This is a genomic window from Pseudomonas migulae (assembly GCF_024169315.1).
Classification (GTDB): domain Bacteria; phylum Pseudomonadota; class Gammaproteobacteria; order Pseudomonadales; family Pseudomonadaceae; genus Aquipseudomonas; species Aquipseudomonas migulae_B.
The window spans coordinates 111,545-168,244 of sequence record NZ_JALJWR010000001.1 but is presented as its reverse complement, the minus strand read 5'-3'; the positions used below and the strand labels follow the sequence as shown (position 1 = coordinate 168,244).

Below are 56,700 nucleotides of genomic sequence, written 5' to 3'. Positions count from 1 at the left end.
CTACCTCGCGAGCTTCGACGTGCCGTGCGAACTGATCTACAACGAGCAGCGCAGCAAGGCCAACCTGTTCGCGACCTTCGGCCCGGCGGACAAGCCGGGCATCGTCCTGTCGGGGCACACCGACGTGGTGCCCGTCGATGGCCAGCCGTGGACCGTTGCGCCGTTCGAACTCACTGAGCGCGATGGCAAGCTCTACGGTCGCGGTACAGCGGACATGAAGGGCTACATTGCTTGCGTGCTGGCGCTCGTTCCTTCCCTGGTGAGCGCACAACTGCGCCTGCCCGTGCACATCGCGCTCTCGTACGATGAAGAAGTCGGCTGCCTCGGCGTGCGCTCGTTGCTGGCGGCGCTGGAACAACGGCCCGTCAAACCGATGCTGTGCATTATTGGCGAGCCGACCGAGCTGAAACCGGTGCTCGGGCATAAGGGCAAACTGGCGATGCGCTGCGATATTCAGGGCCACGCGTGCCATTCGGCGTACGCGCCGCTTGGGGTCAATGCCATTGAGTACGCCGCCGAACTGATCGGTGAACTGGGACGGATCGGCAACAGGCTCAAAGCGCCCGAGCATCACGACGCGCGGTTTGATCCGCCATTTTCCACGGTACAAACCGGCGTGATTGGCGGCGGCAAAGCCTTGAACATCGTCCCCGCCGATTGCCGTTTCGACTTCGAAGTCCGTGCCCTTCCCTCCCATGATCCGAGCGACGTCGCCCGGGAGTTGAAAACCTACGCCGAGCAACACGTACTGCCGCGAATGCGGGCTGTCAGTGACCAGAGTGAAATTCGCTTCAGTGAACTCTCGGCATACCCCGGATTAGCGACGGATGCACACAGCGAAGCAGCTGAGCTGATCGCTGCATTCTGCGGCTCCCGAGCGTTCGGCACAGTGGCCTTCGGCACCGAGGGCGGCCTGTTCGACGCCGCAGGTGTTCCCACCGTTGTGTGCGGCCCTGGCAGCATGGATCAGGGGCATAAACCGGACGAGTTCGTCAGTCTCCAGCAACTGCACGACTGCGACGCCATGCTGCAACGGATGCTGCTATCGATCAGCGAATAACAGAAATCTTGAACACCCCAAAATCCCTGTGGGAGCGGGCTTGCTCGCGAAGGCGGAGTATCAGTCGACAATGTGTTGCCTGACACCCCGCCTTCGCGAGCAAGCCCGCTCCCACAGGTTTTTTGGTGACTCAGCGACCTACATTTTTTAACGTCTATACCAACAATCTTTGTAATTTATCTATCCCCCTCCACCCCACATCATCGACTCCAACAAGAAAAGCGCCGCCCCCGTGCGGCGCTCACCGAAGTACGTCCACGTACTCAAATTGCCTTGGAGTCCGTCATGGTTACCGCAGCAACAACCTCCGCCCCGCTCATCGAAAAACACACCATCGGCTACGTGCCGCCCGAAGATCGCCACGGCAAAACCCGTGACCTGTTCACCCTCTGGTTCGGCGGCAACATCGCCCCGCTGCCGATCGTCACCGGCGCCCTCGGCGTGCAGATGTTCCACCTCAACCTGGTATGGGGCATCGTCGCCATCCTCATCGGCCATCTGGTCGGCGGCGTGCTCATGGCGCTGCACTCGGCCCAAGGCCCGCAGATGGGCATTCCGCAGATGATCCAGAGCCGCGCCCAGTTCGGCTCCCTCGGCGCCCTGCTGGTGGTGCTGATCGCCGGCATCATGTACATCGGCTTCTTCGCCTCCAACATCGTCCTCGCCGGCAAGTCACTGCACGGCGTGATCGACAGCGTGCCGGTGCCGGTGGGCATCGTCATCGGCGCCCTGGGTTCCGGCATCATCGGCATCATCGGCTACCGCTTCATCCACGTGCTCAACCGCATCGGCACCTGGGTGCTCGGCGCCGGTATCGTGCTCGGCTTCGGCTACATCTTTACCCACGTGCAGACCGCCGACTTCCTCACCCGTGGCAGCTTCAACATCTCCGGCTGGCTCGCCACCGTTTCGCTCGCTGCGCTCTGGCAGATCGCCTTCGCACCGTACGTCTCCGACTACTCGCGCTACCTGCCGGCCAACGTGCCCGTGGCGGCCACGTTCTGGACGACTTACCTGGGCACGGTGCTCGGTTCCAGCCTCTCGTTCATCTTCGGCGCCGTGGCCGTACTCGCCACACCCGTCGGCATGGACACGATGGACGCCGTCAAACTCGCCACCGGCTCCATCGGCCCGTTGATGCTCGTGCTGTTCCTGCTCAGCGTCATCAGCCACAACGCCCTAAACCTCTATGGCGCCGTGCTGTCGCTGATCACCCTGGTGCAGACCTTCGCCTACCGCTGGATCCCGACCGCAAAAAGCCGCGCCGTCCTCTCGATCATCATCCTCGCCGCCTGCTGCTTCGCCGCCGTCGGCGCGTCCGCCAACTTCATCGGCCACTTCGTCGACATGGTGCTGGTGCTGCTCGTGGTGCTGGTGCCCTGGACTGCGATCAACCTGATCGACTTCTACGCCATTCACAAAGGTCAGTACGACATCAACTCGATCTTCAAGGTGGATGGCGGGATCTATGGCCGGTACAACCCGCAGGCGCTGCTGGCGTATGCGATCGGGATTGCGGTGCAGATCCCGTTCATGAACACGCCGCTGTATGTCGGTCCGATTTCAGAGCACATCAATGGCGCCGACCTGTCCTGGCTGGTGGGCCTGATCATCACCTCGCCGCTCTATTACTGGCTGGCGAACCGCGACACTGCGTACAAGCGCCGCCTCTCAACCGGAAAACTCGCCAACAGCCTTTAAGCGCCTCATTCGGCTGTAGAAGCGAGCAAACAAAAAACCGCAGTGATGCGGTTTTTTGTTGCCTGATCATTTTCTGTAATTTCACTGTATTGACTATCGCATCTCATACAACCGCCAATAAAACATACATTGAAATTTTGACATGTTTCAGCAACTTTACACGAAACAAGAAATTCAATTGAAGTGATAAAAAAGTTGTAACGCTGGCGTTGCACCGCGTCAGTGCCTTGTCCGAAAACCAATGTAATCACCCGCCTGTTTTTGGTGCAAAAACACATCATCTATTCTTATGACCAATCGAAATAACTTTCCTATCTGTCTGTTTTTATTGATTTTTATCAATATGATAAACGGCTGAGACTTTGGCACACTCTTATTGGATCCTAATAATTTTATTGCTCACGCAAAGTGTTCGAAATTTCTGTTAAAAAAAATGACAGTGCTTTTGATATGTTTGTCTACACTCCTAATTCTGCAAGTGCAGGTCGCGTATCACGCCATACAAAACAGCCGCTTAGTTGGTCCGACAGAGTAACTGTCGGTCTGCGCGGCATGTCGATGGCATTTCGGAATCAGGGTATACGGGGAACTCACCGATGCGTATCAGCATATTTGGTTTGGGGTATGTGGGCGCTGTATGCGCGGGCTGTCTCTGTGCTCGCGGTCATGACGTAATCGGGGTGGATATCTCTCAGGTAAAAATCGACCTGATCAATCAGGGCAAGTCGCCCATTGTTGAGCCTGGCCTGGAGGCTCTGCTCGAGCAGGGTGTGCATTTTGGGCGGTTGCGGGGTACCGGCGATGTAAAAGCTTCCGTGATGGACACGGATATGTCGTTCATCGCCGTCGCTACGCCCTGCAAGAAGAACGGCGATCTGGATCTGGTCTACATAGAGTCGGTCTGCCGCGAGATCGGCGAAGCCCTGCACGCCAAGGACGGTTGGCATACGGTGGTGGTGCGCAGCACCGTGCTGCCGGGCACCGTGAAGAACGTGGTGATCCCGATTCTTGAAGACTGTTCCGGCAAGAAGGCCGGGGTCGACTTCGGCGTGGCGATCAACCCGGAGTTCCTGCGTGAAAGTACCGCGATCAAGGATTACAACTGCCCGCCGATGACGGTGATCGGTGAATTCGACCAGCGCAGCGGTGACATGCTCGTCGCGCTCTACCAGGAGCTGGACGCGCCGCTCCTGCGCAGGAGCATCGAAGTGGCCGAAATGATCAAGTACACCTGCAACGTCTGGCACGCGACCAAAGTGACCTTCGCCAATGAGATCGGCAATATCGCCAAGGCCGTCGGCGTGGACGGCCGCGATGTGATGGACGTGGTCTGCCAGGACACCAAACTCAACCTGTCGCGTTACTACATGCGTCCCGGTTTCGCGTTCGGCGGTTCCTGCCTGCCCAAGGATGTGCGCGCGCTGAATTATCGCGCCGTGCAACTGGATGTCGAGCACCCGCTGCTGGCCTCGATCATGCGCAGCAATGCGGCGCAGGTACAGCGAGCCTTCGACATCATCACCAGTTACGGCAAACGGCGTATCGCCCTGCTCGGCCTGAGCTTCAAGGCGGGCACCGATGACCTGCGTGAAAGCCCGCTGGTCGAGTTGGCCGAAATGTTGATCGGCAAGGGTTACGACCTGCACATCTTCGACCGCAACGTTGAATACGCGCGCATCTATGGGGCCAACAAGGACTACATCGAGTCGAAGATTCCGCACCTGGCTTCGCTGCTGCGCGCAGACCTGACGAAGGTCATCGAGGAGGCGGATGTGATTGTGCTGGGTAACGGTGACGAGTCCTTCAAAGCGCTTGCGCTTGACGCGCCCGAAGGCAAGCAAGTGGTCGACCTGGTGGGTTTCATGCCAAACGCCAGTGGCGATCGGGTCGAGGGTATCTGTTGGTAAGGGCAAGCGAGGTGACGAACCGTTCCCAGGGCAACTCGGGTTTATCGAACAGGGGTCACAGGTATGGCTGATTCCAGGAATTATCTGCGCGAAGCGGCGGGCTGGCTGTTCTACGTCACCGCGCTGATGGGGCTTGCACTGTTGCTGCCGCGCTCGGTGTTCGACCCCCAATCCAGGGACTTTCTCCTGTTGCTGGGGGCGGTCGGCATCTGGCGTTACTCGATGGGCGCTATCCATTACCTTCGGGGATTACTGTTCCTTTATCTGGTGTTCCCTTACTACAGGCGCAAAGTCACCCGGCTCGGCAGCAGTGCCGATCCGTCGCAGGTGTTTTTGCTGGTCACCAGTTTTCGTATCGATGCGTTGACCACGGCGCAGGTCTACCGCTCGGTGATCGAAGAGGCCATCCATTGCGGTTATCCGACCACGGTGGTCTGTTCCATCGTCGAGCTGGCCGATGAGCTGCTGATCAAAGCGCTCTGGAACAGCTACACCCCGCCGGAGCACGTCAAGCTGAGCTTTGTGCGGATTCCCGGCACGGGGAAGCGCGATGGCCTGGCCCACGGTTTTCGGGCGATCTCCCGGCATGTGCCGGACGCCGATGCGGTGGTGGCGGTGGTCGATGGCGACACCGTGCTTTCGCCCGGACTGGTGCGCAAGACCGTGCCCTGGTTCAGGCTGTTTCCCAACGTCGGCGGGCTGACCACCAACGAATTCTGCGAGGTGCGCGGCAGCTACCTGATGAGCGAATGGCACAAGCTGCGGTTCGCCCAGCGGCACATCAATATGTGTTCGATGGCACTGGGCAAACGAGTGCTGACCATGACCGGGCGGATGTCGGTGTTCCGCGCCCAGGTGGTGACCGACCCCGGCTTTATTCAGGACGTCGAGAGCGACTATCTGCAGCACTGGCGCCTGGGCCGCTTCCGCTTCCTGACCGGTGATGACAAGTCCAGTTGGTACAGCCTGATGCGACTGGGCTACGACACCTTTTATGTGCCTGATGCGGCGATCAACACCGTCGAGCATCCACCGGAAAAGAACTTCATCAAGGCCAGCCGCAAACTGATGTTCCGCTGGTATGGCAACAACCTGCGGCAGAACTCGCGGGCCCTGCACCTGGGCGTGCGGCGGCTGGGCTGGTTCACTTCGCTGGTGCTGTTCGACCAACGCGTATCGATGTGGGCCAGCCTGCTCGGGCCTTCAGTGGCGATCATTGCCAGCCTCAAATACAGCATGGCCTACCTGATGATCTATGTGCTCTGGATCGGCGTGACTCGCTTGATCCTCAGCCTGCTGTTGCTGGCCTCGGGGCACCCGGTCGGTCCGGCTTATCCATTGATTCTCTATTACAACCAGCTGGTCGGCGCCATGGTGAAAATCTATGTGTTCTTCCGTCTCGACCAGCAATCGTGGACGCGCCAGAAAACCAAACTCGACCGCGGGCTGGCCAATTATCAGCGCTGGTTCAATACCTGGTCGTCGCGGGCCATGACGTTTTCGGCTGGCAGTGTGTTTTGCGCGCTGCTGATGTGGATTGTGTAGTGCGGGTGTCAGGCAGTCGGCAGACCGTGCCGGATCGGTATCAATCGATGGGAAGGAACGCGTTATGAACACAGCTTTTGTTGCTGTTGATGACAATGTCGTGCATGAGTCAGAGGTGCAGCGTCAGCATGCGCGGCTGACCCTGCCGGCGAGAATCAAGTTCCACGGGCCGGACCGGGAGGCGTTCGATTGCGAACTGCTCGACTTGTCGGCCGGTGGATTCAGCCTGAGTCAGCCGGGCACCTCGCTGATCGTGGGCCGACAACACAAAGGCAAACTGGTGTTCCAGGTCGATGCGCTCGGGTTTGCCATCGATGTGGAGTTTGTCGTGCGCTCGATCAACGACGACGGGCAGCGAATAGGATGTGAGTTTCACAACCTGCGCCCTCGTGCGATTTCCGCCTTGCGCTACGTGATCACCTCTTACCTCTCGGGAGGAGTGATCAGCCTGGGCGACATGCTCGCGACCCAGCAACGCGACAACTTCACCAAACCGCGAAAACATGAAAGCGGCAACGGCATGGGGATGTTCGCTCGCTTGCGGGCGACCACCGTGAGCCTGCTGATGTTCCTGGTGGGACTGGCTGCTTTCGGTTACGTGGCGCATCAGTTGTATGGCATTTATTTCGTCACTCATGCCGAATCGGCCCGGGTCAATGTGCCCGGCCAGTTGATCGGCCTGCCGCGCGACGGAAGCGTCAATTCGCTGGTCAAGGTCGGCGCGGTGGTGTCCAAGGGCGCTCCGCTGGCGACCTTTTCCGCCTCGCTGCTGGATGTGATGAAAGGCAACCTGCCGCCCGGACAGGCGACCCCGGAAAATCTCGAACGCCTGTTCAGCCGGACCCTCCAGGGTTCGCTGACCAGCCCATGCGATTGCCGGGTGGTGTCGCAACTGGTGCCGGACGGCCAGGTCGTCGGCAAGGGCACCACGGTGTACGAATTGATGCCGATCGACGGCGTGGCAACCATCGAGGCGCGCTTCCCTTACAAGAATTTCGCCAAGATCCAGCCTGGCAAGGCCGTGAGCTTCCAGCTGATCGGTGAAGAACAACCACGCTCGGGCAAAATCACCGCAGTGGCGCTGGACAACGGCGGCCTGGCCTCCGACCTGCGAGTCACCATCGAGCCCGACAGCCCGTTGCGCACCGAGCTGGCCGGGCGCCCGGTGGAGGTCAGTGTCGAAGACCTGCAGGGCAATGTCTGGGTGCAGAATGCCTCGGCGGCCAACACCTGGGTGAAGAACGCCTGGGATAACAAAGTCATGGCGGCCGGAAAATGAACGGCGTATGGCGATCGGGGCTGCGGCTTTCTGCGCTGGCCGCTGCGCTGACGATGATCCACGGTTGCGGCACCCTGCCCGATCAAGGGCTGGCGCGCGAGGCCATGGAGCGCGGCGATTTTGAAACGGCACGCAAGAACTACGCGGCGCTGGCCGAAGACGGCTATGCCGATGCCCAGGCCGGAATGGGCGACCTGACCGCATCGGCGGGCGACCCGGCGAGCCTGAAAGAGGCGGAAGTCTTGTACCGCCAGGCCGCGCCGGAATCGGTCAAGGCGCAGTCACGCCTGGGCCGTTTGTTGTTGCGCCAGAGCCCGAATGATCCCCAGAAAGTGCACGAAGCCCGACAACTGCTGGAAGGCGCGCTGGATAAAGGCGAGTTCAGTGCGGTGGTGCCGCTGACGTTGTTGTACCTGGGCTACCCGCAAATGGCGCCGGTGGTGAATCCGCAGCAGAAAGTCGACAGCTGGCGGGCCCAGGGCATTGCCGAGGCTGACCTGGCGCAGATTCTGATCTACCGCAATCAGGGCACCTACAACGCTCACCTGCCGCAGATCGAACAGTTGTGCCGGGCTCGGCTGGCGGTACTCGATGCCTGTTATGTGGAGCTGGCGACCATCAACCGGCTGCGTGCCCAGCCCAAGGCGCAAGCGGACCTGCTGGCGCAGTTGCGCCAGGGTTTGCGTGAGGGACGCGTCGCACCCTTGCGGGTCGAGTCAGTGGCGCGCGTGCTGTCATCGCCAGCCCTCGAAGGCCCGGCCGATCCGCAAAGCGCCCAGCGCCTGCTCGAGGAACTGGCACCGGTCTATCCGCCGGCCTGGACCAGCCTGGCACGGTTGATCGACGACTACCCCGCACAAGGCGACGCGCCGCAATTGCTTTCGGCCCTGCAGCGCGGACGCGAAGCAGGCGACCCACGGGCGGAATTGCTGACCGGGCGGCTGTATTACCTCGGCAAATGGTTACCGCAGGATCCGCGCCTCGCTGAACAGCATTTGCTCAAGGCGGCCGCGGCCGGTGAAGTCGCCGCAAATTACTATCTGGGCCAATTGTACCGTCGCGGTTATCTCGGCCAGGTCGAACCTCAGAAAGCACTGCTACATTTGTTGCTGGCGGCCCGCAATGGCTCGCCCAACGCCGATCTGGCCCTGGCCCACATGTTTTCCGACTCCCGCGGGGTCAAGGTCAATCGGATCAATGCTTTTGTCTTTGCGCAACTTGCGCAACGCAAGGGCGTGGTCAATGCAGGACCAGTGCTATCGGCCTTGCAGTCGGGGATGACCCCGGCAGAAAAGAAAATCGCGCAGCCCTTGCTTGAGGAAGAAGCCCAGGCCCGTCTGACGGGTGCTGCTTTAGCCAGGCTGCAAACTCCGGAAAATGGACAGGACTTACTATGAAGCAAGCATTGTTGGCTAGTTATGGTCTGGGAGTTTCGCTGATGTGCAGCGCCGGTCTGGTGCTGGCGGCGGACGAGGCGCCGAAGAATTTCGGCCTGGATGTGAAGATTACCGGTGAGTCGCAGGACGACCGGGACCTTGGCACGGCATCCGGTGGCACCCTCAACGATATAGGCATCGATTTGCGCCCTTGGGCCTTTGGCCAATGGGGTAACTGGAGTGCCTATACGATGGCGCAGGCAGTGGCCGCGACGGATACCATCGACACCGATACGGTGAACAATGGCGCCGACCAGAACAACACCCGTGAAGCGGATGACAGCTACCTGGCGCTGCGCGAGTTCTGGGTTGATTATCAAGGCATCACCGCCTATCCGGGCGAGCATCTGCGCCTGGGGCGCCAACGTCTGCGTGAGGACAGTGGCCAGTGGATGGACACCAACATCGAAGCGCTCAACTGGACCTTCGAAACCACGCTGCTGCGCACCCACATCGGCGCCGCCCAACGCTTTTCCGACTATCGCACCGATTTCGACGACCTGGCGCCTGAAGATGAAGACCGTTCCCACGTCTTCGCCGACATCTCGACACAATGGACACCCAATAACTGGGTAGGCCTGCGTGTCCATCACTCAGAGGACAGCGGCAGCCTGCCCGACCCTGGCGAGCAGGTCGATACTCTGGACAAGACCAACACCGGCAGCCTGACCTGGGTCGGTCTCGAAGCCAATGGTGACGGCTACAACTATCGTTCGACGATGCCGCTCAATTACTGGGCCAGCGCCACCTGGCTGACCGGTGATCGCGACAACCTCACCAGCGTCATCGACCCCGTCGGCGATCGAATAGCGACGGGCCACACCAGTGGCGACGTCAACGCCTGGGCCGCGGACCTGGGCTTGCGCTGGAACATCGATGAGAGCTGGCGTGTCGGTGCTGCCGCCGCCCGCGGCGACGGCGGTGGTCACGACCAGGAAAACCAGTACCAGCAAACCGGCCTGGAGAGCAACCGCTCCAACTTCACCGGCACACGCTCGCGCGTACACCGCTTCGGTGAAGCCTTCCGCGGTGAACTGAGCAACCTCCAGACCGCGACGCTGTTCGGCTCCTGGCAGATGCGCGAGGACTACGACGCCAGCCTTGTCTACCACCGCTTCTGGCGGGTCGACGACGAGGAGCAAACCGGCGACGACGGGATCGTCAATGCGGCACTGGTGGACGGCGAGAAGGACCTGGGCCAGGAAGTCGATCTGGTCATGACCAAGTACTTCAAGCAAGGCCTGTTGCCCGCGAGCATGGTCGATTGGGTCGACGAACCGTCGGCGCTGATCCGCTTGCGCCTGGGCGTGTTCTTCCCGGGTGACGCCTACGCCAATGACACCGACTCGAGCATGCATCGGGCGTTCATTGATTTTGTCTGGAAAATCTAGAAACAGCTCGTTGCCCACGGTGATGCCGCCGTGGGCAACGACCCACTGAATCACCCCCGTTTGCGTTTTTGATGAGTGAGACTTATGGACCGTGTCGTCAAGATAGGACTGTTGCTCGCCGCGATGCTGTTGATGCAGACAGCAGGTGCCAATGCGGCGGGTGACATCCTGATACCGCACTACACCATCAGCGAGGCGCCAGGAAAGCCGTTGCTGATCAAAGAGCCGAAAATGCCCGACCTGTCCGGCTATACGGCCGAGGCCGTCGCGGCGAAGATTGCCTACAAGCCCGCCGGCCGTGCCTTGATCCAGCCAATGCTCAAGGAAAACGCGCTCGACGAGTTCATCGGCGGAGAAGATCGCTTCAAGGAATGGGTGGTGCGCCAGAAGCAAATGCCCGTGGCGATCTTCATCGACCGTGGCTACATGAGCCTGACGCAACTGGCCCGCAGCCTGCCGCAGAGTGCCTTGCGCGAAACCGCGCCGGGGGTGTTTCTGGCGCGCTTGCCGATCGTCGTTCGTCCCGGTGCAACCCTGCATATCGACAAGTCGGTCAAGGAACTGCGCTTGTCCCAGGACGGCGGTTCCTTCCTGGTCAATGACGGCAAGCTGTTCATTACCGATACCAAAGTTACCGCCTGGAGCGAGAAAGACGACAGCCCGGCCTGGTTCAAAAAAGACGATGCGTTCCGGCCCTTCCTGATCTCCTGGGGCGGCACCGAGACCTATATCGTCAACAGCACCATCACCAGCTTCGGCTACACCGAGAGCAAGAGTTATGGGGTGAGTATTTCCCAGTACAGCCCGAGCATGGCGCCGAAGATGAAGCGCAAAAAGCCGACCGGCTGGCTGATCAATTCGCAGTTCATCGACAACTATTTCGGCTTCTATTGCTACGAGGCCGACGACGTGGTGATTCTGCGCAACACCTATCGCGCAAACATCGTGTATGGCATCGACCCGCACGACCGATCGCGCCGGCTGATCATTGCCCATAACGATGTCTTCGATACCCACAAGAAGCACGGCATCATCCTCTCGCGCGAGGTCAACGACAGCTGGATCATCTACAACCGCACCTACAACAACCAGCTTTCCGGCATTGTCCTGGACCGTTCCAGTGTCAATAACCTGCTGGCCTACAACGAAACCTACAAAAACCGCTCCGACGGCATCACCTTGTATGAGAGCGGCAATAACCTGATGTGGCGCAACCGCGCGGCCGACAATGACCGGCACGGGATCCGCGTGCGCAACAGCACCGGCGTGCGGCTTTATGAAAACGAGCTGATGGCCAATGCCCTGACCGGGATCTACGGCCACACCAAGGATTTGCGCGGCAGCGACCGCGACCTGAAGGAAGACCCCTACGAAGAAAAGCTCTCGCTCACCGTGGTCGGCGGCAAGCTGATCGGCAACGGTTCCAGCCCCATCGCCGTGTTTTCACCCTCGCGCCTGGAACTCTATGACCTGACCTTTCTGGCGCCACAGAAACAGGACGGCCTGGCCTTCACCGGCTTGCTGGGGGACGTCCAGGGCGACTTGATGGACATCCTCCTGCGCCGCCGTGCCGCCGCGTTGATCCTGCCCGCCACACTGTGAGGAGCCTGCCGATGAACACCCTTCATGGATTTGCCGCTTTGTGCCTGCTGTCGGTGCCGGCGTGGGCACAGGCGCTGCCACAGTATACGGCCGAGGCGTGCTGCCAGCTGTGCCCACAAGCGGCACAGGCGACATTTTACGAACCACCGGAACTGAAAAATTACGCGACCCTGGTGGAGGCCAAGGAGCAGTGGCTCTTCCGCACCCGTAGCGATTTCCGCACCGACTTCGGTCTCGATGAAAGCGGTTACAGAGCCCTGAAACGCCTGCGCGACGGGCTCGCCCAACGCGGGGTCGAACTGGTGCTGGTGATGCCGCCCAGCCGCGGCTTGCTGCACGCCGACCGCCTGACACCGATGGAACTGGCCAGTTTCGATCAGGCTAGCGCCCGGCAGAACTACCTGCAAACGCTGGACCGGGTGCGCGATCTGGGCATTCAGGTCGCCGACTTCAGCGACGTTCTGGGTGCGCCCCAGCCCGCCGGGCAACCCTTCTACTTCAAGGGCGACCACAACTGGACGCCCTATGGCGCCGATCGCAGTGCCCAGTTGGTAGCGCAGACGCTCAAGGGCAACGATGTGCTCAAGGGGTTGCCGCACCAGACCTTCACCAGCCAGACGGCGGGCCTGTTGGGTCGCTCGGGTACGTTGCAAAAAGCCGCCGCGCAAATCTGCGGCAACGGCTATGCGGCGCAATATGTCACCCGTTATCAAACCCGGGCTGAAGGTACCGCCAAAGGCCCCGCCAAGGTCGCCTTGATCGGTACCAGCGCCAGCGGCGAAGTGTTCAACTTTGCCGGTTTCCTCGAACAGTATCTGCAGACTCCGGTGCGCAACTTCAGCGTGCCGGGCGGTGGCTACGATGATTCGTTGATCGCCTACCTGCTCGGCGACGACTTCCAGAAAGACCCGCCGGCGGTGCTGGTGTGGGAAACCGATAATCTCGACAGCCTCGCTAAATCCAGCTTCTCCCGGCAGACGATGGCGGCGCTGAGCGATGGCTGCGAAAACCAGACGCCGCTGCTCAGAAGCCAGACGACCCTGCACGGCGGGCGCAACCAGGTGTTGTTCAACGGTGGTGGCGGCAATGTGTATCCGATCAAGGGCAGTCGCTATCAGGTCGACCTCAAGTTCGACGATCCCGACGTACACATCATGAACGCGACCCTGACCTACATGAACGGCCGCCAGGAAAACATCAGCCTGAGCCGCTCGCCGACGGTCAATACCCAGGGCCGCTTCGCCTTCGAGCTGCGCGGCGACGGCGACTGGGGCGATCAGACCTTTCTGTCCATGGACGTGCAGCCTCCACCGGGAATGAACGCCACGTCGGTCTCGACCCGCCTGTGTGTCAAACCCGCCATCACCGCGGCACCGTCCCTGCGCACCGCGCAGACGGAGGACAACTGATGCGACAGGCACACTGGGCCGCCATTGGCGTGGCCTTCATGCTGATGGGGCCGATGGTACAGGCGGCGGCTCAACTTCGTCCGCCGCAGGGCTATTACGCGCCGGCCGTGGACAAGAAAGGCGACGCGCCGAGCTGCCCGGCGACACCCAAACCCTATACCGGTGACCTGTTGATCCCCAGCAAATACGAAGGATCGGGCAAGGCACGGGATCAGCTCAACGCCGAATCCAACAAACGCTACAAGGAAATGTCGGGCGATATCAACGAACTGGAAAAAGGCGTCAACAAACAGGTCGCCGCCTATTTACGCCAAGGTCGCGCCGGACATGTGGACTGCACCCTGAGCTGGCTGGGCGAATGGGCCAAGGCGCAGGCGCTGCTGAGCACCACCTACACCCATACCGGCAAGTCGATGCGCAAATGGGCGCTGGGCAGTATTTCTTCGGCGTATCTGCGGCTCAAGTTTTCGCGCTCCCAACCATTGAAGGGCCGCGAGGCGCAGACCCGGCCGATCGAAGCCTGGATCGGCAAGGTGGCCGAACAGGTAGTGCTCGATTGGCGCGACCAGCCGCTGGACCGGCTCAACAATCACCAGTATTGGGCGGCGTGGTCCGTCATGGCGGCCTCTGTCGTGGTGGATCGGCGCGACCTGTTCGACTGGTCGGTATCGCAGTTCCGCATCGGCGCTTCCCAGGTCAATGCAGACGGCTATCTGCCCAACGAACTGGGCCGCGACACCCGCGCACTGGCTTACCACAACTACGCGATGGGGCCGCTGATGATGATCGCCTCCTTCGCCCAAGCCAACGGCGTCGACCTGCGCGAAGAAAACAACGGCGCCATGCGGCGTCTGGCAGCGCGCGTAGAGGAAGGGATCAAGGACCCTGGCTTGTTTGAACGCAAGACCGGCCACAAGCAGGCACTTGAGGATCTCAACGAGGATGGCAAGTTTGCCTGGCTGGAACCTTACTGCGCGCTGTACGACTGCTCGGCGGAAACCAACCGCTGGCGCCAATCGGTCGAACCGATGAAAAACTATCGCCTCGGCGGCGACATCACCCAGCTCTTTGCTGACCAGAAAGAATAAAGGCATCGGCCGACACGCTCCGGATACCCGGTGAGGCCGTTCAGAATCGAGCTTGTGTTTCAAATAATCGAAGGCAGTCCTTCGCAATGCGAAGCGCCTTCATATCGAGTGATGAAGGTGCGGGAGGTAAGAGAAATGATTCCAGTCATTCTGTCCGGCGGCAGCGGTTCGCGGTTGTGGCCGCTGTCGCGCAAGTTGTTTCCCAAGCAGTTCCTGAGTCTGGCCGGCGAAGGATCGCTGTTCCAGCAAACCCTGCAGCGCCTGTCGTTCGATGGCATCGGCAAGCCGATCGTGGTCTGTAACGAGGAACACCGCTTTATCGTCAATGAACAACTCGCCGCCATCGGCTGCACGCCGCAAGCGATCCTGCTCGAACCCTTCGGCCGCAACACCGCACCGGCCGTGGCGCTGGCGGCCCTCAAGCTGATTGCCGAGGGCCGCGACGAACTCATGCTGGTCCTGCCGGCCGACCATGTGATCAGCGACGTTACCGCCTTGGGTGCCACACTGAAAAACGCGCAGGAAGAAGCGCTGAAAGGCAACCTCGTGCTGTTCGGCATTCCGGCGATGCGTCCGGAAACCGGCTTCGGGTATATCAAGGCCGACTGCGGTGATGCGGGCGCCAATGCGTTCAAGGTCGAAAAATTCATCGAGAAACCCGACGCGCAAACCGCCGCCGAATTTGTCCGCTCCGGCGAATACTTCTGGAACAGCGGCATGTTCCTGTTCCGTGCCAGCCGCTACCTCGACGAGCTGCGCACGCACGAACCGGACATTTACGAGAACTGCGTGCTGGCCCTGGAACGCAGCCGCTGCAGCGAGGGCGTGACCAGCATCGATCGGGCCACCTTCGAATGCTGCCCGGACAACTCCATCGACTATGCGGTGATGGAGCACACCAACCGCGCCTGGGTTGTCCCGCTCAGCGCTGGCTGGAGTGATGTCGGTTGCTGGTCTTCGCTGTGGGATGTGCACGACAAGGACGCCGATGGAAATGTGCTCAAGGGCGATGTCATCAGCTACAACAGCCGCAGTTGCTACGTGCATGGCAATAGCAAGCTGGTGACCCTGCTCGGGGTGGACAATCTGGTCGTGATAGAAACCGAGGATGCACTGATGGTCGCGCACCGCGACACCGTGCAAGACGTGAAAAAACTGGTGAATGCGCTCGACGCCCAACACCGCTCGGAAACCCAGAACAACTGCGCGGTGTATCGTCCCTGGGGCAGCTACCATTCGGTGGACAACGGCATCCGCCACCAGGTCAAGCACATCACCGTGAAACCCGGCGCGCAACTGTCCCTGCAAATGCATCACCACCGCGCCGAACACTGGATCGTGGTCTCCGGCACCGCCCAGGTGACGTGCAACGACAAAGTCTTCCTGCTCACTGAAAACCAGTCCACCTACCTCCCGATCGCCTCGGTACATCGCTTGGCCAACCCCGGAAAAATCCCGTTGGAAGTCATCGAAGTGCAGACCGGCAGCTACCTGGGCGAGGACGATATCAAGCGTCTGGAAGATGTCTACGGCAGGAACCAGGAGGTGAAGAGTTGAGCCAGCCTGGACGTGTCGGGATGCCCTCTGGGAAGGCGAAGTGATTGGCCAAGCGGCAGGGAGGAATCACAGACGGGCGCGAACGTGCGTCCGCCTGCCTCCTCCATAAAACCTCAAAATTAAATGAACCCCACTGCCCCCTGCCCACCTAACTGAAAGACCATCAGGAGGGCAATCTATGCAAACCGAAACCATCTGGATCGTACTCGCCGCCATTCTTGTGCTGGTTGAGCTATGGGCAATCAACAAAGTGCGCAAAGCCGAAGGCAAATCCAGCAACAAACTCGTATGGATGGTGGTGATCGTGTTTGTGCCGCTGTTCGGATTGATCGCGTGGGCAGTGGCCGGCCCGAAACACACCGATCCCAATCCGCATTCGCCGCAGGCTAGACAATGATGTCGGGGGATCCGCGATAGCGATTGGAAAACACCACAGTTTGAAATGACAAAGCCCCAATGATTGGGGCTTTGTCATTTCTAGCCACTCGACTTTCAAACCTGACGTCCGAAATACGTGTAGGAATTCCCCCTTTGTGGTGAGGGGATTTATCCCCGTTGGGCTGCGAAGCGGCCCCAAACCCTGCACACCATTTCCCAAGGCCCTCCACACGGCCCGAAGTACCGCGAGAAGCCCTAAAACAGTGGCATTCAGCCTTGCCGCAACAACCGCGAAAGCGTCCTACAGCCCGGTTGTGAGCATCAAAATCGCCGCTTATAGTTTCCTCCGTCGCCGCCATTGTCGGTGACCGGGATTCGCAGCCCAAAAGAGGAGACACCAAAGACCGCCAGACCCGCGTAGCCGACCTTCGTCGGTGAACCAGTAATGGCAATTTTGATTCATCTTTTCCGGACTACATCCATGAACACTCAGCATCCGCCGCACCGCTTCACCCCCATGTCCCAATTCGCCACCGACTACCCCGTCCTCCTCATCGACAGCGACGCCCCCATCCGCGAACTGCACAACTGCGTCAGCGAACGCCTCAACGCCGTCCTCAAATACCTCAACCTCATGGCCTGCACCAGCCTGCCGGACTACGCCGAAAACGACATCAACACCGTCACCAACATCGCCTTGATCCTGCTCCGGGATGTAGGGGATGTGTTCCGGGTGATTGAGCAGCGTGGGTTTGAAACGTCCAATAAAGAATCGTGACCAACCCACAACAATAGTGTCGCCAAAGTGACCGGGGAACACTGCCTGTTTAAAAGGCACAAAGAATAAAAATCAAAATAAGGAATACTGTTTTATACCCCCTGTTAGTAAGCGCTTTTTTCCCTAAAGATCCCGACCCCCACCAGAATGCTCGACCGGTGATTAGGGCATAAAAAAGGAAATATAACCAAAGGTTTGCATAGACGTATCAGGCCAGTCGAAATCAAACTATAAACCTGTCAGTTATGACAGTAGATCAATCCATTTTCGGTACCTATTATGGTTGTGGATTAATTTTAAAGCTCGCAGATACCGACAAATAAAGCACTAATAACCAACAAAATCCTCGACTGGTGATCACATGAACCAACCAATTGATCCAGAAAAACAATTGCAAGACGGCTCACATAATGACGGTCAAGAAGGCCTATCTGATGGTATAGAAAATATCATCTGGAGCGATTTTTGGATGCACGCAAGAGGTGAAACTGATATAAGATTTGAATCGCATATGAAAGGCCGTTATGGATACAACGACACAAATGTGTATATTCAAACCACCGAGTACTGCATGCTTGGCCCTCATGGCTCTTATTATAGAGCCAATCTAGGTATTAAAGTCATGCATGGAAGCTATTCATTTTATCTTCCTTCACCAGATGCCATGTGGCAGAATCGCGCGTGGCATAACTATGAACATTATTTTTGGTGCCGTCGTAGCTGGTCCCCTCAATTAATTAGACTAGCAATACTAACGCACTTTGATGGACCTAACGGCGGCAAGGCGTTCTGGAAGGAGGTAGGGCTTACGCACATTTGATAAAAACCTCTCAAGTCCCCTTATGCCATCTTTAAACCTTCTCTTCTCGCTTCATAATGCATACCGAGGAACTAAATCTGAAAAAAGGGTGACAGGTCTAATTAACTCAAACAGATTTATCACCCTTTTAGCTGATTTAACGTTTATAGCTCTCACACTCATTGCGCACATTCGCATTGTCGATACTCGCGCAACCACCGCTACCGTTTTGGCTTCGCACAATAAGCACTGGTCATGGTTATCGATGCTGTTACACCCGCCATGGCCCGTCTCTGCATTGCAGGTACGGCGAACATCATTTCGTAGGAATTCACCCTTTATGGTGAGGGGATTTATCCCCGTATGGCTACGAAGTGGCCCCAAAACCTGCACCCCACTCCTAAGTGGTCTTCACACACCCCTAATCACCGTGACAAGCCCGAAACAGTGGCATTCAGCCTTGTCACATCAAACGCGAAAGCGTCCAATAAAGAATCGTGACCACCCACAACAATAGTGTCGCCAAGGTGACCGGGAACACTACCTGTTCAAACGAAGAAACCAATGACCCGATTTACCGGGACATTGGTTTAAAAGGCACAAAGAATAAAGATCAAAATAAGGAATACTGTTTTATACCCCCTGTTAGTAAGCGCTTTTTTCCCTAAAGATCCCGACCCCCACCAGAATGCTCGACCGGTGATTAGGGCATAAAAAAGGAAATATAACCAAAGGTTTGCATAGACGTATCAGGCCAGTCGAAATCAAACTATAAACCTGTCAGTTATGACAGTAGATCAATCCATTTTCGGTACCTATTATGGTTGTGGATTAATTTTAAAGCTCGCAGATACCGACAAATAAAGCACTAATAACCAACAAAATCCTCGACTGGTGATCACATGAACCAACCAATTGATCCAGAAAAACAATTGCAAGACGGCTCACATAATGACGGTCAAGAAGGCCTATCTGATGGTATAGAAAATATCATCTGGAGCGATTTTTGGATGCACGCAAGAGGTGAAACTGATATAAGATTTGAATCGCATATGAAAGGCCATTATGGATACACCGACACAAATGTGTATATTCAAACCACCGAGTACTGCATGTCTGGCCCTCATGGCTCTTATTATAGAGCCAATCTAGGTATTAAAGTCATGCATGGAGGCTTTTCACATTATCTTCCTTCACCAGATGCTATGTGGCAGGATGGCACGTGGCATGACTATAGATATACTTTTTTTATCCGTCGTAGCTGGCCCCCTCAATTAATTAGACTAGCAATACTAACGCACTTTGATGGACCTAACGGCGGCAAGGCGTTCTGGAAGGAGGTAGGGCTTACGCACATTTGATAAAAACCTCTCAAATCCCCTTATGCCATCTTTAAACCTTCTCTTCTCGCTTCATAATGCATACCGAGGAACTAAATTTGAAAAAAAGGGTGACAGGTCTAATTAACTCAAATAGATCTATCACTCTTTTAGCTGATTCAACGTTTATAGCTCTCACACTCATTGCGCACATTCGCATTGTCGATACTCGCGCAACCACCACGTCACGAAGCCTCCCGCTTCCTCGACAGCCCGGAAATAATGGCTGCTTACATTGCTGAAAGCATGAAGGCAGGTGACACGGCGCTGGTTCATGCGCTGGGTGAGGTTGCAAAAGCTATTGGCGTAAACAAAGTCGCCCAGGCAGCAGGGGTCAACCGCGAAAGCCTTTATAAGGTGCTTAAAGGCGGAACGAAAACGCGCTTTGAGACAATCAGGAAGCTGATGACAGCGAGTGGTCTGGAACTCACCGTACGCCCGATAGCGGCGCCAGTCGCAGCCCCAGGCAAGCCCTGACCTGCGCCAGGAAAATCCGCGGCCCGGCCTACTGCTGGCAAACCGACGTCCAAAGCTGCTACCAAACCTGTCCCAGCCTGAACCGTCTCGTTGTTGCCAGTTTCGACAAAAAAGGGTGGCAGATCTATTTATTCAAATGGATCTGCCACCCCAGTCAGCCAAACTTCATTGCAAGCCCGTGAGCGAATGACAAAAATCCGATGCCTGAATGGGCATCGGATTTTTTATAGTTCCGATAACGCCTTATGCTGATTGTCCGAGGTAGTTGGTAACGGACATCAACCCGATATTGCGACTTTCTTTAGCAATTCGTGAAGCCCATCAGGAACCAGCGGCGCGTCCTCAGTAAAACCTGCCCACGGAAGCCACTTCGCGACGAAAGCTGCGCCATCGCTTTCTTGACCGTTCAAATACGGCAACGCATAGACGCTGGCATCCACAAACCTCGCATCGTAGACCTGCACGATTTCGTGCCCTGGTGTGCCGTTATACATAAAGAGGCTTTCAAGAGTGCCAAGCAAGCAAACATCGGTGATGGGCAAACCGAGCTCTTCCTGCACCTCTCGCACGACGGCTTGTGCACTGGTTTCGCCGAATTCGATACCGCCACCGATCGGACGAAAGAATGGCTGTTCAGTGATGGGGTCGCGAGCTTCGTTGACCAGTATCTTGCCATCGTGGTGGAAGACACAGAGTGCAAGGGGGCGGATGCGTGGCGTGGTCATGAGGTTAAGTCCATTTACTTGGCAGAGTGTGTACGGTCACGGCTAATCAATGTCTGCGACCGGGCTTCCAGACATAGTGGCTGAAAACAAAGACCGCCATTGCGAAGACAACAAACAACGTACTCACCGCGAGCCACCGCGGCAGGTCACTCAAAAACCCGATTTTATCAATGACCGGAACACTGAGAACGGTCCCAATCGAAGCCCCGACGATAATCCCTATCCTCGAACCCCACACACTCGTGTACCGCTCCTCTTCGCCGAACTCAATCCGTTTCAACCTCGGCGCCAGGTAACACACGCCGAAAATGCAAAAGACCACGAAAGAGGCAAGTCCCACCGCCTTGAGATACGCGTCACCCACACCAAAAATCTGCTTCAGCCCCGCTACCACTATCAAGGAGTAAAAACCTGAACTGGCAAAGACCATCGGCCATGCCCAAAGGTAGTAGCGAAACGTTCGAGCATCCATACGCACACGATCCATTCTGGGATTGCATTCAAATTCCGGAGGAATCAGAAATTTGCCGGAGTGTTGGCGCTGATGATTTCCGCTTCATCCTGGCCAATATTGCGAAACTTGTGCGGCAGCGTTGTCGGGAAGTAGTAGCCATCCCCGGCATTCAACACACTAATCTGCCCATCAACCGTCAACTCAACCGTCCCCCGCGTAACCAGCCCACACTCCTCCCCTTCCGAATGCACAATCGGTTCTTCCCCCGAACTCGCCCCCGGCGCGTATTGCTCGCGCAACAAACGCATCTGCCGGCTCGGCACCGAAGCGCCAATCAACAGCAACCGCAGCCCATGACGCCCAAGATCCGGCTGTTCATTGGCGCGGAACACGTATTGATGCTCACGCGGCGGCTGATCGAAGGTAAAGAAATCCGCCAAAGACATGGGAATGCCTTCGAGCAGTTTTTTCAGGGAGCTGACGGAAGGACTGACGCGATTCTGTTCGATCAGGGAGATGGTGGCATTGGTGACGCCGCTACGCCGGGCCAGCTCGCGCTGGGAGAGTTTGTAGCTTTCGCGTACTAGTTTGAGTCGTGAGCCCGTGTCCATGACAGCCTTATGCGAGAAATACTTAAGGGTTATGGGGGTGGATGGCGGGCGACTTTTGGCCGCGAAAGTACCGCTTCCCTGTCCCGGAATTGTGAAAGGCGGGTATTAAATCACGTTTGGTGGTGTTGCTGTAGGCGCATGGTTATTGGTGATGGTGGTGGGTCAGTTGGCATTGATGGTGAACCGGATGGCGTCATCGCGAGCAGGCTCGCTCCCACAGTTTTTGACCTCTGCTGCACGTACATTTTGTGCCTGCCATGGATCCAATGTAGGAGCTGAGCTTGCTCGCGAAGGCGATGTGTCAGGCGACATTAATGTTGAATGTGCTGCCGTCTTCGCGAGCAATCTCTGCTCCTACAGGTATTTGCGTTGGGCTTAGATACCGAACCGATCGCGCAGCGCGTAGTACGCGGCGCCCATGGCGGTGAGTGGGGCCTGGAAGGTGCGGCCGCCAATCATTGGCATGTGCGGCAAGGATGCGAACGCGTCGAAGCGTTCGGCGTCGCCGCGGATCATTTCCGAGATGAGTTTGCCGGCCAGGTGTGAGCAGGTGACGCCGTGGCCGCTGTAGCCTTGCATGTAGTAGGCATTCTTTTCGATGCGGCCGAACTGCGGCATGCGGGACATGGTCAGCAGGAAGTTGCCGGTCCAGCGGTAGTCGATCTTCACGTCCTTCAGTTGCGGGAAGGTCTTGAGGATTTTCGGTTTGATCAGTTGCTCGATGTCGTCCGGTTCACGGGCGCCATAGACCACGCCACCGCCGTAGAGCAGGCGGTTGTCGGCGGTGAGGCGGTAGTAGTCGAGCAGGTAGTTGCAGTCTTCGACGCAGTAGTTGTTTTTGATCAGGCTGCGCGCAACCTTCTCGGACAACGGTTCGGTGACGACGATTTGCGAGCCGCACGGCATGCTTTTGCTGGTCACGCGATTGTCGAGGCCCTGCGGCAGGTAGGCGTTGCCGGCGATCAGCAGGTATTTGGCGCGGACCAGGCCTTTGGCGGTGCGCACGGTGATCGGTTCGCCGTAGGTGATTTCCACCGCCGCCGATTGTTCGTAGATTTTGCCGCCCAGGCCGATGATGGCCGAGGCTTCGCCGAGGGCCAGGTTCAGCGGATGGATGTGGCCGCCCTGCATGTCGAGCAGGCCGCCGACGTAATTGTCGCAACCGACTTCGCGCTTGATGTCGGCGGCGTCGAGCATTTTCAGGTTCTTGTTGCCGTAGCGTTCCCAGCTGCTTTTCTGCTCGGCCAGGCCTTTGAGTTGCTTTTTGTTCAGCGCGGCGAAGATGCCGCCCGGCTTGTAGTCGCACTGGATGTCGTAGTGCTGTATGCGCTGACGAATGATGTCGGCGCCTTCGAAGATCATGCTGCCAAGCACTTCGGCGGTCTTGTCACCGTAGCGTTCTTCGATGACATCGACGTCGCGGCTGTAGGAGTTGACCAGTTGGCCGCCGTTGCGACCGCTGGCGCCGAAACCGACTTTGGCGGCTTCGAGCACGGTCACGCTGTAGCCGGCTTCGGCGAGGAACAGCGCCGAGGACAGACCGGTGTAGCCGGCGCCGATGATGCAGACGTCGCAGTCCACTGCTTGTTCCAGCACCGGGAAATCGCCAGTGAAGTTGCGGGTGGCGGCGTAGTAGCTGTTTACATGTGTCGTTTGTTTCATACGTTTCTCCGATGGCCGCCAGCACGTGCTGGCGACCGCCGTTGTAGAAGTGTCAGAGCTTGATCCAGGTCGCTTTGAGTTCGGTGTATTTGTCGAACGCGTGCAGCGATTTGTCCCGACCGTTACCCGACTGCTTGTACCCGCCGAACGGCGCGGTCATGTCGCCGCCGTCGTACTGGTTGACCCAGACGCTGCCGGCGCGCAAGCCGCGGGCGAAGGTGTGGGCCTTGCTCAGGTTGCTGGTCCAGACGCCGGCGGCCAGGCCGAAGATGCTGTCGTTGGCGATGGCCAGGGCCTCTTCCTCGGTATCGAAGGTGATCAGCGACAGCACCGGGCCGAAGATTTCTTCACGGGCGATGGTCATGGCGTTGGTCACGCCGTCGAAAATCGCCGGTTCCACGTACAGGCCACCGGTGGCTTCGAGGGTGCGGCTGCCGCCCGCGATCAGTTGCGCGCCCTGGTCTTTGCCGACCTGGATGTAGCGCAGCACGTTGTCCAGTTGACGCTGATCAACGACCGCGCCGACGGTGGTTTCCGGGTCCAGCGCATGTCCCGGTTTCCAGGCTTGCAGCGCTTCCACCAGCAGCGGAATGAATTGCTCGCGAATCGAGCGCTCCACCAGCAATCGCGAACCGGCGGTGCAGACTTCGCCCTGGTTGAAGGCAATCCCGCTGGCCGCTGCTTGCGCGGCCGCGCGCAGGTCCGGCGCGTCGGCGAACACCACGTTCGGGCTCTTCCCCCCTGCTTCGAGCCAGACGCGTTTCATGTTGCTTTGGCCGGCGTAGATCAGCAGTTGCTTGGCAATCGCGGTCGAGCCGGTGAAGGCCAGCACGTCGACGTCCATGTGCAACGCCAGCGCCTTGCCGACGGTGTGGCCGTAGCCCGGCAGGACGTTGAACACGCCTTTCGGAATGCCGGCGTCCAGCGCCAGTTGAGCGATGCGGATCGCGGTCAGTGGCGACTTTTCCGAAGGCTTCAGGATGAACGAGTTGCCCGCTGCGAGGGCCGGGGCGAACTTCCAGCTGGCCATGATCAACGGGAAGTTCCACGGCACGATGGCGGCGACGACACCGGCAGGTTCTCGGGTGATGAGGCCGAGTTGGTCGTGCGGGGTGGCGGCGACTTCGTCGTAGATCTTGTCGATGGCTTCGGCGCTCCAGCGGATCGCGTTGGCGGTCGCCGGGATGTCGACATTCATCGAGTCGCTGATCGGTTTGCCCATGTCGAGGGTTTCGAGCAGGGCGAGTTCTTGCTGGTTGGCCAGGATCAGGTCGGCGAAGCGGATCAGGATGCGCTTGCGCTCCACTGGCGCCAACCGCGCCCAGATGCCGGATTCGAAGGTGCGGCGCGCGACGGCCACGGCTTCGTTGGCATCGGCTTCGTCGGTGCTGGCGACGTTGGCCAGGAAGCGACCGTCGACCGGGCTGATGCATTCGAAGGTGTCACCGCTGAGTGCGGCGCGGTATTGGCCATCGATGAAGGCGCGGCTTTCGATGGTCAGGGACTGGAAGCGTTGTTCCCAGTCGCTGCGAGTGTTTGTCATGGTTGTGACTCGACGCAGAGGAATAGGTGGTCGTTGGGTGAATGCCCATCAATTCAAAATTGAAATGCGGTCCCTGTGGGAGCGGGCTTGCTCGCGAAAGCGGTGTGTCAGGCAACATCAGTGCTGACTGATCCACCGCTTTCGCGAGCAAGCCCGCTCCCACATTTGATGGGTGGTGTACGCAGAAAATGCGAACACCACTTGGAACAATCAAACGGTGTGCAGGTACCAGTTGTACTCAAGGTCCGAGATGGAGTTCTCGAACTCGGCCAGCTCGCTTTCCTTGCACGCCACGAACACGTCGATGTACAGCGGGTCGATGTATTTGGCCATGACTTCGCTGTCGTCCAGCTCGCGCAGTGCATCGCGCAGGTTGTTCGGCAGGCTTTGTTCGTTTTGCTCGTAGCTGTTGCCTTCCACCGGAGCACCCGGTTCGATCTGGTTGGTCAGGCCGTGGTGAATACCGGCCAGTACCGAAGCCATCAGCAGGTACGGGTTGGCATCCGCACCGGCGACGCGGTGTTCGATGCGCACCGAGTCCGGCGAACCGGTTGGCACACGTACCGCAACAGTGCGGTTGTCGATGCCCCAGCTCGGCGAGTTCGGCACGTAGAACTGCGCGCCGAAACGGCGGTACGAGTTGACGTTCGGGCAGAGGAACGCCATCTGCGCCGGCAGGGTCTCGAGCACACCGCCGATCGCGTGTCGCAGCGCGGCGTTCTGCTCGGGATCCTCGCTGGCAAAGATGTTGTTGCCTTCTTTGTCGAGAATCGAAATGTGCACGTGCAAACCGTTGCCCGCCTGGCCCGGATACGGCTTGGCCATAAACGTGGTGTCCATCTCGTGGTCGTAGGCGATGTTCTTCACCAGACGCTTGAGCAACACCGCGTAGTCGCAGGCCTTGATCGGGTCATTGACGTGATGCAGGTTCACTTCGAATTGCGCCGGGGCGCTTTCCTTGACGATGGCGTCGGCAGGAATGCCCTGCTCTTTCGCGCCTTCGAGGATGTCTTGCAGGCAATCGACGTATTCGTCGAGATCGTCGATCAGGTACACCTGAGTCGACACCGGACGTTTGCCCGATACCGGCGAACGCGGCGACTGCGGCCGACCGTTCACGTTGTCCTGGTCGATCAGGTAGAACTCCAGCTCGAATGCCGCGCAGATGGTAAGGCCCATCTCGTCGAATTTGCGCACCACATTCGCCAGCACTTCACGCGGATCGGCGAAGAACGGCTGACCTTCGAGTTCGTGCATGGTCATCAGCAATTGCGCGGTTGGGCGCTTCTGCCACGGCTCAATGCTCAGGGTGCCCGGGATGGGGTAGCAGATTCGATCCGAGTCACCGATGTCCAGACCCAGGCCGGTGCTTTCCACCGTAGAACCGTTGATGTCCAGGGCAAACAGAGACGCCGGGAGGTTGATGCCTTTTTCGTAAACCTTATGAAGACTGGTGCGTTCGATGCGCTTGCCGCGCACCACACCGTTCATATCCGCAATCAGAAGGTCGACGTACAAAACCTCAGGATATTTCTTAAGGAATGCGTTTGCTTCGTTGAGTTGAACGGTACGCAGAGGGACCGACATGATGCACCTATTAGCTGTTAATTATTATGTTCACTACCTTGTTGCGAGCCCAGTCAACCCGAACGGCAAAGTGAAGTCAATAGCGAACACCCAGCCTCTCATCCTTTATTTTCGGGCCTTTTATGGGCACGATAGTGCCAAATGAGCCTTGAACCCCACGCAAAGACTAGCGATCGGACGTGCGGCGTTTAGAATTTTTTACATGAGAGTTGTTAATTAAAATCAACAAGGCTAAGCTCCGGAAAAGCTCGTTCAAGTGTGAAACTTCGAGGTGATAAAAATGGCATTCAAGCCATTGATCGGTGTTACAGCGTGCGTCAAACAGATTGGCCTGCACCCCTACCACATCAGCGGTGACAAGTACTTGCGTGCTGTCAGCGTCGCGGCTTTGGGGCTGCCTGTGGTCATTCCTTCCTTAGGCGAACTGACCGAAATCGAGGATGTGCTCGCGCACCTTGATGGTCTGTTGCTGACCGGCTCGCCGTCGAATGTGGAGCCTTTCCACTATCAAGGCCCGGCCAGCGCTCCCGGCACGGATCACGATCCGGCGCGGGACGCCACGACCCTTCCTTTATTGCGTGCAGCCATTGCGGCGGGCGTTCCGGTGCTCGGCATCTGCCGCGGCTTCCAGGAAATGAACGTGGCGTTCGGCGGCAGCCTGCACCAGAAGGTGCATGAACTGCCGGGCATGCTCGATCACCGCGAAGCGGACAGTCCCGAGCTGGCGGTGCAATATGCCCCGGCACATGCGGTGACGGTGCAACCGGGAGGTGTGTTCGAAGCACTGGAGCTGCCGGCCGAGTTCAGGGTCAATTCAATTCACAGCCAGGGCATCGACCGCCTCGCGCCCGGCCTGCGCGCCGAAGCGATTGCGCCGGACGGTCTGATCGAGGCGATTTCGGTGGACCACAGCCCGACGTTTGCCGTCGGTGTGCAGTGGCATCCGGAATGGCAGGTGCTGTCGAATCCGCCCTATTTGAAAATTTTCCAGGCGTTCGGCGATGCATGCCGGCGACGGGCCGCGCTGCGTAAAACCCGCTGACCCAAACAACCAATTGACTGCCCCCGCGAGTTTGGCGGGCGTGCCTTTGCACGTCCGTGACTCGCGAAAACAACACACTGCAATAACAACAAGTACGACCCAGGCAGCCAGGACGGCGGCGCCGAATAAGCCCAGGCCGGGCGATGCCAGTGAATCAAACGCAATTCCCCCTGTGGGACCGAACTGTGGCGAGGGGATTTATCCCCGCTGGACTGCGAAGCAGGCCCAAGATTTTGGGGCGGCTTCGCCACCCAACGGGGATAAATCCCCTCGCCACAGCTAGCTCCCACAGGGGATCACCGTTGAATTGACTGGCGTCGTACAGCCCAGGGCGTGCAATCAACTCTTAAGTCAGGCCGCGTTGGCCCGACGACTGAAACCTGTTGGGAGTTTCACATGGCAAACGCCTCCAGCATTTACAGGAAGGCTCTTGAAGGTCACCCGTCACCGAAAAAGGTGCTGGTGAAAGTCGACCGCGTCACCAAGAAATTCGACGAAACCACTGCGGTGGACGATGTCTCGCTTGAGATTCATCAAGGGGAAATCTTCGCCCTGCTCGGCGGTTCCGGTTCCGGCAAATCGACGCTGCTGCGCATGCTCGCCGGCTTCGAGCGCCCGACCGAAGGGCGGATTCTGCTCGATGGCGTGGACATCACCGACATGCCGCCGTACGAACGGCCGATCAACATGATGTTCCAGTCGTACGCCCTGTTCCCGCACATGACCGTCGCGCAGAACATTGCCTTCGGCCTCAAGCAGGACCGTTTGCCCGCCAGCGAAATCGACGCCCGTGTGGAAGAGATGCTGCGCCTGGTGCACATGACTCAATACGCCAAACGCAAACCCCATCAGTTGTCCGGCGGTCAGCGTCAGCGTGTGGCCCTCGCCCGCTCCCTGGCCAAGCGTCCTAAGCTGTTGCTGCTCGACGAACCGATGGGCGCTCTGGATAAAAAACTGCGCTCGCAGATGCAGCTGGAACTGGTGGAAATCATCGAGCGAGTCGGTGTGACCTGCGTGATGGTGACCCACGACCAGGAAGAGGCCATGACCATGGCCGAGCGCATCGCGATCATGCACCTGGGCTGGATCGCCCAGATCGGCAGCCCGGTCGACATTTATGAAGCCCCGGTGAGCCGCATGGTCTGCGAATTCATCGGCAACTCGAACGCCTTCGAAGGCACGGTCGTGGAAGACCTCGAAGGTCACGCGATCATTCACAGCAAGGATCTGGAACAGAAGATCTACGTCGGTCACGGCGTCAGCACGTCGGTGCAGGACAAGTCGATCACCTACGCGATCCGTCCCGAGAAAATGCTGGTCAGCACCACCCAGCCCGAAAGCCGCTACAACTGGTCCCAGGGCAAGGTGCATGACATCGCCTATCTCGGTGGTCACTCGGTGTTCTACGTCGAATTGCCCGGCGGCAAAGTCGTGCAGTCGTTCATGGCCAACGCCGAACGCCGTGGCGCGCGTCCGACCTGGAACGACAAGGTCTACGTGTGGTGGGAAGACGACAGCGGCGTGGTACTGCGCTCATGAAAACACTCAATCAGCGGTTCATGCGGCTGATGCCGAGTGGTCGAAAGCTCGTCATCGGGATTCCGTTCCTGTGGCTGTGCCTGTTTTTCCTGTTGCCGTTCTTCCTGGTGATGAAGATCAGCTTCTCGGAAGCGGCGCTGGCCATTCCTCCTTACTCCGAGATCTACACCTTCGCCGAACAGAAATTCCAGCTGTTCCTCAACGTCGGCAACTACCTGCTGCTGACCGAAGACGAGCTGTACATCTCGGCTTACTTCGGCTCGTTGAAGGTCGCGTTTTTCAGCACGCTGATGTGCCTGGTGATCGGCTTTCCGATGGCCTACGCGATCACCAAAGCGAGCAAGGAAGCGCAAAACGTCTTGCTGCTGTTGATCATGATGCCGACCTGGACCGCGATCCTGATCCGCGTGTATGCGTGGATGGGCATCCTCAGCAACAACGGCTTGCTCAACGGGTTTTTGATGTGGACCGGGCTGACCGATCACCCGATCGAGATCCTCAACACCAACACGGCCGTGTACATCGGCGTGGTTTACGCCTACCTGCCGTTCATGGTGTTGCCGTTGTACGCCAACCTGGTCAAGCACGATCAGAGCTTGCTGGAAGCGGCTTCGGACCTGGGTTCGAGCAACTTCAACAATTTCTGGAAAATCACCGTGCCGCTGGCCAAGAACGGGATCATCGCCGGTTGCATGCTGGTGTTCATTCCGGTGGTCGGTGAGTTCGTGATTCCGGAACTGCTGGGCGGCCCGGAAACCCTGATGATCGGTCGGGTGCTGTGGCAAGAGTTCTTCAACAACCGTGACTGGCCGGTGGCGTCTGCCCTGGCGGTGGTGATGCTGTTGATCCTGATTGTGCCGATCCTGTTGTTCAACCGTAGTCAGGCCAAAGAGATGGAGGCACGAGGATGAAACGCTTCGGATTTTCAAAGTTCATGCTGATTTTCGGCCTGTCGTTTATCTACCTGCCGATGCTGATTCTGGTCATCTACTCGTTCAACGCCTCGAAACTGGTGACGGTGTGGGGCGGCTGGTCGTTGAAGTGGTACGCCGGTTTGCTCGACAACACCCAACTGATGGGCTCGGTGGTGCGCTCGCTGGAAATCGCCTGCTACACCGCGATTGCGGCGGTAGCGTTGGGCACACTGGCAGCGTTTGTGCTGACTCGCGTGACGCGTTTCAAGGGTCGTACGCTGTTTGGCGGTCTGGTGACCGCGCCGTTGGTGATGCCGGAAGTGATCACCGGTCTGTCGTTGTTGCTGCTGTTCGTGGCCATGGCGCAGCTGATCGGCTGGCCGAAGGAGCGTGGCATCGTCACCATCTGGATCGCTCACACCACGTTCTGCGCCGCTTATGTCGCGGTGGTCGTTTCCGCCCGCCTTCGCGAGCTGGACCTGTCCATCGAAGAAGCGGCCATGGACCTCGGGGCGAAGCCGTTCAAGGTGTTTTTCCTGATCACCATTCCGATGATCGCGCCGTCACTGGCGGCCGGCGGCATGATGTCGTTTGCCCTGTCGCTCGACGATCTGGTGTTGGCGAGCTTCGTCTCCGGCCCGGGCTCGACGACCCTGCCGATGGAAGTGTTCTCGGCGGTGCGTCTTGGCGTGAAGCCTGAGATCAACGCCGTGGCCAGCCTGATTCTGCTCGCCGTTTCGATCGTGACGTTCATGGTCTGGTACTTCAGCCGCCGCGCCGAGGCCTCCCGTAAACGGGCGATCCAGGAAGCGATGGACCAGACCGCCAGCGAATCGTGGCAGCAACCGAAAAAGCAGATGGTGGAAGCGACGGTTTAGTGTCGTGGTTGAAGAGGTAATTGAACACAAGACCTGTGCAGTGAACACAAAACCTGTAGAGAGGGGATTTATCACCGTTCGGCTGCGAAGCAGTCGTAAACATGTGTACTCGGTGAACCTGATACACCTCGGTTTCAGGTTTTGGGGCCGCTCCGCGACCCAACGGGGATAAATCCCCTCGCCACAGGTTTTGTGTTTACTCCACAGGTTCTGTGTCTACTGGGGAGGTTTTGGGTTTGCTGCACAGGTTTTATGTTCGCTGCAGTTTTGCTGTGTGATTTTGAATAAAAAAAGAAATGGAGTTGTACCGATGAAAATGTTTGGCAGGACTCTGCTGACACTGTCCTTATTGGGCGCGATCACCACGGTTGCCCAGGCCAATGACAAGGTTCTGCGCGTCTACAACTGGTCGGATTACATCGCGCCGGACACCGTCAAGAAGTTCGAAGACGAGACCGGCATCCGCGTGACCTACGATGTGTTCGACAGCAATGAAACCCTTGAGGCACGCCTGCTCGCGGGCAAATCCGGCTACGACATCGTCGTGCCGTCCAACAGTTTCCTGGCCAAGCAGATCAAGGCCGGCGTGTATCAGGAACTGGACAAGTCGAAGCTGCCGAACTGGAAAAACCTCAACCCGGTGCTGCTGAAAAATGCTTCTGCCAGTGACCCGGATAACGGTCACGCCTTCCCGTACATGTGGGGTTCGATCGGCATTGGTTTCAACCCGCAGAAGGTCAGGGAAGTGCTCGGCGCCAACGCCCCGACCAACTCCTGGGACTTGCTGTTCAAACCGGAAAACGCGGAAAAACTGAAAGCCTGCGGCATCAGTTTCCTGGATTCCCCCACCGAGATGCTGCCCGCGGCCCTGCACTATCTGGGCTACCCGGTGAACTCGCAGGACAAAGCGCAGATCGCCGAAGCGGAAGCGCTGTTCATGAAGATCCGGCCGTCCGTGGCGTACTTCCATTCGTCGAAGTACATCTCCGACCTGGCCAACGGCAACATCTGCGTGGCGGTCGGTTACTCCGGCGACGTGTTGCAAGCCAAGGCCCGCGCACAGGAAGCGGGCGACAAGGTGAAGATCGACTACAGCATTCCGAAAGAAGGCGCCGGCAGTTTCTACGACATGGTCGCCATCCCGCGGGATGCGGCGAACGTCGAGAACGCCTACCTGTTCATGAACTTCCTGATGCGCCCGGACATCATCGCCGAGATCACCAACAACATCGGCTACAGCAACGCCAACGCAGCGGCGACGCCATTGGTGGATGAAGCGATTCGCAATGATCCGGGGTCGTATCCGCCGTTGGCCGTGATGGCGACGTTGTATGCGATTCCGGACATGCCGATTGGGGTTCAGCGGGTGATGACGCGCGGCTGGACGCGGGTAAAGCTCGGGAAATAGTCGCTGAATCCGAAATCGCCATCGCGGGCAAGCCCGCTCCCACAGTGGTCGGTAGTGAATACCCATTTATGTACGACGCCGATCCCTGTGGGAGCGGGCTTGCCCGCGATGAGGCCATCACATTCAACATAGATGCTGGCCGCTTACCGCTTTCCGTTCACGCAGCGCCTTACCACCGCTGCACTCCTCTCTGACGAACGGCCTCACCTGGCTTCCTCGGTTCAGGTGAATTTGGCGCCCTCCTCGGGCGCTTTTTTTATGCCGGAACCAGCGGCCATTCGGCCAGCGCCCGATAACGGCCCTTGTGGGATTCGAACAACACAAACCGGTCCGCCCGCAGAAAAAACTCCGGCGGCGTCGCCGATTCAGGCACCGGCGCCCGATAGTCACGCATCAACGTCAGGTGTGGCCGGAACTCCTTCGGCGCCTCTTCAAAACCGAACGGCAACACCGCCTGCTCCAGCGCATACACCAGCCGCAACAACTCCGGCGGCGCTTGCTCCGGCGCGAGGACCAGCACCCCTGCCCTGCGCCAGACATCCAGCCGATCCAGCGCCACCCGCAACGCCGTGCCCGGCACACGCACCTTGGCTGCCGCCGTGCAGATGTGTGCAATCTGTGCCACCTCCACCGCGCCCAAAAACAGCAGCGTCAGGTGAAAGTTCTCCGCCGGCACCGGGCGTCCTGTGCGCAACCCAAGGGCGCTGCGCCACTGGGCAATGGCCTTGCGTTGCTCGGGCGGGCAAGCCAATGCGAAAAACAGCCGTTTGACCGGCTCCGGGGTTTCGTCGCTCACGCCTGGCACCTCCTGACATGCACGTTATAGTTGAACCAACCGAATCTACGGGAGGGGGCCATGCGAGAGATCATCAGCAAAGAGCCATGGTGGGCCATGCCACCGCAACCGGGTCAGGATGAGTCAGAGCTGGAATGGGGCTGGCTGGTTCACTATAGCGAAGGTGAGCCGCGTTTCGAGTTCGTCAGGGAGCGACCGACGGACAGCGAGATCCGTCATCGAAAAAGTTGCAGGATCACCCCGGCGTCGGAGTGATCCCGTGGTTGAGATTCAAGCCTTCACAATCATTTCAAAACCGCCGAACACCAGGCGCTGACCATCGAACGGCATCGGATTGACGTCCGGCTGCATCCGCGGATCGTTCATGAGTTTTTCCATCCCGGCGTCGCGGGTCGCCTTGTCCGGCCAGATGATCCAGGAAAACACGACGGTTTCGTCTTCCTTGAGTTTCACCGCCATCGGAAACGACGTCACCTTGCCGTCAGGCACATCGTCACCCCAGCACTCGGCGAGGCTCAGAGCGCCGCTTTCCTTGAAAATGGCTGCGGCGGTTTCGGCGTGTTTCTTGAATTTTTCGCGATTGGCGGTGGGTACGGCTGCGAGGAAGCCATCAACGTAGGACATGGTCGTTTCTCCTTGGGTTATGGGTCGATCTGCGGGTTAGTCGGTTGGGGCGGACTCCAATCGACAGCGCCGCTGCCCGAACTGACCGACGGTACTTCGCCACTCCCCGCCAGATTGCCCTCGATCTGACTGGCCATGTACAACGTCCCCGCCATCACACCGGTGGTCGGGTTCTGCACCATTTTCATCCAGGCCTTGTCGAATGTGTTGCCCAGGCTGCTGCGAATCAGCGCCTCGCTGTCCGGCCGATCACTGGCCTGAATCAACGCGCGAATTCCCGCCACGCCCACGGTAATCAAGCCCCCGGCGAGTTTTCCCGCCGCCGCGGCCACGGCACTGGCGGCACCGCGCGGGACCATTTCAGCTTCCATTCGCTTACTGGCGCGCTTGGCCACGGGCGCCATGGCGGTGTCGGTCGAATCAACGCCCTTGTCACCGCCGGCCTTGTGGATCTTGTCAATCAGCGCCGCGTAGGCCGGCAGTGTGTTCAGCGGTTGGGTTTGCACGACCTGGTACAGCGAAGCGTCACGCGCGGGGGGCGGCCCCAGGGCGATGGCCGGGATTTTCTGGATGCGGCCGTTGAGTTGCGCCATCGGCACGCCGTGGCGCTGGGATATTTTCTGTAGCTCTTCCTGAAGAATGTCCACGTAGAACGCCGTTGCCAGGCCAAGGATCTGGTCGGGATCAATCTCGACCGCGACCGGGGCCAGCACGCGTTTCTGGTATTGCTCCAGCAGATAGGTCGCCAGGCGCTTGACCGAGGCATCCTGCTCGCCCTTGGCGCTGAGGGTGTACCAGCTGACTTTCATCGACAGCCATTCCTGGGTCCAATAGCTACTGAACCAGGGAATGAAGTTTTCCTCGGTGAGTTGATAGACCCGGGTGCGCCAGTAATCCATGGCGCCACGCGAGTAGATTCTTGCCTGTTCGGTGGCGGACTGGGACGCCGCGACGATGTCCCGATCGACCTGCTGCCAGGTGATCGGGGAAATGATCACTGGCGGCGCTGGCGCCGGCGCGCGCGCAGGCATGACGCATCCCGCCAACACCAGCAGCACGGCGACGATCAGCGAACGCAGGTTCAAGATCGCATGTCCTACAGTCTTCCCCCGAACAGGATATCCGGGGGTTAAAACACCCTGATTTGAGTATAGGCGGTGGTGGGTGCCCGGTTTGAGGTTGATGGTGTTGCTGAGGGCCTCTTCGCGGGCAAGCCCGCTCCCACAGTGTTCGGTGGTGAGGCGCAAATTTTTGAACGACGCTGATCCTGGGGGAGCGGGCTTGCCTGCGATGGGGCCCTCAAGATCACCACAAACCCCGACCATCACTTCCGTCGATATTCACCATCGCCGCGAATGCCTTCCGCTCAAAATCCGTCAGCGTAGGATCAACCTCAACCCCACACAAAAGCCCCGAACCGGAGGGCCAAACCATGTTGATCCACCTGCTTACCTGCCTGGCCCTGACAGCCTTCACGCTGACCGTTTTTTCGTGGTACGTCCTGACCGAGGAGCGCACATCATGATCCACACCGTCACCCTTGCCGTGAGCTTCCCGGTGTTCGGCAACAACTACTACTCGCAGCAGGTCGTCTCGCGCAAAGTGCTGTCGCTGGTGTTCGACAAGAATTTCGAAGCGCTGCTGATGCCGGCCGCCGCCAACCACTTCAGCAACGAAGTGGTCGGGCTCAACGATCAGTTCCGCTTCTTGAATGATGTGCTGACCGAACACCTGCTGGATGCCGAACTGGCTCAGCATTCGGCTCGTTCGTTCACTTTTTGAGGCTGGCCGGTCAACGCCATTCAGTGACATAGGCCGGCTCGACCCTACAAGCGCCCTCCGGCACCGGTGACAGCGGTGCCAACTTGATCGGCAACACACCCGCCCAGATCGGCAAATCCAGATCCGCGTCTGCGTCCCTCGGCCCGCCCGTGCGGATCTTGCAGGAAAACTCGTTCATCAAGACACGCAACACCGTGGTCGCGGCTATTTCCTGCGCGTTGCCACGACGCTATTGCCCACAGACCTCACGGACACACCCTCGTAGCCAGCGATGCACCGGATCGGCATCCAGTCGCGGATGCCAGAGCATCGCCACGGTGAACTCCGGCATGGAAAACGGCAGCGCAAAACTGTGCATGCCCGCCCGCAGGCTTTCGGTGTGACGCTCGGGCACGGTGGCGATCAGGTCAGAGGCGCGGGCGAGCGCCAACGCGGTCGAGAAACCGGCAACGATGGTCACGATCTGCCGTTCCAGTTGCAGCGTTGCCAGCCCTTCATCGACTGGCCCCTTGTCGAGCCCCCGCCGCGAAACACTGATGTGGCCGCCCGCCGCAAAACGTTCCGGGGTGATCTCGCCCTGGCTCAGCGGGTGCCCCTCGCGCACCACGCCGATGAAACGGTCGCGAAACAAACCCTGGGTGCGCAGCTCCGGCCCGGCGGCCTTCCCCACCACACCGGTTTCCAGATCGACAGTGCCGTCACGCAGCGACGTGCTGTCCTTGTCGGGTTTGTGCATGAAGCGCAGGCGCACGCCGGGAGCTTGTTCGGCGAGGCGGGCAATGAGCGGCGCGCCGAAGTTCTCCACAAATCCCTCACTGGTGCGCAACGTGAACGTGCGCACCAGTTGTTTCAGGTCTGGCTGCTCGGCCGGACGCAACACCGCTTCGGCGTCCTGCACCAATTGACTGACCCGCTCGCGCAGTTCCAGCGCCCGAGGCGTAGCGACGAGCCCACGCCCGGCCCGGACCAGCAGCGGGTCGCCCGTGGTTTCACGCAACCGCGCCAACGCCCGACTCATCGCTGAAGGGCTCAACCGCAAGCGTTTGGCCGCGCGCGCCACGCTGCCTTCGGCGAGCAGCACATCGAGGGTGACCAGCAGATTGAAATCGGGAGTAGACATGGATCGCCCCGTGGCAGAGTGAGATGGCGCTGAACGCACGAGTACAGTGCAAACCGTGCGCCTTCCGCCATGTTAGGCGCCGGCGTAGATTTCTGACAACTCCGCTTCGGGAGTGGAAAGATCAAGAGAGACAGCATGAAACCAACCATTGCCCTCGTAGACAGCGCACCCCAGACACCCTCCGTGCGGTGGGCGCTGATCAGCCTGTCGCTGTCGATGCTGCTGTCATCGCTCGGCACCAGCATCGCCAACGTGGGGTTGCCAACGCTGGCGCAAGTATTCGACGCGACATTTCAGCAAGTGCAGTGGATCGTCATTGCTTATCTGCTGGCGATCACCACCCTGATCGTCAGCGTCGGTCGTCTCGGTGACCTTGTCGGTCGTCGACGGCTGCTGCTCGGCGGCATCGGCGTGTTTACCCTGGCCTCGGCGCTGTGCGCTGGTGCGCCGACACTGGGGGTGTTGATTGGCGCCCGGGCCCTGCAAGGGCTTGGTGCGGCAATCATGATGGCGCTGACCATGGCTTTCGTCGGCGAGACGGTGGCGAAGGCCAAAACCGGCAGTGCCATGGGTTTGCTCGGGACGATGTCGGCGATCGGCACCGCGATGGGGCCTTCGGTCGGTGGTTTGTTGATCGCCGGTTTCGGTTGGCGGGCGCTCTTTCTTGTCACGGTGCCCTTGGGCCTGATGACGTTGCTGCTCGCCTATCGCTATCTGCCCGCCGACCGCCAGAAGCCAGCAACCGGGCACACCGGTTTCGACAGCTGGGGCACGCTGGTGCTGGCGCTGACGTTGGCGGCGTATGCCCTGGCCATGACCCTCGGTCGCGGCCACTTCGGGCTGTTCAATATGGGTTTGCTGTTGGCGGCGGGGGTCGGCGTGGGGCTCTTCATGTTCATCGAGACGCGAGTCGCCTCCCCGCTGATTCGTCTGGCGATGTTTCGCAACCCGGTGCTGAGCGCCAGCCTGGCCATGAGCACACTGGTGGCGACGGTGATGATGGCGACGCTTGTGGTCGGGCCGTTTTACCTCGCCCATGGACTTGGACTGGAAGCGGTTTTGGTGGGACTGGTGCTGGCGGTCGGGCCGTGTGTCGCGGCGTTGACAGGTGTGCCCGCCGGCCGGATCGCCGACCGTTTCGGCGCACAACGGATGACGGTCGCTGGGTTGATTGCTATGGCCATCGGTTGCTTCACGCTGTCGGTGTTGCCGCTGACAGTCGGCATCGGCGGCTACGTTGCGCCGATGGTGATCATCACACTCGGCTATGCCGTGTTCCAGACGGCCAACAACACCACCGTCATGTCGGATGTTGCGCCAGACCAGCGTGGTGTTGTTTCGGGCATGCTCAATCTGTCGCGGAATCTGGGATTGATCACGGGTGCATCGGCGTTGGGCGCCGTGTTCGCAATCGCCTCGCAGGCGGCCGACATCACCCTGGCGCAGCCCGAGGCCGTGGCCCACGGGATGCGGGTCACCTTCGCGGTAGCGCTGGGGCTGATCGTGGTTGCACTGGCTGTTGCGATGTTCGGGAAATGCCGTGACCGTCAATAACGCTATCGACGGTCACGCTGGGCCTTACTGTTTGATCACCACCAGCGGCTCACCTTTTTTCACGATGTAAGTCGCCAGCTCCGAGGCTTTGGCTGCGCCAACATTCTTCGCGATATGCGCAGTGCCGGCCGGAATGTACAGGGAGTCACCGGCCTTCAGCGTTACCGGGGCTTGCCCTTCCAGTTGATATTCGAACGTGCCGTCGATGACGTAAGCCACTTCCACGCCGGGGTGGGAGTGGTTGGGGGATGCGACGCCCGGCTCGAAATCAACCCGTACCTGGATCACTTCGCGACCTTCGACATCGAGATCCTTTTTCAGGAGATCGGTGCGATGAATCCCTGTCTGCCAGCTTTTTGCAGGGGCTTTCACTTCTTCGGCCTGAGACACGCCGGAGAACGCAGCGAGTGCGGCAGTGGTGACAACAGCGACGCCAAGCATTCTGGCGGTGTGACGAGCATTGATGCGGAACATGGCAATTCTCCGGTTTTTACCGTTGTGGTGCCCCCATTAGGCCGTCGCCGTGTATCCCGTACGTGTCGCGGATGCCGTGGTTTTGTAAGCGAAGATAGCTCTGGCCGCGAGGGATACGTAGGGATACAAACCGGTCGATTCACCTGGAGGTGTTGAGAGCACCACCGCCGCACGAATGAGCGCCTTCAGCGCCTTTTCATCAATCGCATCGCCCTCATGCAGATCAATCGCCCGTCGGGTATTACCTTCCAGAGAATAATCGTCGCTTCAGTATTGCCGATTTGCGCAATCTCTCCAGCCGCAACGTGACCGGCTGGCCGCACGAGGTTGCGGGCGACGCAATCGCGGCCTATGGTCCAAGCGATGCATTGCTGGCGACTGGCGTGCGAGGACACGCCGCCGGTTGCTGTCCTTCACGTGCGAATGCCCGCAAAGAGGTGACAACATGCCGAACGATTCCCGCCCTGCCGTGCTTGAACTGATTGGCAACACACCGCTGGTGCGCGTCAGCCGTTTTGATACCGGCCCGTGCACGCTGTTTCTCAAGCTCGAATCGCAGAACCCCGGCGGCTCGATCAAGGACCGCATCGGCCTGGCGATGATTGACGCCGCCGAACGCGACGGTCGGCTCAAGCCCGGTGGCACCATCGTCGAAGCCACCGCCGGCAACACCGGACTCGGTCTCGCGCTGGTCGGCCGCGCCAAGGGTTATCGAGTGGTGTTGGTGGTGCCGGACAAAATGTCCACCGAGAAAGTCCTGCACCTCAAGGCCATGGGCGCCGAGGTACATATCACCCGCTCCGACGTCGGCAAGGGCCATCCCGATTATTACCAGGACGTCGCGGCACGACTGGCACTGGAAATTCCCGACGCGTTCTTCGCCGACCAGTTCAACAATCCCGCCAACCCGCTCGCCCATGAGTGCAGCACCGCGCCGGAGATCTGGGCGCAGACCCAGCATGACGTGGATGCCATCGTCGTCGGTGTCGGCTCGGCCGGCACGCTGACCGGGCTGACCCGTTTCTTCAAGCGCGTGCAGCCGAACCTGACCATGGTGCTGGCCGATCCGGTCGGCTCGGTGATGGCCGAATACAGCCGCAGCGGCACCATGACCACCCCCGGTTCGTGGGCGGTGGAAGGCATTGGCGAAGACTTCATTCCGTCGATTGCCGACCTGTCCAGCGTGGGCCATGCCTATTCGATCAGCGACGAGGAAAGCTTCGACCACGCCCGTCAGTTGCTGCGCGCCGAAGGCATTCTCGGCGGTTCTTCCACCGGCACCTTGCTGGCCGCAGCGCTACGCTACTGCCGCGAGCAAACCGAGCCGAAGCGCGTGGTCAGCTTCGTCTGCGACACCGGCACCCGCTACCTGTCGAAGGTCTACAACGACCAGTGGATGAACGATCAAGGGCTGCTGGCGCGCAAACCTTATGGCGACTTGCGCGATGTGATCGCACGGCGTTTCGAGGATGGCCGGGTGATCAGCGTCGGCCCGGACGACACCTTGCTCACCGCATTCCAGCGCATGCGCCTGGCGGATGTGTCGCAATTGCCGGTGCTGGTGGACGGCAAGAAACTGGTCGGGGTGATCGACGAATCCGACATTCTGCTGGGCATGGCGGAAGACCCTTCACACTTCCGCTTGACCGTGGCCAGCGCAATGACCGACAAAGTACAAACCCTGCCGGCCAGTGCCAACCTGGCCGAGCTGCAGTCAGAACTCGATCGCGGGCTGGTGGCGATCATCGCCGACGCGTCGGGCTTCCACGGCCTGATTACCCGCGTCGACCTGCTCAATCATTTGCGGAGATCCCTTGCATGAGTCAACACGATGAAAACGCCGCGCCGCGCGCCTTCGCCACTCGGGTGATCCACGCCGGGCAGGCGCCGGACCCGACCACCGGTGCATTGATGCCGCCGATTTATGCCAACTCCACCTACCTGCAGCAGAGCCCCGGCGTGCACAAGGGCTTCGACTACGGCCGTTCGCACAACCCGACGCGCTTTGCCCTCGAGCGCTGCGTCGCCGACCTAGAAAGCGGCACTCAGGCCTTCGCGTTCGCCTCCGGGCTGGCGGCGATCTCCACCGTGCTGGAGCTGCTCGACGCCGGCTCGCACATCGTCTCCGGCAATGACCTGTACGGCGGCACCTTCCGGCTGTTCGACAAGGTGCGCAAACGCAGCGCCGGCCATCGCTTCAGTTTCGTCGACCTGACTGACCTGTCGGCCTTCGAAGCGTCCCTGCAGGACGACACGCGGATGGTCTGGGTCGAGACGCCGAGCAACCCGTTGCTGAGCCTCACCGACCTCGCTGCCGTCGCTCGTGTCTGCCGCGCGCGCGGCATCATTTGTGTGGCCGATAACACCTTCGCCAGTCCGTGGATCCAGCGTCCGCTGGAGCTGGGTTTCGACATCGCGCTGCACTCGACGACCAAGTACCTCAACGGCCACTCTGACGTGATCGGCGGCATTGCGGTGGTCGGTCAGAACCCTGAACTGGCTGAGCGCCTGGGTTTTCTGCAGAACTCGGTCGGCGCCATTTCCGGGCCGTTCGATGCCTTCCTGACCCTGCGCGGCGTAAAAACCCTGGCACTGCGCATGGAACGTCACTGCAGCAACGCGCTGGAACTGGCGCAATGGCTGGAACGTCAGCCGCAGGTAGCGCGCGTCTATTACCCGGGCCTGCCGTCACACCCTCAGCATGAATTGGCGAAGCGGCAGATGCGCGGTTTCGGCGGGATGATTTCTGTCGATTTGAAAAGCGATCTGGCCGGCGCCAAGCGTTTCCTCGAGAGCGTGCAGATATTCGCCCTGGCTGAAAGCCTGGGCGGCGTGGAAAGCCTGATCGAGCATCCGGCAATCATGACCCACGCCACCATCCCCGCCGACACCCGCGCACAACTTGGGATCGGTGACGGGTTGGTTCGATTGTCGGTGGGGGTCGAGGATGTCGAGGATTTGCGCGCCGACCTGGCTCAGGCGCTGGCGCGGATCTGAACGAAACCACGACATGCCCCACCCCATGTAGGAGCGAGGCTTGCCCGCGAAGAGTCCGTCATGTCCAACATCAATGGCGACTGATACACCGCTTTCGCGGGCGAGCCTCGCTCCTACAAGGGGATGCGTACAGCAAAATAACCAGACTGGCTCAACCCTGAGCCTTAATTGCCGGACTTGATGCTGGTCCAGACCCGCGTACGAACCCGCTCGAGCTTTTGCGGCAACGGCTGCACCACATAGAGCGTTTTCAACGCTTCGCTGGTCGGCGTCAGGTTCGGGTTGCCGGTGATCTCTTTGTTGATCAGCGCAATCGAGTCCTTGTTGGCGTTGGGGTAGCCGAGGAAGTCACTGATCGGGGCGATGACTGTCGGCTCCAGCAAGGTGTTGAGAAACTCGTGGGCCTCCTCGACATTCTTCGCGCTTTTCGGGATGGCGAAGGTGTCAAACCAGATCGGCGCGCCTTCCTTCGGCAAGCGCCAATCGACCACCACGCCGTTGCCCGCTTCCTTGGCGCGATTGCCGAACTGGTAGAAGCTGCCGGAGTAGCCGATGGCGACACAGATATCGCCATTGGCGATGTCGGTCATGTACTTGGCGGAGTTGAAGTAGGTGACGTAAGGCCGAATCTTCAGCATCAACGCCTTGGCTTTTTCATAGTCGTCCGGGTTCTGGCTGTTAGGGTCCAGGCCCAGGTAGTGCAGCGCCAGCGGCAGGATTTCCGAAGGTGAATCGAGCATCGCGACGCCGCAGGATTTGAGCTTCTCCATGTTCTCCGGTTTGAACACCAGGTCCCAACTGTCTACCGGCGCATTCTCGCCCAGCGCGGCCTTGACCTTGGCCGGGTTGAAGCCGATCAGTACGGTGCCGTACATGTAAGGCACGCCGTACTGATTGCCGGGGTCGTTCTTGTCCAGCAACGCGAGCAGCGCCGGATCCTGGTGCTTCCAGTTCGGCAGCTTGGACTTGTCGAGCTTCTGGAACACACCGGCCTTGATCTGGGTTTCGATGAATTGATTCGATGGCACGACCAGGTCGTATCCCGAATTGCCGGTGAGCAACTTGGCTTCCAGCGACTCGTTGGTGTCGAAGGTGTCCCAGGTCACTTTGATGCCGCTTTTCTCGGCGAAGTCCTTGGGCACGGACGGCAGGATGTAATCCGCCCAGTTGTACACCCGCAGTTCCCGCTGTTCGGCGTGCACGGCGCTGGCCAGCAGCGTCAGCCCACACACGGTGGCGCCCAGTATGCGTTTCATCGTGACCATGAATGAATTCCCCAAGTGTGTCGCTCGTTGGTTTTTATGTTCTGTACACGGCAGGACTTGAAAATTGCCAAGGGCAAGGAAGGCAGGATTCTTGTTGTGGTGTTGCTAGCGTGCTGGAAGAGCAGCGCTCTGCTTCGATTCTTGCTGACGAACTGGTCGGTTCATAGAGTGATGTCGGCCAAAAGGGGATTGAAATGGCCAATATCGGTGTCCTGCTTGATCTGGTGATGGGGTTGGTTTTGAGTTGGGGGCAGATCCGTTTTTTTTGTGATGCCGACTGGCGGTTTCGCCCTTACGGCGAGTCACTTGGAGGAGCCCCAAGTAACCAAGGGCTTTTGCCCCTTTCGTTCGGTGCCTCGCTAAGGCTCGCCATGCCCTCCTTCCGGTCCTGCTCCGTGGGCCCGCCGCCATCGGCCATCCATGGCCGGGGGAGGCTAACCCGGCATCCATGCCGGGTTGCCCACTGCGCAGAACCTCCACTCGGCCTCACGAGGGGGCGACCACCGCCAATGCAACCGAGGCGGCCTACCGGCCGACCTGGTTCTTCAGGTGTATGCATTCCCCTGTGGGAGCTGGCTTGCCAGCGATGGTCGTTAACGATGACGTGTGCTGCCTGAAGGAATGCGGTGTCTGGACGTCTATCGCTGGCAAGCCAGCTCCCACAGGGTTCCGGGTACATCCGCAAGAGCAGGTCGTCTGCGAGGCCGCCTTCGCGAGCAAGCCCGCTCCCACAGTGGATTGTTGGCGGGCATGACATTGGTGTTCTCCCCGATGATCCTGACGGACTTCAGGCCGGCTATCAGGCCGCCTCGCTTTGTTTTTGATCTTGATCTGCCCCGTCGGAAGGCCGAGCGCAGGTTCTGCGCAGTGGGCACCGCGGCAAGGATGCCGCGGTAGCCGCCCCCGGCCATGGATGGCCGATGGCGGCGGGCCCACGGAGCAGGACCGGAGTGAGGGTATGGCGAGCACTAGCGAGCCACCGTACGTCAGGGGCGCTGGGCGCTTGGTTACTTGGCGCTCTTCCAAGTAACTCGCCGTAAGGGCGAAACCATTAGCAGCCGTTACCGCAGGAATGGATATGTACACCCTCAAAACCCATGTCGCCTGAAAAACCGCCATCGCTGGCAAGCCAGCTCCCACAGGGTACCGGGCTCATCAGCAAGAAACAGATTACCTGACACACCGCTATCGCTAGCAGGCCAGCTCCCACAGGGGATTTCAACAGAGGTTTCGTGGTGTTTTGCGGGAGACAGCGGAGCGGTAGAAACGACAAAGCCCGCACAAGGCGGGCTTTGGGATTCGAGTAGGTGGCCGGTGCTGGTCTCCGGCTTACAAGGTTTATCAGGACTCTCACAGAACAGTTTTGTGCTCTTCTGCTTCACACGGCATAAGGGCTGGATCTCAGCGCGGAGATCTTTCTAACCGTGTACCCTTCGGAACGCGCCCCACGTGTCCTTGCCATCCGCTTGCGCATCAGTCTGCGTCTTCACCTACATGTTCAAGAGTAGCCCACCGTCAGCCGTGCGAAACGGCATTTTTAGATCGATTTGGTCCGCAACGAAGCCCCGCAGGAAGCAAAGAAAATAAGATCCCCAAGTAGCCCTCCTTGGATACCTGCGCAATCTGGAAACAGTGTTTATCCAGCGGACCGCTGTTTGAGGAAAGAGTAAACTTCTAGCATCGACTTCACCCGGTAAACGAATGAGTCAAGCAGCCACTCACTCACCGGGACCCACTGAAACTCGATGCGAAGGTGAACACCATGAAAACGTTAAAGATCGCAATGTTTCTGGCACTTGCCGGTGTAGCCGCACAGGCATACTCGGATGAAACCCCCACTCATGCGGCCAGCCAGATTCCGGTTGAAAGTTACTCCTACGGCATGAAACTCGATATCCAGAAAATCATTACCGTGACGGATACCGGAGACGAGTGCGCGCCAGTGCCGAAGCAAATGACCTATGAAGACTCGAAGGGTCAACGCCATATCCTGCAGTACCAGGTAATGGGCACCGGCTGTTCAAACGGTTGAGGACCGTGCGGACGATGGAGGGTCGACACTCCATGCCTGCCGCGCCCCCTGCATTATCGTCCTGCGGCTGAACCGGCGATTTCTTCATCGGAGGCCAGCAGCACCGGTATGTGATCCTTCAGAAATTCCACCCATGTCTTTATCTTTGCGTCCACGAACTTTCGTGACGGGTAGATCGCAAACAAGTTGAACTCTTCAAAGTGATACTCAGGCAATACACGCACTAACGTCCCTGCTCTCAGGCCGTCAACTGCGGATGCAATAGGCTGAATGCCGATCCCCATTCCGTTCGTTATCGCCACCGTCATCGCGTCGGCGGTGTTGACGTGAAACGGAGAAATCGGAATGTTCACCGTCTCCACGCCATCCGGCCCCTCGAATGCCCAGTTTTCAACCGGCATCACCGTATTCACGATCCGCAAGCCACTGAAGCCGTCGAGGATCCGGAAATCCGCGAAGTGTTGTCGGATCGGCTCAGCCGCCTTGATGCCGATCTGGAAGCGCGGCTGCGCGTGGCCATCGACAAAGGCGAGTTGAACAAGGATGTCGACCCGACCGCCCTCGCCGTTCTCGCCTCATCGTTGCTGCACAGCATTTCGATCCGGGCGCGGGCAGGAAAATCCCGTGATGAGTTGACCGAAATGGCACGTAACGCGGTCAACGTGATTTGCGCTTGAGGGGTTCTTGAAGTGGGCGAAGGACTCGAAGACATTCTGGCCGAGCATCTGTCGGTGATTTTTTGCGGGATCAATCCGGGCATGATGGCCGCAGCCCAGGGGCATCACTTTGCCGGCAGGGGCAACCGTTTCTGGCGCACGCTGCATCTGGCCGGTTTCACGCCGGAGGAAGTGCGTCCGGAAAACGACCGACAGATTTTGCGGTATCAGTGTGGTTTGACCGCCGTGGTGGATCGGCCGACGGCGCGAGCGGATCAGCTCTCGGTGGATGAGTTCACCGCCGCTGCTGCGAACTTCGAACAGAAAATCTCACGCCATGCGCCACGCTTCGTAGCGTTTCTCGGTAAAGCGGCGTATTGCGCGTTATCCCGCCAGCGAGAAATAGCCTGGGGCCTGCAAACAAGGACTTTTGGCAATGCCGCGGTGTGGGTGCTGCCCAATCCGAGCGGTCGAAATCTCGCCTTCAGCCAGGAACAGCTGATTGTCGCGTACCGTCAACTCTATCTGGCCACGCAGGAGCACAGCCATTGAGCGCCTGAATACAGCGCCATAAGCAGCGCTTCAGACCCATTGCGATACAGTCGTTGGCAATGCTTTCAGAACAACAACAAAACAGGAGTTGAAGATGTCCGAACTGAAACTGCACCCCAACGCCGCTGCATCCTTGGCCCAATGGCACGCCATGATCCGCCAGGGCGACTTGAAAGCCCTTCCCCAGTTGCTGGCCCCGCAAGCGGTGTTCCGCTCGCCGATGGCCCACACGCCTTACCCCGGCGCGCCAGTGGTCACGATGATCCTCAACACCGTGTTCGAGGTTTTTGAAGATTTCACCTACCACCGCGAATTGGCGACTGCGGACGGCTTGAATGTCGTCCTCGAATTCAGCGCCAAGGTCGGCGGAAAAGAACTCAAGGGCATCGATATGATCCGCTTCGACGAGCAAGGCAAAATCGTTGATTTCGAGGTGATGGTGCGTCCGATGAGCGGATTGCAGGCCCTGGGCGAAGAAATGGGCCGTCGCCTCGGTGCTTACCTGGCCGCCAGCAAGGCCTGACAACGATTTGGGTCACCAATCGGATTGACCCAACCACCTCCCGCCTCCCGACTACGCTCAACGTGAGCGCTGCATAAATGCACATTCCGTTGCATTATCGCAGCGCTCAACGACTCGCCTGCCCTCGTGCTCCCCTGTTCGCAGCGCCTTTTAGTTGGCATGCGATATGCCCCGCTTTGATTGCCTGAGTGTTTTCAGCCAGGCCCCATTAGCCAAATCGAGCCGATCCACCGATGGATATCCTGAATCTACTGACCAACAAGGCGCAGCCGCTGACCAGCACCCTCAGCGCTGACGGGCACCTGATCAGCCTGTCCGCCAGCCTCAGCGACCAACTGGGCTATGACCCTGAAGCGATGCTGAACCAGCCGATCGAACGCATCTTCAGCGTCGAATCGCTGCGCGTCGTGCAGTCGTTGTTTGCCAATCCGCCCGCCGATGAGCAAGTCCACAGCCTGGAACTGACCCTGATTCGCCACAACGGCGGCTTGCTGCCTGTGGTCGCTTGCGGATTGCTGGAGTGGCGCTCGGTCCACCCGGCGCGCCTGCACCTGCTGAAAATCCCCCTCGGCGCGCTGGGCCACCGACTGCGGGAAATGCACAACGCCAATGAAGTCATGAGCCAGATGCTGCAGAGCGCCAAGGTCGCGTACTGGTGCATCGAGTTCGCCGAGGCGGTGGACATCAACACCTCGCCGGACGAAATCGTGCGCCAGGTGTTCGAAAACGACTCCCACTGGCGGCTGTGCAATCGCGCCATGGCCGACGTTTACGAGATGCCCTCGGATGTCGATTTCAACCAGCAACCGGTGCGCCTGTACTGGCCGCGTAGCCCGGCCAACGAAGAGTTTGTACGGCGCCTGATCGAAGCCGGGTTCCACGTGGACTGCGCGCTGTCGGTGGATCGCCGGCACGACGGCTCGCCGGCCTACGTCGAGAACGATGTACGCGCGACCATCGTCAACGGCCATCTGTTGCGCATGTGGGGCAGCATTCGCGATGTCAGTCAGGAACTGCGCATGCAGCACGACGCCGAGCAGCGCATTGACGCCTTGCGCCGGGTGTTCGATGCGGTGCCCGACGCGGTGCTGGTGATCGATGAGCACCTGCAACCGCAATGGCGCAACGCAGCCTTCGAAGAGACCTTCGGCATCACCCATGGCGCCGGCATCGCTCGGCTGCTGCTGGACAACGCCCTGCCCGAGCGCACCTGGCACAGCCTGCCCTTGCCGGATTTGAGCGGGCGCCAGCTGAATTTCAATGTGCACTGCTCGCGCATCCTGATTCGTGAAGGCGTGGCCTGGCGGGTTGCGGTGTTTCGCGAAAGTCAGGGCGTGCGCCGTGCCGAAGAGTTGCACCCATGAAAGACAAGAACCTGCCACCCACGCTGCAGATGGGCATGCGCTCTTCGGTCAACGTCAGCAGCGAAGTGCTCGGCGCGTTGCTGGAAACCCCCGCGCTGCACGCCTTGCTCGACAGCTTCAGTGACGCGCTGATCGTGACGGACGGTGAAGGCCGGGTGCGCTTTCTCAACCTCGCCGCCGAGCGGGTCAACCGGGTGTCCCGACAACAAGCCAGCGGTTTGTCCGACAGTGAGTTTTACCAGCGCTCGGCGCTGAATTACGACGATTTTCAGGCCGCGCTGAATCGCGGCGGCAACAGCGCGCTGACCCGTTCGCGGGAAGGTCGGGTTCTGCTCAGCAGCACCCACGCCATTCCCACCGGGGCCTACGAAAAACCGTTCAGGATGCTGACTCAGAAAGACTTCGACGGCAGCCAGCCACAGCGTCGCGCCTCGCTGGGCAACCGGCCGGTGGAACCCCAGGGCCTGCGCGATCCGCAGGACAACGCCTTGCACCTCTCACCGCAGCTCTCGAGCATCGCCGACACCGGCGTGCGCGCGTTCCGGCGACGTGCGCGGTTGTTGCTGCTGGGCGAGCCGGGCGTCGGCAAGACCGCCATCGCACGGCACATCCACCGCGCCGCCGGTTGGGGTGATCGGCCGTTCATTCACGTCAACTGCGGGAGCATCCCGGAGAGCCTGTTCGAGTCGGAGATGTTCGGCTATGAACGCGGCGCCTTCACCGGCGCGTTGCAGGGCGGCAAGCAAGGCTATATCGAGGCCGCTTCGGGTGGCACCTTGTTCCTCGACGAGATCGGTGAAATCCCCCTGCACGTGCAGGCCAAGCTGCTGAAGTTCCTCGAAGACAGCACCATCCAGTCGGTCGGCTCACCGTTGAGCAAAACGGTGCAGGTGCAAGTCATTGCCGCCACCAACAAAGACTTGCGTCATCTGGTGAGCATCGGTGAGTTTCGCGCCGACCTCTACTATCGCCTGGCGGTCCTGCCGGTAGAAATTCCACCGCTGCGCCAGCACCGGGATGACTTGCCGTTTCTCATCGACATTCTTCTGAGCCGCATCAACGGCGATCGCGAACCGTCGCTAAGCCTGTCCGCCGGTTGCCGCAAGCGGCTGATGGGTTACGACTATCCCGGCAACATTCGCGAACTGGTGAACATCTTCGAACGGCTGGCGGTGCTCGCCGACGATGAAGCCCAGGAGCATCATCTGCCGGCTGAGCTGCTCGAACCGGTGCGCCCTCAGGAGCGGGTGAAACCGGCGGTGGCCGACGAGGAGGATGCGGAGCAGAACCTCAAGCTGCAGGTTCAACATTTCGAACGCCAGATCATTCTCAGGGCGGTGCACTTGTGCGGCAGCAAGCGCAAAGCGGCGGTGCATCTGGGGATCGACATCGGGACGTTGATTCGCAAACTCCAGCGTGACTGAAACCCTGCAATGTCAGTGAGCACGGCGCGGTCCCTGTGGGAGCGGCGGTGCGACGATTCGACTTGCCCGCGATGACTGACTGACATTCAACAGAGATGTCGGCTGGCAGACCGCTATCGCGGGCAAGTCGAATCGTCGCACCGCCGCCCCCACAAGGTTCTGTGTTTTCCTGGATTACACCTGACCGCTGCGAAAACGCATACATATCCAGTTACTTTTGCCTGTCACCCATCCCGCAATAATCAACAAATCCTTTATTTTCAATAACTTGAATAACTGGCACGACCTGTGCTCCTGCTACCTGCAACCCACCATCGTTGGGCTTTGCATCAGGGCCGGCTTTCATCAGCCGCGCCGGTAGCCAGGAGGAATAATAAAAATGTTGATCACCGGGATCAAAAGCCGACCGGTCTATGACCGGTTGCAACCGCTGCCGGGAGGTATCCGGCACATCATTGCCGGCCAAGGCAGCGGCGGTCGCGCCATGTTGCGCTTGCTGGAAGACATGGCCGGCCAGGATCGGCCGATTACCTTGCTGTATTCCCTGGAATCCTTTTCCGGCCAGGACTTCCTCACACAGTTGCAGCAGCACCCCGAGCACCCGCTGCATGTGCATGCGACCAACCAGTCGTTGATCGACGCGCTGAAAACCCTGCTCGGCGAAGCGCGCATGGGCACCCGTCTCTATCTCGCCGGTTCGGAAAGTTTCCTCGGCAGCGCCATGCAGGTGGCCACGCATTTCGACCTGAACCGCGACGAAGTGCTGCGCGAACACTCCGGCACATTGGTTCGCCGCGTCTGGTGCGTGCACTGCGACACCTACACCGAAAACGTGACTCAACGCGTCTATGACTGCCCCGGCTGTGGCCTGACGCTGGTGGTGCGCGATCACTATTCCCGGCGGCTGGCGGCCTTTCAGGCGGTCAAGGCCGATGCCGAAGTCCCGGGTGAATTGCCCGAAGCCGAGGAGCTCGACACATGAGCCAGAACAATGGCACGTTGAATTTGCGCGTCGCCCGGATCGAAGCGGTGACCCCGGAAATCAAGCGCTTCACCCTGGTGTCGCCGACCGGCGCGCACTTGCCGGCCTTCTCCGGCGGCAGCCACGTCGTGGTGCTGATCGCCAATCAACAGAACACCTTGCGCAACCCGTATTCGCTACTGAGTTCGCCGTACGACACCAGCAGTTATCAGATTGCCGTGCGCCGCGTAGACGCCGGGCGCGGTGGTTCGGCGTCGCTGCACGACAACGTGAGTGAAGGCGATCTGATCGAGGTCACCCCGCCGGTCAACCTGTTCCCGCTGATCAAACAGGCGCGCCTGCACCTGTTCATCGCCGGTGGCGTCGGCATCACGCCGGTGATTTCCCAGCTGGAAGAACTGCGCCTGAGCAAGGTGCCGTTCGAACTGCATTACGCGGTGCGCGGTGAAGAACATGCGCAGCTCGGCAAGGAGTTGCAGGCCACCTACGGCGAACAGGTTCACCTGTACCGCAAGGGCATTGAATCGCGCATGGAGATCGGCCGGGTGCTCGCCGACCGCCCGTTGGGCAGCCACGTCTATGTGTGCGGCCCGGACAGCATGATCGACGCCACCCTGGCCTGCGCCCGAGATCTGGGCTGGACCGACAGCCACGTGCACTTCGAGCGTTTCCTCGAACAGAGCAGCGGCGGCGAAGCCTTTAGTTTCACCCTCGGCCGCAGCGGCGCAACCATCGAAGTCTCGCCTGACCAGACCATGCTCGAAGCGGTCGAAGCCGCCGGCTACAGCATGCCCTACCTGTGTCGCGGCGGTGCCTGCGGGCATTGCGAAACCGAAGTGCTGGAACTCGACGGCGAGCTGCTGCACAGCGATGACTGGCTGTCCGACGAAGACAAGGTCGGCCGCAAGAAAATCATGCCCTGTGTATCCCGCGCCAAGTGCAATCGCCTGGTCATCGACCTCTGATCGACGGAGAAAAAAAACAATGAATATCCAATTCAATCCCGACGAAACCTATCGCGACGACTACACCTTCGCCAACAGCCCGGAAACCATCGCCCGCGCGCCCTTCCCGTTCCCCGATGACGATTACATGTATTCGATGAACCTCGAACCGCATGTGTCGGTGGGCGACGGTGCGTTTCGCGCCGCATTCGATATCGACGAGCACTACATCAGCGAATGCCGGGACCGCGCGATCACCCTGGAGAAAGATCCGGGCATGCACTACGTCTCGGCACCGCACATGATGGAGGCGCAATGGGATTTGCTGGAGCTGATCATGGAGTCCTACGCCCGGGATTATCCGCAGTACTTCAGCCTGGCGCGTGAAGGTCGGCAGTGGCACTGGACCAACCGTCTGCTGGACATCGACGACCACTTCACCTTCGGCGATCCGGCCACCTTGCCCTACGAGCCGATGGAGTACGTGACCCGCCAGGCCCAGGGCGATTGGGTGTTGCAGGAGGAACGCGACGGCACGCTGTACTGGGGCGCGGGTATCGCGACCCAGCGTGCGGATTACTCGCTGCGATTCAACCTCGGCATGAGCTGGGAGGAGTTCCACGGGCCGGTACCGCTGGTCAAGGAAATCGGCATGCTCGACCGCGCCTTGAAGTTCCTGCTGCGCCTGCGCACCGGCCATCCGGTGCGTCGCCTGAACTGGTCGCTGACCGTTAACCCGCGCCTCGAAGTCTCGGCCGAAAGCCTGCCGGAATGGGCGCCGGACCGGACCATCGTCACCGCAGAAAACGCCGGCAAACTGGTTTACCTGCGCATCGAATTGCAACCACTGCATCGCCTGCCGCGCAGCAACGCCATCGTCTTTCCGATCCGCACGTACCTGCTCAGTCTCGAAGACATCGCGACCAACCCGGCGTGGGCCCGGCGCATGCATCGGGTGCTGCGGGATTTGAATCAGCAACTGGTTGATTACAAGGGTTTCAGTCGTTATCGCGATGCTGCCGTTGAATGGCTTTCGCAGTACGACGACGAAACCAAAGCCTGACGCACCCTCCTTTTATAAGAGCGAGGCTCGCCCGCGAAGGCGTCCTTTAAAACACCAACAGCTTCGCGGGCAAGCCTCGCGCCCACAAGAGCAACGGCCGGCCAACCGGCCAACCCAGCAAACACCTGCCATTGATAATGAGGAAATAAAATGAGTGGCTCATCCAACGCGCGTGCAAGCGTCAGCGCCGATCAGGACGCGGAACAACTCCGCGCCCTCGGCTACAGTTCGGATTTCAACCGCAGCATGAGCCTGTGGGAGAACTTCTCCCTGGGCTTTACCTACCTGTCGCCGGTCGTCGGCGTCTACACCCTGTTCGGCTTGTGCCTGGCCGCCGGCGGCCCGCCGATGTTCTGGTCCTACCTGCTGATCGGCGCCGGGCAATTGCTGGTGTGCCTGATCTTCGGTGAAATCGTCTCGCAGTTCCCGATTTCCGGGGGTGTCTATCCGTGGGCCCGTCGTCTGGTGGGCAAGCGCTGGGCGTGGATGGTCGGCTGGGTGTATGCCTGGGCCCTGTGCGCCACCATCGCCGGGGTCGCCGTGGGTGCCGGGCCATACCTGGCGATCATGCTGGGCTTCAATCCCGGTCCCGAAGCCAACATCTACATTGCCCTGACGATCATCCTGCTCTCGACCGCCCTCAACCTGGTGGGCACCAAACTACTGGCGCGGGTGGCGATGTTCGGCTTTCTGTGCGAGCTGGTCGGGGCGATTCTGGTCGGCGGTTACCTGCTGATCTTCGAGCGTCATCAGCCGTTCAGTGTGCTGTTCGACACCTTCAACCTTGAGGTCAACGGTTCGTACCTGCCGGCGTTCCTCGCGGCCTCGTTGGCGGGTCTGTTCCAGTACTACGGTTTCGAGGCCTGCGGCGATGTCGCCGAAGAAACCCCGAACCCGGGCAAGCGCATTCCGAAGGCCATGCGCATGACCATTTACATCGGTGGCGCGGCGGCGATGTTTGCCTGCCTGGCGCTGATCCTCTCGGTGCCTGACATGGCCAAGGTCCTGGCCGGTGAAGACACCGACCCGGTGGCCACCATCCTCGCCAATGCTTTCGGCCCGGTGGGTTCGCGACTGGTGATGGCGGTGGTGATGGTGTCGTTCATCTCCTGCGTGCTGAGTCTGCAAGCGGCGGCCAGTCGCCTGCTGTTCGCCTACGCCCGTGACGAAATGATCATCGGCAGTTCGCTGCTCAAACGCCTCTCGGGCAACCATGTGCCGTCGTTCGCGTTGCTGATCAGCGGCCTGGTGCCGGCAGCGATTGTTTGCCTGGGCATGTTCATGGCTGACGCTGTGGCGACCATTGTTGGTTTCGCGGCGATTGGTATCTACGTGGCGTTCCAGTTGATCATCGTCGCTGCATTGATCGCCCGCGCCAAGGGCTGGCGTCCGAACGGGCAATTCACGCTGGGTGCCTGGGGCTTGTGGGTGAACCTCGCGGCGTTGATCTACGGCGTGTGCGCCATCGTCAACATGGTCTGGCCGCGTTCACCGGATGCGCCGTGGTACATCAACTATTCGATGATCCTGACCACGCTGGTGGTGATGGGCGCCGGGCTGGTTTACATGCTTCTCGGCAAGCCGTACGACAAAGGCACGGCACCGGCGGGGGATGCGTGGAAGTTCTCGAAACCGCTGGTTAAGGCGGCTGATCTTTCCGGTGCGCCGGTAAACAGATCGACGATCTGACAACGACGTCCCTGAAGGAACCGGATCCTGTGGGAGCGGGCTTGCTCGCGAATGCGCTTTAACATTCAACATTGATCTTGGCTGACACACCGCATTCGCGAGCAAGCCCGCTCCCACATTTGGGCCGGTTCCTTCAGAAGAAAACAACAGTTCCGAAGAGGACAGAACCATGCAAACCCAACTCCTGATCAACGGCCAATTGCTCGACGGCGAAGGCCCCGCCCAACCGGTGTTCAACCCGGCCCTCGGTCGCGTGCTGGTGGAAATCAACGAAGCCAGCGAAGCCCAGGTCGACGCCGCCGTGCGCGCTGCCGATGCCGCCTTCGACAGCTGGTCGCAGACCCCGCCAAAAGAACGCTCGCTGCTGCGGCTCAAACTCGCCGACGCCATCGAAGCCCACGGCGAAGAACTGGCCAAGCTCGAATCGGACAACTGCGGCAAGCCCTACAGCGCCGCGCTGAACGACGAGATCCCGGCGATTGCCGACGTATTCCGTTTCTTCGCCGGCGCCAGCCGTTGCATGAGCGGATCCGCCGGCGGTGAATACCTGGCCGGGCACACCTCGATGATCCGCCGCGATCCGGTGGGCGTGATCGCCTCCATCGCGCCGTGGAACTACCCGCTGATGATGGTCGCCTGGAAAATCGCCCCGGCCCTGGCCGCCGGTAATACCGTGGTGCTCAAGCCGTCGGAACAAACCCCGCTGACCGCCCTGCGCCTGGCGCAACTGGCGTCGGAAATTTTCCCGGCCGGCGTGCTCAACCTGGTGTTCGGCCGTGGTCCTACCGTCGGCAGCCCGCTGGTGACTCACCCGAAAGTGCGCATGGTGTCGCTGACCGGCTCGATCGCCACCGGCTCGAACATCATTTCCAGCACCGCCGACAGCGTCAAACGCATGCACATGGAGCTGGGCGGTAAGGCCCCGGTGATCATCTTCGACGACGCCGACATCGACGCCGCGGTCGAGGGCATTCGCACCTTCGGTTTCTACAACGCCGGCCAGGACTGCACCGCCGCCTGCCGCATCTACGCGCAGGAAGGCATCTACGACAGATTCGTCGAGAAGCTCGGCGCGGCGGTCAGCAGCATCAAGTACGGGTTGCAAGATGATCCGGCGACCGAACTGGGGCCGCTGATCACCGCGCAGCACCGTGACCGCGTGGCCGGGTTTGTCGAGCGCGCCGTGGCGCAATCGCACATTCGTTTGATCACTGGTGGCAAGGCGGTTGAAGGCAACGGTTTCTTCTTCGAACCGACGGTGCTGGCCGACGCGCTGCAGGACGACGAAATCGTTCGCCGCGAAGTGTTCGGGCCGGTGGTCTCAGTAACCAAATTCACCGATGAAGCGCAGGTGCTGGGCTGGGCCAACGATTCGGACTACGGCCTGGCGTCGTCGGTGTGGACCGCGGATGTCGGTCGCGCGCATCGGATGTCTGCGCGCTTGCAGTACGGCTGCACCTGGGTGAACACCCACTTCATGCTCGTCAGCGAAATGCCCCACGGCGGTCAGAAATTGTCCGGGTATGGGAAGGACATGTCGATGTACGGGCTGGAGGATTACACCGTTGTTCGGCATGTGATGTTCAAGCACTAAAAGCTTCGCGGGCAAGCCTCGCTCCTACAGGTTTTGCGGCGTACGCAATTTTTGCGAACACCCTCCGACCTGTAGGAGCAAGGCTTGCCCGCGAAAGCTTCACCGCGAACCCAAGTCATGCACTACAACGTCCTCTGCCCGTTGCCGATGTCCTTGGCTTTCTCGATCCCCCACTCCATGGCCGCCTCCATGTCGAGAAAATGCAGCGCTGGATGATCGTTCTCTTCAATGGCCGTGCCATCAGGTCGGTAGACACCTATGAACATTCCCAACGAACCGTCCCGCAGGATCTCGGCCTTGACCTTGATGCTGCATCCGTTCGACAGCGTTTCCGTGTGGAGCAAATGGCGTTCAGTCATTGTTGCGTTCCTCCGGGTAGTGAAGTCGGTTAACGCGTACCGCAGTCCTTATTTTTAGTTCAAAAAAGCGCTGAAAGGCCCGATGTACAAGGGTACAAGACAGCGGCGCAATGCCACCTATACTAGAAGCCACCGCCCCCCTCGGGGTCTGCACTCCCAACAATAAAAAGCAGAGGTGGAACATGGTCTGGCAGCAAATCTACGATCCGTTCGGCAACCCGGTCATTTCAACCATCATGGCAGCAGTGCCGGTGGTAGTGATGCTGGCAGCCCTGGCGTTCTTCCACATCAAAGCACATCTGGCGGCATTGCTCGCCCTCGCCTCGGCCCTGGTCATCGCGATCTTCGCCTTCGGCATGCCGGCAAACATGGCAGGTTCGGCCGCCCTTTATGGCGCCGCCAACGGCTTGCTGCCGATTGGCTGGATCGTGCTCAACATCATCTTCCTCCATCGACTGACCACCGAGAACGGCTCATTCAAAGTGCTGCAAGATTCGCTGGCGCGCATCACCGACGATCGTCGCCTGCAGTTGCTGCTGATTGCCTTCTGCTTCGGCGCCTTTTTCGAAGGGGCTGCCGGTTTCGGTACGCCGGTGGCGGTCACCGGGGCGATTCTGATCGGTCTGGGCTTCTCGCCGCTGGCCGCGTCCGGCCTGGCATTGATCGCCAACACTGCGCCCGTTGCGTTTGGCGCGCTGGGTACGCCGATCATTACACTGGCCAAGGTCACCGGCCTGGATGAAATGGAGCTGTCGAT

Annotated in this window: 51 protein-coding genes and 4 pseudogenes (2 of these 55 only partly in view); 38 read left to right on the top strand and 17 right to left on the bottom strand. The window is 59.6% G+C overall.

Annotated features, from left to right (window positions below; translation table 11 throughout):
• The 16 genes and pseudogenes from argE to J2Y86_RS00745 all read left to right on the top strand — a co-directional run.
• Positions 1 to 1,060 carry the 3' portion of an acetylornithine deacetylase gene (gene argE / locus J2Y86_RS00820; RefSeq protein ID WP_253427373.1) on the top strand. The gene continues 92 nt to the left of window position 1, outside the view, so 1,060 of the gene's 1,152 nt are visible here — the last part of the coding sequence; the start codon falls outside the window, past its left edge; it ends in the stop codon at positions 1,058 to 1,060.
• 285 nt (positions 1,061 to 1,345) lie between these two features.
• Entirely contained in the window at positions 1,346 to 2,761 is a 1,416-nt protein-coding gene (locus J2Y86_RS00815; RefSeq protein WP_253427371.1) for a purine-cytosine permease family protein, read from the top strand.
• Between the two features lie 596 nt (positions 2,762 to 3,357).
• Positions 3,358 to 4,668, top strand: coding sequence for a nucleotide sugar dehydrogenase (locus J2Y86_RS00810; RefSeq protein WP_253427369.1), 1,311 nt, complete (start codon positions 3,358 to 3,360; stop codon positions 4,666 to 4,668).
• Positions 4,669 to 4,731: 63 nt separating this feature from the next.
• Entirely contained in the window at positions 4,732 to 6,213 is a 1,482-nt protein-coding gene (locus J2Y86_RS00805; RefSeq protein ID WP_253427367.1) for a glycosyltransferase family 2 protein, read from the top strand.
• Between the two features lie 64 nt (positions 6,214 to 6,277).
• Entirely contained in the window at positions 6,278 to 7,492 is a 1,215-nt protein-coding gene (locus J2Y86_RS00800) for an alginate biosynthesis protein Alg44 (protein WP_253427365.1), read from the top strand.
• Positions 7,489 to 8,889 carry an alginate biosynthesis protein AlgK gene (locus tag J2Y86_RS00795; RefSeq protein ID WP_253427364.1) on the top strand — a complete coding sequence of 467 codons (1,401 nt, stop codon included), beginning with the start codon at positions 7,489 to 7,491 and terminating at the stop codon, positions 8,887 to 8,889. The genes J2Y86_RS00800 and J2Y86_RS00795 overlap by 4 nt, the downstream gene beginning before the upstream one ends.
• A 41-nt stretch (positions 8,890 to 8,930) precedes the next feature.
• The gene (locus J2Y86_RS00790) at positions 8,931 to 10,319 is read left to right on the top strand and encodes an alginate export family protein (RefSeq protein ID WP_253440056.1); all 1,389 of its coding nucleotides are present in this window, start codon (positions 8,931 to 8,933) and stop codon (positions 10,317 to 10,319) included.
• Between the two features lie 84 nt (positions 10,320 to 10,403).
• On the top strand, positions 10,404 to 11,921 hold the full coding sequence (algG, locus tag J2Y86_RS00785; protein ID WP_253427362.1) for a mannuronan 5-epimerase AlgG: 1,518 nt from the start codon (positions 10,404 to 10,406) through the stop codon (positions 11,919 to 11,921).
• A gap of 11 nt (positions 11,922 to 11,932) precedes the next feature.
• Positions 11,933 to 13,330 (top strand): alginate O-acetyltransferase AlgX-related protein, encoded by a 1,398-nt coding sequence (locus J2Y86_RS00780; RefSeq protein WP_253427360.1) that lies wholly within the window; start codon positions 11,933 to 11,935, stop codon positions 13,328 to 13,330.
• Positions 13,330 to 14,418 (top strand): mannuronate-specific alginate lyase, encoded by a 1,089-nt coding sequence (locus tag J2Y86_RS00775; protein WP_253427357.1) that lies wholly within the window; start codon positions 13,330 to 13,332, stop codon positions 14,416 to 14,418. The genes J2Y86_RS00780 and J2Y86_RS00775 overlap by 1 nt, the downstream gene beginning before the upstream one ends.
• A 135-nt stretch (positions 14,419 to 14,553) precedes the next feature.
• Positions 14,554 to 15,975, top strand: coding sequence for a mannose-1-phosphate guanylyltransferase/mannose-6-phosphate isomerase (locus J2Y86_RS00770; protein ID WP_253427355.1), 1,422 nt, complete (start codon positions 14,554 to 14,556; stop codon positions 15,973 to 15,975).
• Positions 15,976 to 16,153: 178 nt separating this feature from the next.
• Entirely contained in the window at positions 16,154 to 16,372 is a 219-nt protein-coding gene (locus J2Y86_RS00765) for a PLD nuclease N-terminal domain-containing protein (RefSeq protein WP_253427353.1), read from the top strand.
• A 462-nt stretch (positions 16,373 to 16,834) separates the two neighbouring features.
• Positions 16,835 to 17,131 carry a fructose-bisphosphate aldolase gene (locus J2Y86_RS00760; protein ID WP_253427351.1) on the top strand — a complete coding sequence of 99 codons (297 nt, stop codon included), beginning with the start codon at positions 16,835 to 16,837 and terminating at the stop codon, positions 17,129 to 17,131.
• A 361-nt stretch (positions 17,132 to 17,492) separates the two neighbouring features.
• Positions 17,493 to 17,951, top strand: coding sequence for a hypothetical protein (locus J2Y86_RS00755; RefSeq protein WP_253427349.1), 459 nt, complete (start codon positions 17,493 to 17,495; stop codon positions 17,949 to 17,951).
• A gap of 881 nt (positions 17,952 to 18,832) precedes the next feature.
• Complete coding sequence (locus J2Y86_RS00750; RefSeq protein WP_253427347.1) at positions 18,833 to 19,291, top strand: hypothetical protein; 459 nt, start codon at positions 18,833 to 18,835, stop codon at positions 19,289 to 19,291.
• Positions 19,292 to 19,492: 201 nt separating this feature from the next.
• Positions 19,493 to 19,786: pseudogene (locus J2Y86_RS00745) on the top strand (addiction module antidote protein); the annotation flags it as partial.
• Positions 19,787 to 20,064: 278 nt separating this feature from the next.
• Here J2Y86_RS00745 and J2Y86_RS00740 read toward each other — a convergent pair.
• The 6 genes from J2Y86_RS00740 to J2Y86_RS00715 all read right to left on the bottom strand — a co-directional run bounded on the left by J2Y86_RS00740 (position 20,065) and on the right by J2Y86_RS00715 (position 26,368).
• Positions 20,065 to 20,511, bottom strand: a complete 447-nt coding sequence (locus J2Y86_RS00740) for an NUDIX hydrolase (RefSeq protein WP_253427343.1) — start codon at positions 20,509 to 20,511, stop codon at positions 20,065 to 20,067.
• 46 nt (positions 20,512 to 20,557) lie between these two features.
• On the bottom strand, positions 20,558 to 20,983 hold the full coding sequence (locus tag J2Y86_RS00735; protein ID WP_253427341.1) for a hypothetical protein: 426 nt from the start codon (positions 20,981 to 20,983) through the stop codon (positions 20,558 to 20,560).
• A 44-nt stretch (positions 20,984 to 21,027) separates the two neighbouring features.
• Positions 21,028 to 21,576, bottom strand: a complete 549-nt coding sequence (locus J2Y86_RS00730) for a cupin domain-containing protein (RefSeq protein WP_007946335.1) — start codon at positions 21,574 to 21,576, stop codon at positions 21,028 to 21,030.
• Between the two features lie 375 nt (positions 21,577 to 21,951).
• Entirely contained in the window at positions 21,952 to 23,238 is a 1,287-nt protein-coding gene (locus tag J2Y86_RS00725; protein WP_017338195.1) for an NAD(P)/FAD-dependent oxidoreductase, read from the bottom strand.
• Positions 23,239 to 23,290: 52 nt separating this feature from the next.
• A complete protein-coding gene (locus J2Y86_RS00720) occupies positions 23,291 to 24,781 on the bottom strand; it encodes an aldehyde dehydrogenase (protein WP_253427339.1) in 1,491 nt (496 codons plus the stop codon).
• 210 nt (positions 24,782 to 24,991) lie between these two features.
• Positions 24,992 to 26,368 (bottom strand): glutamine synthetase family protein, encoded by a 1,377-nt coding sequence (locus J2Y86_RS00715; protein ID WP_253427337.1) that lies wholly within the window; start codon positions 26,366 to 26,368, stop codon positions 24,992 to 24,994.
• Positions 26,369 to 26,648: 280 nt separating this feature from the next.
• Between J2Y86_RS00715 and J2Y86_RS00710 the strand changes: the two genes are divergently transcribed.
• The 5 genes from J2Y86_RS00710 to J2Y86_RS00690 all read left to right on the top strand — a co-directional run bounded on the left by J2Y86_RS00710 (position 26,649) and on the right by J2Y86_RS00690 (position 32,149).
• Complete coding sequence (locus J2Y86_RS00710; protein WP_253427335.1) at positions 26,649 to 27,410, top strand: gamma-glutamyl-gamma-aminobutyrate hydrolase family protein; 762 nt, start codon at positions 26,649 to 26,651, stop codon at positions 27,408 to 27,410.
• Positions 27,411 to 27,806: 396 nt separating this feature from the next.
• Positions 27,807 to 28,949: an ABC transporter ATP-binding protein gene (locus J2Y86_RS00705; protein ID WP_253427333.1), complete on the top strand. Its 1,143-nt coding sequence runs from the start codon at positions 27,807 to 27,809 to the stop codon at positions 28,947 to 28,949.
• A gap of 29 nt (positions 28,950 to 28,978) precedes the next feature.
• Positions 28,979 to 29,860: an ABC transporter permease subunit gene (locus J2Y86_RS00700; RefSeq protein ID WP_253440054.1), complete on the top strand. Its 882-nt coding sequence runs from the start codon at positions 28,979 to 28,981 to the stop codon at positions 29,858 to 29,860.
• The gene (locus J2Y86_RS00695; protein WP_253427331.1) at positions 29,857 to 30,741 is read left to right on the top strand and encodes an ABC transporter permease subunit; all 885 of its coding nucleotides are present in this window, start codon (positions 29,857 to 29,859) and stop codon (positions 30,739 to 30,741) included. The genes J2Y86_RS00700 and J2Y86_RS00695 overlap by 4 nt, the downstream gene beginning before the upstream one ends.
• Positions 30,742 to 31,051: 310 nt before the next feature.
• The gene (locus tag J2Y86_RS00690) at positions 31,052 to 32,149 is read left to right on the top strand and encodes a polyamine ABC transporter substrate-binding protein (RefSeq protein WP_253427329.1); all 1,098 of its coding nucleotides are present in this window, start codon (positions 31,052 to 31,054) and stop codon (positions 32,147 to 32,149) included.
• 256 nt (positions 32,150 to 32,405) lie between these two features.
• On the opposite strand, the gene thpR is transcribed toward J2Y86_RS00690, so the two are convergent.
• On the bottom strand, positions 32,406 to 32,945 hold the full coding sequence (gene thpR, locus J2Y86_RS00685; RefSeq protein WP_253427327.1) for an RNA 2',3'-cyclic phosphodiesterase: 540 nt from the start codon (positions 32,943 to 32,945) through the stop codon (positions 32,406 to 32,408).
• Positions 32,946 to 33,005: 60 nt separating this feature from the next.
• On the opposite strand from thpR, the gene J2Y86_RS00680 reads away from it, so the two are divergent.
• Positions 33,006 to 33,200: a hypothetical protein gene (locus tag J2Y86_RS00680; protein WP_253427325.1), complete on the top strand. Its 195-nt coding sequence runs from the start codon at positions 33,006 to 33,008 to the stop codon at positions 33,198 to 33,200.
• A gap of 15 nt (positions 33,201 to 33,215) precedes the next feature.
• Here the strand turns inward: J2Y86_RS00680 and J2Y86_RS00675 are convergent, their stop codons facing one another.
• The gene (locus J2Y86_RS00675; RefSeq protein WP_214384220.1) at positions 33,216 to 33,569 is read right to left on the bottom strand and encodes a DUF1428 domain-containing protein; all 354 of its coding nucleotides are present in this window, start codon (positions 33,567 to 33,569) and stop codon (positions 33,216 to 33,218) included.
• Positions 33,570 to 33,586: 17 nt separating this feature from the next.
• Positions 33,587 to 34,654: a hypothetical protein gene (locus J2Y86_RS00670; RefSeq protein ID WP_253427323.1), complete on the bottom strand. Its 1,068-nt coding sequence runs from the start codon at positions 34,652 to 34,654 to the stop codon at positions 33,587 to 33,589.
• 436 nt (positions 34,655 to 35,090) lie between these two features.
• On the opposite strand from J2Y86_RS00670, the gene J2Y86_RS00665 reads away from it, so the two are divergent.
• Positions 35,091 to 35,351: a hypothetical protein gene (locus J2Y86_RS00665; protein ID WP_253427321.1), complete on the top strand. Its 261-nt coding sequence runs from the start codon at positions 35,091 to 35,093 to the stop codon at positions 35,349 to 35,351.
• A gap of 10 nt (positions 35,352 to 35,361) precedes the next feature.
• Here the strand turns inward: J2Y86_RS00665 and J2Y86_RS00660 are convergent, their stop codons facing one another.
• Together J2Y86_RS00660 and J2Y86_RS00655 are read right to left on the bottom strand one after the other, a co-directional pair.
• Positions 35,362 to 35,529: a hypothetical protein gene (locus J2Y86_RS00660; RefSeq protein WP_253427320.1), complete on the bottom strand. Its 168-nt coding sequence runs from the start codon at positions 35,527 to 35,529 to the stop codon at positions 35,362 to 35,364.
• A 51-nt stretch (positions 35,530 to 35,580) separates the two neighbouring features.
• Complete coding sequence (locus J2Y86_RS00655) at positions 35,581 to 36,471, bottom strand: LysR family transcriptional regulator (RefSeq protein ID WP_253427318.1); 891 nt, start codon at positions 36,469 to 36,471, stop codon at positions 35,581 to 35,583.
• A 135-nt stretch (positions 36,472 to 36,606) separates the two neighbouring features.
• Between J2Y86_RS00655 and J2Y86_RS00650 the strand changes: the two genes are divergently transcribed.
• Positions 36,607 to 38,025, top strand: coding sequence for an MFS transporter (locus J2Y86_RS00650; protein ID WP_253427316.1), 1,419 nt, complete (start codon positions 36,607 to 36,609; stop codon positions 38,023 to 38,025).
• Between the two features lie 24 nt (positions 38,026 to 38,049).
• On the opposite strand, the gene J2Y86_RS00645 is transcribed toward J2Y86_RS00650, so the two are convergent.
• Positions 38,050 to 38,499 (bottom strand): cupin domain-containing protein, encoded by a 450-nt coding sequence (locus J2Y86_RS00645; RefSeq protein ID WP_253427314.1) that lies wholly within the window; start codon positions 38,497 to 38,499, stop codon positions 38,050 to 38,052.
• A gap of 150 nt (positions 38,500 to 38,649) precedes the next feature.
• Positions 38,650 to 38,754, bottom strand: a pseudogene (locus J2Y86_RS00640) (DUF1801 domain-containing protein); the annotation flags it as partial.
• A gap of 190 nt (positions 38,755 to 38,944) precedes the next feature.
• Here J2Y86_RS00640 and J2Y86_RS00635 point away from each other — a divergent pair.
• A complete protein-coding gene (locus J2Y86_RS00635) occupies positions 38,945 to 40,321 on the top strand; it encodes a pyridoxal-phosphate dependent enzyme (RefSeq protein WP_253427312.1) in 1,377 nt (458 codons plus the stop codon).
• Entirely contained in the window at positions 40,318 to 41,496 is a 1,179-nt protein-coding gene (locus tag J2Y86_RS00630) for a cystathionine gamma-synthase (RefSeq protein WP_253427310.1), read from the top strand. Before J2Y86_RS00635 ends, J2Y86_RS00630 begins: the two co-directional genes overlap by 4 nt.
• A gap of 164 nt (positions 41,497 to 41,660) precedes the next feature.
• Here J2Y86_RS00630 and J2Y86_RS00625 read toward each other — a convergent pair whose 3' ends face one another.
• Positions 41,661 to 42,761 (bottom strand): polyamine ABC transporter substrate-binding protein, encoded by a 1,101-nt coding sequence (locus J2Y86_RS00625; protein ID WP_301308629.1) that lies wholly within the window; start codon positions 42,759 to 42,761, stop codon positions 41,661 to 41,663.
• A gap of 1,762 nt (positions 42,762 to 44,523) precedes the next feature.
• Between J2Y86_RS00625 and J2Y86_RS00620 the strand changes: the two genes are divergently transcribed.
• Positions 44,524 to 44,793 (top strand): DUF2790 domain-containing protein, encoded by a 270-nt coding sequence (locus J2Y86_RS00620; RefSeq protein ID WP_253427308.1) that lies wholly within the window; start codon positions 44,524 to 44,526, stop codon positions 44,791 to 44,793.
• A 53-nt stretch (positions 44,794 to 44,846) separates the two neighbouring features.
• Here the strand turns inward: J2Y86_RS00620 and J2Y86_RS00615 are convergent.
• Positions 44,847 to 45,215, bottom strand: a pseudogene (locus tag J2Y86_RS00615) (LysR substrate-binding domain-containing protein); the annotation flags it as partial.
• A gap of 3 nt (positions 45,216 to 45,218) precedes the next feature.
• Here J2Y86_RS00615 and J2Y86_RS00610 point away from each other — a divergent pair.
• The 5 genes and pseudogenes from J2Y86_RS00610 to J2Y86_RS00590 all read left to right on the top strand — a co-directional run.
• Positions 45,219 to 45,470: pseudogene (locus J2Y86_RS00610) on the top strand (TetR family transcriptional regulator C-terminal domain-containing protein); the annotation flags it as partial.
• Positions 45,471 to 45,482: 12 nt separating this feature from the next.
• The gene (gene mug / locus J2Y86_RS00605) at positions 45,483 to 46,001 is read left to right on the top strand and encodes a G/U mismatch-specific DNA glycosylase (RefSeq protein WP_253427306.1); all 519 of its coding nucleotides are present in this window, start codon (positions 45,483 to 45,485) and stop codon (positions 45,999 to 46,001) included.
• Positions 46,002 to 46,095: 94 nt separating this feature from the next.
• Positions 46,096 to 46,524 carry a nuclear transport factor 2 family protein gene (locus J2Y86_RS00600; protein WP_253427304.1) on the top strand — a complete coding sequence of 143 codons (429 nt, stop codon included), beginning with the start codon at positions 46,096 to 46,098 and terminating at the stop codon, positions 46,522 to 46,524.
• Positions 46,525 to 46,757: 233 nt separating this feature from the next.
• Positions 46,758 to 47,888: a PAS domain-containing protein gene (locus J2Y86_RS00595; RefSeq protein WP_253427302.1), complete on the top strand. Its 1,131-nt coding sequence runs from the start codon at positions 46,758 to 46,760 to the stop codon at positions 47,886 to 47,888.
• On the top strand, positions 47,885 to 49,312 hold the full coding sequence (locus tag J2Y86_RS00590; RefSeq protein ID WP_253427300.1) for a sigma-54 interaction domain-containing protein: 1,428 nt from the start codon (positions 47,885 to 47,887) through the stop codon (positions 49,310 to 49,312). Before J2Y86_RS00595 ends, J2Y86_RS00590 begins: the two co-directional genes overlap by 4 nt.
• Positions 49,313 to 49,523: 211 nt before the next feature.
• Here J2Y86_RS00590 and J2Y86_RS30140 read toward each other — a convergent pair whose 3' ends face one another.
• Complete coding sequence (locus J2Y86_RS30140; RefSeq protein WP_301308628.1) at positions 49,524 to 49,658, bottom strand: hypothetical protein; 135 nt, start codon at positions 49,656 to 49,658, stop codon at positions 49,524 to 49,526.
• Between the two features lie 33 nt (positions 49,659 to 49,691).
• On the opposite strand from J2Y86_RS30140, the gene J2Y86_RS00585 reads away from it, so the two are divergent.
• The 5 genes from J2Y86_RS00585 to J2Y86_RS00565 all read left to right on the top strand — a co-directional run bounded on the left by J2Y86_RS00585 (position 49,692) and on the right by J2Y86_RS00565 (position 55,584).
• Positions 49,692 to 50,294 carry a dimethylamine monooxygenase subunit DmmA family protein gene (locus J2Y86_RS00585; protein WP_253427298.1) on the top strand — a complete coding sequence of 201 codons (603 nt, stop codon included), beginning with the start codon at positions 49,692 to 49,694 and terminating at the stop codon, positions 50,292 to 50,294.
• Positions 50,291 to 51,259, top strand: coding sequence for a PDR/VanB family oxidoreductase (locus tag J2Y86_RS00580; RefSeq protein ID WP_253427296.1), 969 nt, complete (start codon positions 50,291 to 50,293; stop codon positions 51,257 to 51,259). Before J2Y86_RS00585 ends, J2Y86_RS00580 begins: the two co-directional genes overlap by 4 nt.
• Positions 51,260 to 51,278: 19 nt before the next feature.
• The gene (locus J2Y86_RS00575; protein WP_017338160.1) at positions 51,279 to 52,301 is read left to right on the top strand and encodes a heme-dependent oxidative N-demethylase family protein; all 1,023 of its coding nucleotides are present in this window, start codon (positions 51,279 to 51,281) and stop codon (positions 52,299 to 52,301) included.
• A gap of 150 nt (positions 52,302 to 52,451) precedes the next feature.
• Entirely contained in the window at positions 52,452 to 53,990 is a 1,539-nt protein-coding gene (locus J2Y86_RS00570; RefSeq protein WP_253427294.1) for an APC family permease, read from the top strand.
• Positions 53,991 to 54,159: 169 nt separating this feature from the next.
• On the top strand, positions 54,160 to 55,584 hold the full coding sequence (locus J2Y86_RS00565; protein WP_253427293.1) for a gamma-aminobutyraldehyde dehydrogenase: 1,425 nt from the start codon (positions 54,160 to 54,162) through the stop codon (positions 55,582 to 55,584).
• A gap of 122 nt (positions 55,585 to 55,706) precedes the next feature.
• On the opposite strand, the gene J2Y86_RS00560 is transcribed toward J2Y86_RS00565, so the two are convergent.
• Positions 55,707 to 55,943, bottom strand: coding sequence for a hypothetical protein (locus J2Y86_RS00560; RefSeq protein WP_214384270.1), 237 nt, complete (start codon positions 55,941 to 55,943; stop codon positions 55,707 to 55,709).
• A gap of 182 nt (positions 55,944 to 56,125) precedes the next feature.
• Here J2Y86_RS00560 and J2Y86_RS00555 point away from each other — a divergent pair, with 182 nt between their 5' ends.
• Positions 56,126 to 56,700: the 5' end (the start) of an L-lactate permease gene (locus tag J2Y86_RS00555; RefSeq protein WP_253427292.1), read on the top strand. Its footprint extends 1,189 nt past the window's final position; the window shows 575 of its 1,764 coding nt (coding positions 1-575); it begins with the start codon at positions 56,126 to 56,128; its stop codon lies beyond the right edge, outside the window.

Bases quoted from the DNA above. Each gene is read 5' to 3' on its own strand.
- J2Y86_RS00815 (WP_253427371.1), top strand. From the start codon at position 1,346: ATGGTTACCGCAGCAACAACCTCCGCCCCGCTCATCGAAAAACACACC.
- J2Y86_RS00810 (WP_253427369.1), top strand. From the start codon at position 3,358: ATGCGTATCAGCATATTTGGTTTGGGGTATGTGGGCGCTGTATGCGCG.
- J2Y86_RS00805 (WP_253427367.1), top strand. From the start codon at position 4,732: ATGGCTGATTCCAGGAATTATCTGCGCGAAGCGGCGGGCTGGCTGTTC.
- J2Y86_RS00800 (WP_253427365.1), top strand. From the start codon at position 6,278: ATGAACACAGCTTTTGTTGCTGTTGATGACAATGTCGTGCATGAGTCA.
- J2Y86_RS00795 (WP_253427364.1), top strand. From the start codon at position 7,489: ATGAACGGCGTATGGCGATCGGGGCTGCGGCTTTCTGCGCTGGCCGCT.
- J2Y86_RS00790 (WP_253440056.1), top strand. From the start codon at position 8,931: ATGTGCAGCGCCGGTCTGGTGCTGGCGGCGGACGAGGCGCCGAAGAAT.
- algG (WP_253427362.1), top strand. From the start codon at position 10,404: ATGGACCGTGTCGTCAAGATAGGACTGTTGCTCGCCGCGATGCTGTTG.
- J2Y86_RS00780 (WP_253427360.1), top strand. From the start codon at position 11,933: ATGAACACCCTTCATGGATTTGCCGCTTTGTGCCTGCTGTCGGTGCCG.
- J2Y86_RS00775 (WP_253427357.1), top strand. From the start codon at position 13,330: ATGCGACAGGCACACTGGGCCGCCATTGGCGTGGCCTTCATGCTGATG.
- J2Y86_RS00770 (WP_253427355.1), top strand. From the start codon at position 14,554: ATGATTCCAGTCATTCTGTCCGGCGGCAGCGGTTCGCGGTTGTGGCCG.
- J2Y86_RS00765 (WP_253427353.1), top strand. From the start codon at position 16,154: ATGCAAACCGAAACCATCTGGATCGTACTCGCCGCCATTCTTGTGCTG.
- J2Y86_RS00760 (WP_253427351.1), top strand. From the start codon at position 16,835: ATGAACACTCAGCATCCGCCGCACCGCTTCACCCCCATGTCCCAATTC.
- J2Y86_RS00755 (WP_253427349.1), top strand. From the start codon at position 17,493: ATGAACCAACCAATTGATCCAGAAAAACAATTGCAAGACGGCTCACAT.
- J2Y86_RS00750 (WP_253427347.1), top strand. From the start codon at position 18,833: ATGAACCAACCAATTGATCCAGAAAAACAATTGCAAGACGGCTCACAT.
- J2Y86_RS00740 (WP_253427343.1), bottom strand. From the start codon at position 20,511: ATGACCACGCCACGCATCCGCCCCCTTGCACTCTGTGTCTTCCACCAC.
- J2Y86_RS00735 (WP_253427341.1), bottom strand. From the start codon at position 20,983: ATGGATGCTCGAACGTTTCGCTACTACCTTTGGGCATGGCCGATGGTC.
- J2Y86_RS00730 (WP_007946335.1), bottom strand. From the start codon at position 21,576: ATGGACACGGGCTCACGACTCAAACTAGTACGCGAAAGCTACAAACTC.
- J2Y86_RS00725 (WP_017338195.1), bottom strand. From the start codon at position 23,238: ATGAAACAAACGACACATGTAAACAGCTACTACGCCGCCACCCGCAAC.
- J2Y86_RS00720 (WP_253427339.1), bottom strand. From the start codon at position 24,781: ATGACAAACACTCGCAGCGACTGGGAACAACGCTTCCAGTCCCTGACC.
- J2Y86_RS00715 (WP_253427337.1), bottom strand. From the start codon at position 26,368: ATGTCGGTCCCTCTGCGTACCGTTCAACTCAACGAAGCAAACGCATTC.
- J2Y86_RS00710 (WP_253427335.1), top strand. From the start codon at position 26,649: ATGGCATTCAAGCCATTGATCGGTGTTACAGCGTGCGTCAAACAGATT.
- J2Y86_RS00705 (WP_253427333.1), top strand. From the start codon at position 27,807: ATGGCAAACGCCTCCAGCATTTACAGGAAGGCTCTTGAAGGTCACCCG.
- J2Y86_RS00700 (WP_253440054.1), top strand. From the start codon at position 28,979: ATGCCGAGTGGTCGAAAGCTCGTCATCGGGATTCCGTTCCTGTGGCTG.
- J2Y86_RS00695 (WP_253427331.1), top strand. From the start codon at position 29,857: ATGAAACGCTTCGGATTTTCAAAGTTCATGCTGATTTTCGGCCTGTCG.
- J2Y86_RS00690 (WP_253427329.1), top strand. From the start codon at position 31,052: ATGAAAATGTTTGGCAGGACTCTGCTGACACTGTCCTTATTGGGCGCG.
- J2Y86_RS00680 (WP_253427325.1), top strand. From the start codon at position 33,006: ATGCGAGAGATCATCAGCAAAGAGCCATGGTGGGCCATGCCACCGCAA.
- J2Y86_RS00675 (WP_214384220.1), bottom strand. From the start codon at position 33,569: ATGTCCTACGTTGATGGCTTCCTCGCAGCCGTACCCACCGCCAATCGC.
- J2Y86_RS00665 (WP_253427321.1), top strand. From the start codon at position 35,091: ATGATCCACACCGTCACCCTTGCCGTGAGCTTCCCGGTGTTCGGCAAC.
- J2Y86_RS00660 (WP_253427320.1), bottom strand. From the start codon at position 35,529: ATGAACGAGTTTTCCTGCAAGATCCGCACGGGCGGGCCGAGGGACGCA.
- J2Y86_RS00655 (WP_253427318.1), bottom strand. From the start codon at position 36,471: ATGTCTACTCCCGATTTCAATCTGCTGGTCACCCTCGATGTGCTGCTC.
- J2Y86_RS00650 (WP_253427316.1), top strand. From the start codon at position 36,607: ATGAAACCAACCATTGCCCTCGTAGACAGCGCACCCCAGACACCCTCC.
- J2Y86_RS00645 (WP_253427314.1), bottom strand. From the start codon at position 38,499: ATGTTCCGCATCAATGCTCGTCACACCGCCAGAATGCTTGGCGTCGCT.
- J2Y86_RS00635 (WP_253427312.1), top strand. From the start codon at position 38,945: ATGCCGAACGATTCCCGCCCTGCCGTGCTTGAACTGATTGGCAACACA.
- J2Y86_RS00630 (WP_253427310.1), top strand. From the start codon at position 40,318: ATGAGTCAACACGATGAAAACGCCGCGCCGCGCGCCTTCGCCACTCGG.
- J2Y86_RS00625 (WP_301308629.1), bottom strand. From the start codon at position 42,761: ATGGTCACGATGAAACGCATACTGGGCGCCACCGTGTGTGGGCTGACG.
- J2Y86_RS00620 (WP_253427308.1), top strand. From the start codon at position 44,524: ATGAAAACGTTAAAGATCGCAATGTTTCTGGCACTTGCCGGTGTAGCC.
- J2Y86_RS00600 (WP_253427304.1), top strand. From the start codon at position 46,096: ATGTCCGAACTGAAACTGCACCCCAACGCCGCTGCATCCTTGGCCCAA.
- J2Y86_RS00595 (WP_253427302.1), top strand. From the start codon at position 46,758: ATGGATATCCTGAATCTACTGACCAACAAGGCGCAGCCGCTGACCAGC.
- J2Y86_RS00590 (WP_253427300.1), top strand. From the start codon at position 47,885: ATGAAAGACAAGAACCTGCCACCCACGCTGCAGATGGGCATGCGCTCT.
- J2Y86_RS30140 (WP_301308628.1), bottom strand. From the start codon at position 49,658: ATGAAAGCCGGCCCTGATGCAAAGCCCAACGATGGTGGGTTGCAGGTA.
- J2Y86_RS00585 (WP_253427298.1), top strand. From the start codon at position 49,692: ATGTTGATCACCGGGATCAAAAGCCGACCGGTCTATGACCGGTTGCAA.
- J2Y86_RS00580 (WP_253427296.1), top strand. From the start codon at position 50,291: ATGAGCCAGAACAATGGCACGTTGAATTTGCGCGTCGCCCGGATCGAA.
- J2Y86_RS00575 (WP_017338160.1), top strand. From the start codon at position 51,279: ATGAATATCCAATTCAATCCCGACGAAACCTATCGCGACGACTACACC.
- J2Y86_RS00570 (WP_253427294.1), top strand. From the start codon at position 52,452: ATGAGTGGCTCATCCAACGCGCGTGCAAGCGTCAGCGCCGATCAGGAC.
- J2Y86_RS00565 (WP_253427293.1), top strand. From the start codon at position 54,160: ATGCAAACCCAACTCCTGATCAACGGCCAATTGCTCGACGGCGAAGGC.
- J2Y86_RS00560 (WP_214384270.1), bottom strand. From the start codon at position 55,943: ATGACTGAACGCCATTTGCTCCACACGGAAACGCTGTCGAACGGATGC.